The sequence below is a fragment of the Campylobacter sp. RM9334 genome (assembly GCF_020138145.1).
Taxonomy (GTDB): domain Bacteria; phylum Campylobacterota; class Campylobacteria; order Campylobacterales; family Campylobacteraceae; genus Campylobacter_E.
The window spans coordinates 115344-172192 of record NZ_JACGAX010000002.1 but is presented as its reverse complement, the minus strand read 5'-3'; the positions used below and the strand labels follow the sequence as shown (position 1 = coordinate 172192).

62 protein-coding genes and 4 tRNA genes (1 of these 66 only partly in view) are annotated in these 56849 nt (G+C 27.3%); 38 read left to right on the top strand and 28 right to left on the bottom strand.

All coding sequences use genetic code 11. The features are described 5' to 3' along the window. The 5 genes from AVBRAN9334_RS01855 to dsrO all read right to left on the bottom strand — a co-directional run. Window positions 1-176 carry the 5' portion of a hypothetical protein gene (locus tag AVBRAN9334_RS01855; protein ID WP_336606868.1) on the bottom strand. Its footprint begins 769 nt before the window's first position, so only the first 176 of its 945 coding nucleotides appear in the window; its start codon is at window positions 174-176; its stop codon lies beyond the left edge, outside the window. Window positions 177-445: 269 nt separating this feature from the next. Further along, on the bottom strand, window positions 446-1405 hold the full coding sequence (locus AVBRAN9334_RS01850) for a hypothetical protein (RefSeq protein ID WP_336606867.1): 960 nt from the start codon (window positions 1403-1405) through the stop codon (window positions 446-448). A 72-nt stretch (window positions 1406-1477) separates the two neighbouring features. Continuing rightward, window positions 1478-4390 (bottom strand): tetrathionate reductase subunit TtrA, encoded by a 2913-nt coding sequence (locus AVBRAN9334_RS01845; protein WP_336606866.1) that lies wholly within the window; start codon window positions 4388-4390, stop codon window positions 1478-1480. Further along, complete coding sequence (nrfD, locus tag AVBRAN9334_RS01840) at window positions 4383-5405, bottom strand: NrfD/PsrC family molybdoenzyme membrane anchor subunit (RefSeq protein WP_336606865.1); 1023 nt, start codon at window positions 5403-5405, stop codon at window positions 4383-4385. The genes AVBRAN9334_RS01845 and nrfD overlap by 8 nt, the downstream gene beginning before the upstream one ends. After that, on the bottom strand, window positions 5402-6148 hold the full coding sequence (gene dsrO / locus AVBRAN9334_RS01835; protein WP_214119706.1) for a sulfate reduction electron transfer complex DsrMKJOP subunit DsrO: 747 nt from the start codon (window positions 6146-6148) through the stop codon (window positions 5402-5404). Before dsrO ends, nrfD begins: the two co-directional genes overlap by 4 nt. Before the next feature lie 217 nt (window positions 6149-6365). Here dsrO and AVBRAN9334_RS01830 point away from each other — a divergent pair, with 217 nt between their 5' ends. Further along, on the top strand, window positions 6366-7163 hold the full coding sequence (locus AVBRAN9334_RS01830) for a hypothetical protein (protein WP_336606864.1): 798 nt from the start codon (window positions 6366-6368) through the stop codon (window positions 7161-7163). 15 nt (window positions 7164-7178) lie between these two features. After that, the gene (locus AVBRAN9334_RS01825; protein ID WP_336606863.1) at window positions 7179-8339 is read left to right on the top strand and encodes a Cj0814 family flagellar-dependent secreted protein; all 1161 of its coding nucleotides are present in this window, start codon (window positions 7179-7181) and stop codon (window positions 8337-8339) included. Between the two features lie 139 nt (window positions 8340-8478). On the opposite strand, the gene AVBRAN9334_RS01820 is transcribed toward AVBRAN9334_RS01825, so the two are convergent. From AVBRAN9334_RS01820 to AVBRAN9334_RS01805, 4 genes are all read right to left on the bottom strand, one after another. After that, a complete protein-coding gene (locus AVBRAN9334_RS01820) occupies window positions 8479-9291 on the bottom strand; it encodes a cysteine ABC transporter substrate-binding protein (protein WP_336606862.1) in 813 nt (270 codons plus the stop codon). 62 nt (window positions 9292-9353) lie between these two features. Then, window positions 9354-10094, bottom strand: a complete 741-nt coding sequence (locus tag AVBRAN9334_RS01815; protein ID WP_336606861.1) for an amino acid ABC transporter ATP-binding protein — start codon at window positions 10092-10094, stop codon at window positions 9354-9356. Further along, window positions 10094-10750: an amino acid ABC transporter permease gene (locus AVBRAN9334_RS01810; protein ID WP_214115982.1), complete on the bottom strand. Its 657-nt coding sequence runs from the start codon at window positions 10748-10750 to the stop codon at window positions 10094-10096. The genes AVBRAN9334_RS01815 and AVBRAN9334_RS01810 overlap by 1 nt, the downstream gene beginning before the upstream one ends. Continuing rightward, window positions 10747-11391 (bottom strand): amino acid ABC transporter permease, encoded by a 645-nt coding sequence (locus AVBRAN9334_RS01805; RefSeq protein WP_214115980.1) that lies wholly within the window; start codon window positions 11389-11391, stop codon window positions 10747-10749. Before AVBRAN9334_RS01805 ends, AVBRAN9334_RS01810 begins: the two co-directional genes overlap by 4 nt. Window positions 11392-11640: 249 nt before the next feature. Between AVBRAN9334_RS01805 and yedE the strand changes: the two genes are divergently transcribed. Together yedE and yedF are read left to right on the top strand one after the other, a co-directional pair. Beyond that, window positions 11641-12825 (top strand): selenium metabolism membrane protein YedE/FdhT, encoded by a 1185-nt coding sequence (yedE, locus tag AVBRAN9334_RS01800; protein WP_336606860.1) that lies wholly within the window; start codon window positions 11641-11643, stop codon window positions 12823-12825. Beyond that, the gene (gene yedF / locus AVBRAN9334_RS01795) at window positions 12815-13039 is read left to right on the top strand and encodes a sulfurtransferase-like selenium metabolism protein YedF (RefSeq protein WP_267525428.1); all 225 of its coding nucleotides are present in this window, start codon (window positions 12815-12817) and stop codon (window positions 13037-13039) included. The genes yedE and yedF overlap by 11 nt, the downstream gene beginning before the upstream one ends. 23 nt (window positions 13040-13062) lie before the next feature. Here yedF and AVBRAN9334_RS01790 read toward each other — a convergent pair whose 3' ends face one another. From AVBRAN9334_RS01790 to AVBRAN9334_RS01750, 9 genes are all read right to left on the bottom strand, one after another. Beyond that, window positions 13063-14223, bottom strand: coding sequence for a multidrug effflux MFS transporter (locus AVBRAN9334_RS01790; RefSeq protein ID WP_336606859.1), 1161 nt, complete (start codon window positions 14221-14223; stop codon window positions 13063-13065). Window positions 14224-14302: 79 nt separating this feature from the next. Further along, window positions 14303-14668 carry a CopM family metallochaperone gene (gene copM, locus AVBRAN9334_RS01785; RefSeq protein WP_336606858.1) on the bottom strand — a complete coding sequence of 122 codons (366 nt, stop codon included), beginning with the start codon at window positions 14666-14668 and terminating at the stop codon, window positions 14303-14305. Window positions 14669-14729: 61 nt separating this feature from the next. Beyond that, complete coding sequence (locus AVBRAN9334_RS01780) at window positions 14730-15878, bottom strand: metallophosphoesterase (RefSeq protein ID WP_336606857.1); 1149 nt, start codon at window positions 15876-15878, stop codon at window positions 14730-14732. Window positions 15879-15905: 27 nt separating this feature from the next. Then, window positions 15906-17222: an SH3 domain-containing protein gene (locus tag AVBRAN9334_RS01775; protein ID WP_336606856.1), complete on the bottom strand. Its 1317-nt coding sequence runs from the start codon at window positions 17220-17222 to the stop codon at window positions 15906-15908. A gap of 1 nt (window position 17223) precedes the next feature. After that, the gene (locus tag AVBRAN9334_RS01770; protein ID WP_336606855.1) at window positions 17224-18501 is read right to left on the bottom strand and encodes a M99 family carboxypeptidase catalytic domain-containing protein; all 1278 of its coding nucleotides are present in this window, start codon (window positions 18499-18501) and stop codon (window positions 17224-17226) included. Then, complete coding sequence (locus AVBRAN9334_RS01765; RefSeq protein ID WP_214116014.1) at window positions 18494-19552, bottom strand: 1-deoxy-D-xylulose-5-phosphate reductoisomerase; 1059 nt, start codon at window positions 19550-19552, stop codon at window positions 18494-18496. Before AVBRAN9334_RS01765 ends, AVBRAN9334_RS01770 begins: the two co-directional genes overlap by 8 nt. Before the next feature lie 32 nt (window positions 19553-19584). Continuing rightward, window positions 19585-20313, bottom strand: coding sequence for a phosphatidate cytidylyltransferase (locus AVBRAN9334_RS01760; protein WP_267524286.1), 729 nt, complete (start codon window positions 20311-20313; stop codon window positions 19585-19587). Window positions 20314-20322: 9 nt separating this feature from the next. Beyond that, on the bottom strand, window positions 20323-20637 hold the full coding sequence (locus tag AVBRAN9334_RS01755) for a hypothetical protein (RefSeq protein ID WP_214119715.1): 315 nt from the start codon (window positions 20635-20637) through the stop codon (window positions 20323-20325). Next, window positions 20634-21914: an NFACT RNA binding domain-containing protein gene (locus AVBRAN9334_RS01750; protein ID WP_267524282.1), complete on the bottom strand. Its 1281-nt coding sequence runs from the start codon at window positions 21912-21914 to the stop codon at window positions 20634-20636. The genes AVBRAN9334_RS01755 and AVBRAN9334_RS01750 overlap by 4 nt, the downstream gene beginning before the upstream one ends. 62 nt (window positions 21915-21976) lie before the next feature. On the opposite strand from AVBRAN9334_RS01750, the gene AVBRAN9334_RS01745 reads away from it, so the two are divergent. From AVBRAN9334_RS01745 to pepT, 11 genes are all read left to right on the top strand, one after another. Then, on the top strand, window positions 21977-23230 hold the full coding sequence (locus tag AVBRAN9334_RS01745) for a 3-isopropylmalate dehydratase large subunit (RefSeq protein ID WP_336606854.1): 1254 nt from the start codon (window positions 21977-21979) through the stop codon (window positions 23228-23230). Further along, entirely contained in the window at window positions 23220-23801 is a 582-nt protein-coding gene (locus AVBRAN9334_RS01740) for a molybdenum cofactor guanylyltransferase (RefSeq protein ID WP_336606853.1), read from the top strand. Before AVBRAN9334_RS01745 ends, AVBRAN9334_RS01740 begins: the two co-directional genes overlap by 11 nt. Before the next feature lie 30 nt (window positions 23802-23831). After that, a tRNA-Sec gene (locus AVBRAN9334_RS01735) sits at window positions 23832-23930 on the top strand. A gap of 76 nt (window positions 23931-24006) precedes the next feature. Continuing rightward, window positions 24007-25071: a GGDEF domain-containing protein gene (locus AVBRAN9334_RS01730; protein WP_336606852.1), complete on the top strand. Its 1065-nt coding sequence runs from the start codon at window positions 24007-24009 to the stop codon at window positions 25069-25071. A gap of 2 nt (window positions 25072-25073) precedes the next feature. Beyond that, on the top strand, window positions 25074-26144 hold the full coding sequence (locus tag AVBRAN9334_RS01725; protein WP_336606851.1) for a GGDEF domain-containing protein: 1071 nt from the start codon (window positions 25074-25076) through the stop codon (window positions 26142-26144). A gap of 3 nt (window positions 26145-26147) precedes the next feature. Continuing rightward, a complete protein-coding gene (locus AVBRAN9334_RS01720; protein WP_336606850.1) occupies window positions 26148-27218 on the top strand; it encodes a GGDEF domain-containing protein in 1071 nt (356 codons plus the stop codon). Next, on the top strand, window positions 27215-28285 hold the full coding sequence (locus tag AVBRAN9334_RS01715) for a GGDEF domain-containing protein (RefSeq protein WP_336606849.1): 1071 nt from the start codon (window positions 27215-27217) through the stop codon (window positions 28283-28285). Before AVBRAN9334_RS01720 ends, AVBRAN9334_RS01715 begins: the two co-directional genes overlap by 4 nt. Window positions 28286-28338: 53 nt before the next feature. Further along, a tRNA-Arg gene (locus AVBRAN9334_RS01710) sits at window positions 28339-28415 on the top strand. 4 nt (window positions 28416-28419) lie between these two features. Beyond that, window positions 28420-28504: transfer RNA gene (locus tag AVBRAN9334_RS01705), tRNA-Leu, on the top strand. A 146-nt stretch (window positions 28505-28650) separates the two neighbouring features. Continuing rightward, window positions 28651-30207 (top strand): AbgT family transporter, encoded by a 1557-nt coding sequence (locus tag AVBRAN9334_RS01700; RefSeq protein ID WP_239803380.1) that lies wholly within the window; start codon window positions 28651-28653, stop codon window positions 30205-30207. Window positions 30208-30209: 2 nt separating this feature from the next. After that, on the top strand, window positions 30210-31412 hold the full coding sequence (pepT, locus tag AVBRAN9334_RS01695; protein WP_239803381.1) for a peptidase T: 1203 nt from the start codon (window positions 30210-30212) through the stop codon (window positions 31410-31412). A 26-nt stretch (window positions 31413-31438) separates the two neighbouring features. Here pepT and AVBRAN9334_RS01690 read toward each other — a convergent pair whose 3' ends face one another. From AVBRAN9334_RS01690 to AVBRAN9334_RS01665, 6 genes are read right to left on the bottom strand one after another with little or no spacing between them, the layout of a single operon-like run. Then, window positions 31439-32113: a hypothetical protein gene (locus tag AVBRAN9334_RS01690; RefSeq protein ID WP_336606848.1), complete on the bottom strand. Its 675-nt coding sequence runs from the start codon at window positions 32111-32113 to the stop codon at window positions 31439-31441. 57 nt (window positions 32114-32170) lie between these two features. Further along, on the bottom strand, window positions 32171-32929 hold the full coding sequence (locus tag AVBRAN9334_RS01685) for a pilus assembly FimT family protein (RefSeq protein WP_336606847.1): 759 nt from the start codon (window positions 32927-32929) through the stop codon (window positions 32171-32173). Next, a complete protein-coding gene (locus AVBRAN9334_RS01680) occupies window positions 32907-33509 on the bottom strand; it encodes a prepilin-type N-terminal cleavage/methylation domain-containing protein (RefSeq protein ID WP_336606846.1) in 603 nt (200 codons plus the stop codon). Before AVBRAN9334_RS01680 ends, AVBRAN9334_RS01685 begins: the two co-directional genes overlap by 23 nt. A 2-nt stretch (window positions 33510-33511) precedes the next feature. Next, window positions 33512-34840, bottom strand: coding sequence for a DNA repair protein RadA (gene radA, locus AVBRAN9334_RS01675; protein ID WP_336606845.1), 1329 nt, complete (start codon window positions 34838-34840; stop codon window positions 33512-33514). Next, window positions 34833-35708, bottom strand: a complete 876-nt coding sequence (ftsY, locus tag AVBRAN9334_RS01670; protein ID WP_214119726.1) for a signal recognition particle-docking protein FtsY — start codon at window positions 35706-35708, stop codon at window positions 34833-34835. Before ftsY ends, radA begins: the two co-directional genes overlap by 8 nt. Then, window positions 35708-36283: a TlpA family protein disulfide reductase gene (locus tag AVBRAN9334_RS01665; protein WP_214115921.1), complete on the bottom strand. Its 576-nt coding sequence runs from the start codon at window positions 36281-36283 to the stop codon at window positions 35708-35710. Before AVBRAN9334_RS01665 ends, ftsY begins: the two co-directional genes overlap by 1 nt. A 45-nt stretch (window positions 36284-36328) precedes the next feature. Between AVBRAN9334_RS01665 and AVBRAN9334_RS01660 the strand changes: the two genes are divergently transcribed. From AVBRAN9334_RS01660 to AVBRAN9334_RS01620, 9 genes are read left to right on the top strand one after another with little or no spacing between them, the layout of a single operon-like run. After that, window positions 36329-36883, top strand: coding sequence for a 5-formyltetrahydrofolate cyclo-ligase (locus tag AVBRAN9334_RS01660; RefSeq protein WP_336606844.1), 555 nt, complete (start codon window positions 36329-36331; stop codon window positions 36881-36883). After that, on the top strand, window positions 36870-38450 hold the full coding sequence (rny, locus tag AVBRAN9334_RS01655) for a ribonuclease Y (protein WP_214115917.1): 1581 nt from the start codon (window positions 36870-36872) through the stop codon (window positions 38448-38450). The genes AVBRAN9334_RS01660 and rny overlap by 14 nt, the downstream gene beginning before the upstream one ends. Next, a complete protein-coding gene (locus AVBRAN9334_RS01650; RefSeq protein ID WP_214120024.1) occupies window positions 38450-38998 on the top strand; it encodes a DedA family protein in 549 nt (182 codons plus the stop codon). The genes rny and AVBRAN9334_RS01650 overlap by 1 nt, the downstream gene beginning before the upstream one ends. Further along, window positions 38995-39774, top strand: a complete 780-nt coding sequence (locus AVBRAN9334_RS01645; protein ID WP_336606843.1) for a DUF535 family protein — start codon at window positions 38995-38997, stop codon at window positions 39772-39774. Before AVBRAN9334_RS01650 ends, AVBRAN9334_RS01645 begins: the two co-directional genes overlap by 4 nt. Before the next feature lie 35 nt (window positions 39775-39809). Next, window positions 39810-40070 (top strand): RNA-binding S4 domain-containing protein, encoded by a 261-nt coding sequence (locus AVBRAN9334_RS01640; protein WP_214115905.1) that lies wholly within the window; start codon window positions 39810-39812, stop codon window positions 40068-40070. After that, window positions 40054-40452, top strand: a complete 399-nt coding sequence (gene tsaE, locus AVBRAN9334_RS01635) for a tRNA (adenosine(37)-N6)-threonylcarbamoyltransferase complex ATPase subunit type 1 TsaE (RefSeq protein ID WP_336606842.1) — start codon at window positions 40054-40056, stop codon at window positions 40450-40452. Before AVBRAN9334_RS01640 ends, tsaE begins: the two co-directional genes overlap by 17 nt. Continuing rightward, complete coding sequence (gene lptB, locus AVBRAN9334_RS01630) at window positions 40439-41161, top strand: LPS export ABC transporter ATP-binding protein (RefSeq protein ID WP_214115900.1); 723 nt, start codon at window positions 40439-40441, stop codon at window positions 41159-41161. Before tsaE ends, lptB begins: the two co-directional genes overlap by 14 nt. Beyond that, complete coding sequence (locus AVBRAN9334_RS01625; protein ID WP_214115898.1) at window positions 41161-42387, top strand: RNA polymerase factor sigma-54; 1227 nt, start codon at window positions 41161-41163, stop codon at window positions 42385-42387. Before lptB ends, AVBRAN9334_RS01625 begins: the two co-directional genes overlap by 1 nt. 4 nt (window positions 42388-42391) lie before the next feature. Continuing rightward, on the top strand, window positions 42392-43006 hold the full coding sequence (locus tag AVBRAN9334_RS01620; RefSeq protein WP_336606841.1) for a YggS family pyridoxal phosphate-dependent enzyme: 615 nt from the start codon (window positions 42392-42394) through the stop codon (window positions 43004-43006). Between the two features lie 323 nt (window positions 43007-43329). Here the strand turns inward: AVBRAN9334_RS01620 and galE are convergent, their stop codons facing one another. Both galE and truD read right to left on the bottom strand, forming a co-directional pair. Further along, window positions 43330-44316 (bottom strand): UDP-glucose 4-epimerase GalE, encoded by a 987-nt coding sequence (galE, locus tag AVBRAN9334_RS01615; protein ID WP_239803387.1) that lies wholly within the window; start codon window positions 44314-44316, stop codon window positions 43330-43332. Further along, a complete protein-coding gene (truD, locus tag AVBRAN9334_RS01610; protein WP_336606840.1) occupies window positions 44313-45398 on the bottom strand; it encodes a tRNA pseudouridine(13) synthase TruD in 1086 nt (361 codons plus the stop codon). Before truD ends, galE begins: the two co-directional genes overlap by 4 nt. A gap of 64 nt (window positions 45399-45462) precedes the next feature. Here truD and AVBRAN9334_RS01605 point away from each other — a divergent pair, with 64 nt between their 5' ends. The 14 genes from AVBRAN9334_RS01605 (at window position 45463) to AVBRAN9334_RS01540 (ending at window position 55491) form a co-directional block, all read left to right on the top strand. Further along, window positions 45463-46089 (top strand): DUF5644 domain-containing protein, encoded by a 627-nt coding sequence (locus AVBRAN9334_RS01605; protein WP_214115889.1) that lies wholly within the window; start codon window positions 45463-45465, stop codon window positions 46087-46089. Continuing rightward, window positions 46086-46721 carry an HdrB C-terminal domain-containing protein gene (locus AVBRAN9334_RS01600; protein WP_336606839.1) on the top strand — a complete coding sequence of 212 codons (636 nt, stop codon included), beginning with the start codon at window positions 46086-46088 and terminating at the stop codon, window positions 46719-46721. The genes AVBRAN9334_RS01605 and AVBRAN9334_RS01600 overlap by 4 nt, the downstream gene beginning before the upstream one ends. Further along, a complete protein-coding gene (locus AVBRAN9334_RS01595) occupies window positions 46718-47044 on the top strand; it encodes an ornithine carbamoyltransferase (RefSeq protein WP_214115885.1) in 327 nt (108 codons plus the stop codon). Before AVBRAN9334_RS01600 ends, AVBRAN9334_RS01595 begins: the two co-directional genes overlap by 4 nt. Further along, entirely contained in the window at window positions 47034-47588 is a 555-nt protein-coding gene (locus AVBRAN9334_RS01590) for an RsmD family RNA methyltransferase (protein WP_336606838.1), read from the top strand. The genes AVBRAN9334_RS01595 and AVBRAN9334_RS01590 overlap by 11 nt, the downstream gene beginning before the upstream one ends. Window positions 47589-47686: 98 nt before the next feature. Beyond that, window positions 47687-48001, top strand: a complete 315-nt coding sequence (locus tag AVBRAN9334_RS01585) for a F0F1 ATP synthase subunit C (RefSeq protein WP_214115881.1) — start codon at window positions 47687-47689, stop codon at window positions 47999-48001. A gap of 27 nt (window positions 48002-48028) precedes the next feature. Then, a tRNA-Leu gene (locus AVBRAN9334_RS01580) sits at window positions 48029-48113 on the top strand. 30 nt (window positions 48114-48143) lie between these two features. Beyond that, on the top strand, window positions 48144-48509 hold the full coding sequence (locus AVBRAN9334_RS01575; RefSeq protein WP_214115879.1) for a chemotaxis response regulator CheY: 366 nt from the start codon (window positions 48144-48146) through the stop codon (window positions 48507-48509). Window positions 48510-48511: 2 nt separating this feature from the next. Then, the gene (locus AVBRAN9334_RS01570; RefSeq protein ID WP_336606837.1) at window positions 48512-49339 is read left to right on the top strand and encodes a 50S ribosomal protein L11 methyltransferase; all 828 of its coding nucleotides are present in this window, start codon (window positions 48512-48514) and stop codon (window positions 49337-49339) included. Next, window positions 49332-51185 carry an ATP-dependent zinc metalloprotease FtsH gene (gene ftsH, locus AVBRAN9334_RS01565; RefSeq protein WP_336606836.1) on the top strand — a complete coding sequence of 618 codons (1854 nt, stop codon included), beginning with the start codon at window positions 49332-49334 and terminating at the stop codon, window positions 51183-51185. The genes AVBRAN9334_RS01570 and ftsH overlap by 8 nt, the downstream gene beginning before the upstream one ends. Continuing rightward, entirely contained in the window at window positions 51182-51769 is a 588-nt protein-coding gene (locus tag AVBRAN9334_RS01560; protein WP_336606835.1) for a hypothetical protein, read from the top strand. The genes ftsH and AVBRAN9334_RS01560 overlap by 4 nt, the downstream gene beginning before the upstream one ends. A gap of 1 nt (window position 51770) precedes the next feature. Next, a complete protein-coding gene (gene pssA, locus AVBRAN9334_RS01555) occupies window positions 51771-52499 on the top strand; it encodes a CDP-diacylglycerol--serine O-phosphatidyltransferase (protein ID WP_214115871.1) in 729 nt (242 codons plus the stop codon). A gap of 5 nt (window positions 52500-52504) precedes the next feature. Further along, window positions 52505-53242, top strand: a complete 738-nt coding sequence (locus tag AVBRAN9334_RS01550; protein WP_214116012.1) for an NYN domain-containing protein — start codon at window positions 52505-52507, stop codon at window positions 53240-53242. Window positions 53243-53296: 54 nt separating this feature from the next. Next, on the top strand, window positions 53297-54808 hold the full coding sequence (locus tag AVBRAN9334_RS01545; RefSeq protein ID WP_214120014.1) for a 2-isopropylmalate synthase: 1512 nt from the start codon (window positions 53297-53299) through the stop codon (window positions 54806-54808). Next, window positions 54808-55491 carry a hypothetical protein gene (locus AVBRAN9334_RS01540; RefSeq protein WP_336606834.1) on the top strand — a complete coding sequence of 228 codons (684 nt, stop codon included), beginning with the start codon at window positions 54808-54810 and terminating at the stop codon, window positions 55489-55491. The genes AVBRAN9334_RS01545 and AVBRAN9334_RS01540 overlap by 1 nt, the downstream gene beginning before the upstream one ends. A gap of 1 nt (window position 55492) precedes the next feature. On the opposite strand, the gene AVBRAN9334_RS01535 is transcribed toward AVBRAN9334_RS01540, so the two are convergent. Then, window positions 55493-56122 (bottom strand): thiamine diphosphokinase, encoded by a 630-nt coding sequence (locus AVBRAN9334_RS01535; protein WP_336606833.1) that lies wholly within the window; start codon window positions 56120-56122, stop codon window positions 55493-55495. Further along, window positions 56119-56727: a nicotinamide riboside transporter PnuC gene (gene pnuC, locus AVBRAN9334_RS01530; protein WP_336606832.1), complete on the bottom strand. Its 609-nt coding sequence runs from the start codon at window positions 56725-56727 to the stop codon at window positions 56119-56121. The genes AVBRAN9334_RS01535 and pnuC overlap by 4 nt, the downstream gene beginning before the upstream one ends. Window positions 56728-56849 lie beyond the last annotated feature (122 nt).

Here is a 56849-nt window from a genome sequence, read left to right as displayed (position 1 = left end):
TCATCAAATTTAAAAAACACATTGTAATCTTGCTCTTTATTTGTCTTAATCTCAAAATTATTTATATTTATTGCATTTTTTATATTGTATAAATCAAAAGAATTTAAAGAATTTGAATTAATTTTATCTTGCCAAGCTATAGGCGTATTTAAATAGTTTCCTAGATAATGTCTCATAAAAAATCCTTTAAAATTATGACTAAATTAGATCTAGCTAATTAATCAAGACATTTTTAAAATCATATAGCTATTTTTTACACTTAAAAAGCAATATTAAAGCACTAATACTTTTTAAAATATACACTAACATTCGTAATGCAAATTAAGTTAATACATTAAAAAATGATTTGAATTATTATAATTTGATTTTAATTAATACTATTATTATTTTATTTAATGTTTTGATATATTGTAACTTTTAGTAACAATTAATTAAAAATAAAAAATTAAACCTTAATATCAATTAATTTTGTATCGCTTAAATCTTTTTTAAATTCTTTTGTAAAATCTATAAAATCATCTAATTTATCATTTGCGACTAATTCTTCTAATTTATTTTCACTGATTTTAAGATTAAGACTAAAGTCTTTTAAGAGTTTCTTTTCATCATTTGTTAGACTTTTTAGGCCTTGATTTTTTAGCTTTGCTAAGGCTGCTAATTTTTTTAATTCTTCTAATTCCTTTTCTTTGAATTTATCTATATTCATAATTTTATAAATATTACCACTATCAATTTTAATTCGCTCATCACTTGATTTACAATCAGCTGTATATTTATGAATTTTATTTTTACCATCAGCTCCTAAATATTCGCCAAATGTTATTATTCCATCAAGGTTTTTATCATCATTTAAACTAATATTTAAAGCCTTACTAATATCCATACTCTCGCCATCTGGCAAAGCTACCATACTAGGTAAATATGTGCCTATGATTGCACTTGAGATTATTTCTTCTTCAAGTGTCTTTTCATTTACTACTATTTCGGCTGCTTCACTAAATACCGTAAATGTATATTTAAATTCCTTGCCCGTTAATTCTCCATCGTTATTAATATCAGCTGCTAAGAGATTTTCTCTATAAGCAATATTGCTAAACCATCCAGCTACAAAACTTGCTGCATCTTTATCTAAAATAGTGCCTTTATTATTAGCAATGAAATTATCGCTATCAAAAAATTCTTTTAATCTATTTAGATTTTTTTCATTTATTTTTACACCGATATTATTACTATCAAATCTAAAAAATACATTGTAATCTTGCTCTTTATTAGTCTTTATCTCAAAATTATTTTTATTTATTTGATAATTTAAATCTTTTAGCTCTTTTTCTGTTAGCTCGTGCTTTTTAACATCAATTTTCCAAGCTATCGGCATATTTTTACTAGCACTTATATCGTGTATCATAAATAATCCTTTAATATTTATTTAAAGGATTATAGTTTATTTAGGATAAATAATTTAATCAGTTTAAATTCCTTAACCTAAGCTTGAGATTTTTGCTATAATTACGCCAAATCCTTGCCTTGCTACAGAGCCTACGACAAAATCACTAATTAAGGCATTTTCTCCACGAATAGTATCATCAGGTATTATATTTGAGATGCTAACGCCTGTTCTTTTTGAAATATTTTTAGCAATTAATTTCCCATCAATATAAAAATCACTAGCACCTTCGCCACGCCTAGCACGAGAATGCTCAATTCCTACTGCTTCTTTATGAATTCCTTTTCTAGTTTTTAATATTCCTATTATTTTTTTATCATCTCTTATAACTTTGATTAAATCCTTATCTTTAAGACCTAGTTTTGCTGCTGTATCTTCGTGTAATTCAATGTAGTTTGAATATCTTAAATGAGTTAGTTTTGAACTAGCAGCAACTAAACTTGAATATATATTTGATTTATACGAAAAGGCTTTTAGATTTAATTCATCTAATGTGGTATTGTTTTTAAATCTTTGTTTTACAAAATAAGGAACTCCACTATAATTTTTCCCAGTTAAAGAATCCTTAGTAAGTGCTAAATCTTCGTTATAAATAGCTACTTCTTTTTTGTATGTTTTTGCTAAGGAATTTTTGTTATATGCTTTGTTTTTGCTTTCAAATTTTCCACCCCTTGCCATACAAAATAAAGCTTTTTTATAGTGTTTTGGGCTAATTTCTTTTAATTCTTGAATGAATGGTAAGTCCTTTATCTCATCTTCGTTTATTTCATAATCAAATCCACCATCAAGTGCAACATTTATAAAACTTCTTAAATAATAATCACTCGGCTTATCAAGGTCAAATAAATTACCTTCACTATCGCTAATTGCGTTTTTGCCAAATCCTGCTAAGCCTAATTTTTTGCCTAATTCAATTATAAAGCTATCCATACATACGCTTTCATTATTGCTAAACTTAACATTAGGAGAATTTAAAATAGGAAATCTAAAATGACTAGCTTTACTCAAAGCACCACCCCAAGGATTAACAACACCCCAAGTCTCATACATAACGCTATCAGGAACTATATAATCAGCAAACATACTTGTTTCGTTTATGAATGGGTCAATTGCTATAAATAATGGTATTTTAGAACTATCTTTTAAAGAATTTTTAACATTATTCATATTACTAGCATAAGCAATATTAGCATTCCAAGAAAGCAATATATCTATTCCGTAAGGATATTTTAATGCTGCATTTGTGATTGCGTCGGTGCAAATTGCATTAGTTAGTGGATACCAAGGTAATTTTGATGGATAAGGGTTTTCGTTGTTTTTGATTTTGTTTTTATATTCGCTAGTTGCTTCATAAGGTTTTTTAGTTTTATCAACTCTAATTCCACTAGGTTTAATTTTGCCTTTATATTTTGCTAATTCAAATTCTCCTGATAAATCATTATATTTACCCCCACCAGCACTCATTCCACCAATTTTATTTAAATTCCCAAGCAAACCAACTAATTCTAAAATAGCATAAGCTGTATAAAATCCATTAGTTTGCATAGTTCCGCCGTGCAAATCAAATGCTACTTTATTTTTATATTTTTTGATTTTTTCTAATAAATATTCATAATCTTTTTTACTAACGCCACTATTTTGCAATAAATCATCTAAAGAATTTGAATTGACACTTTCTTTTAATTTGATAAAACTTGTTTTAACCTTTATTGCTTCATCATCTAAAGTTATTATTCCATCATAATAAATATTAGCTTTTTTACAATCTTTTGCACTTATTAATCCTTGTTCGTTAATAACCATAATTTCATTATTAATTCTTAAAAATTCTCCTTTTTTATAGTTTTTATAATCATCTTCAACGACTAAATAAGCAGCATTAGAAAAACTTACATTGTTTTCATTTAAATTAGTATAAGATAGATATTCTTCATCATAAATTTTTTGATTTATTACATCTTGTAATAAGGCTAACGCTAAAAACAAATCCCCACCAGGCTTTATAGCAATCCATTTTCCTACGCTAGATGCACTTGAAGTAGAATTTGTAAGTATTGGGGTTATTGTTGCGTATTCTAAATTATTGCTTTTTCTATTTGCTATTTTTAATCCTTGTCTTTTGAAAGGATTTCCAGCTTGAGCAGGAGCACTTGCGAAATTAATCAAAAACTCGCAATTATCAAAATCAGGTTTTAAGTGTGGGTATTTATCAAAATCATTTAAAAAAGCAGCCATTCCAGCTCTCATAGAAAGACCACAAGTTGCTGTGTGTCCGTGAAAATTGATAGTTCCGAATGATTTTTGAAATCTTTCTTGAAAGAAATTCTTTCTTCCTTCATCGCCTGTTGCGATTATACATAATCCATTTGCTTTCTTTCCAAATTCAGGAGCATTTTCATCTATTAAATCAGTATGATTATAAACTTCTTTAAATCCTTTTACATAGCCTTCATTAAACAAATCTCCGCCATTTACTATCTCATCTAAAAATTTATCAGGCTCAATACTTTGCCATTTATTTTCTCCCCTTTTTCCAACTCTTTTTAGTATTTTAGTTACCCTTGCTTTATCATTTAATTTATCAAATACTAAATTACCCCTAGCACAAACACTTGAATGGATTTTGCCTTGATTTGTGAGTAAATAACTATCTTTTATACTAGTATTCATATTAAGCCAAGGGTCGCTTGATAATAAACTATATGGATTGCCAATAACTTTTAAAACCTTATTATCTAATATTTTTACTCTAACACCACAATGAGTAACGCAACCATTACAAACACTTGAATAATACTTGCCGATTTTTGGATTTAGGCTATTTGCATATATGCTATCGTTTGTTTTTGTTTGTGGTTTTATGATTTTTTGTATTGTTTCATTGTAAAAATAAGCCCCTGCTATGCCTGTTATCCCTGATGCTATTAAAAACTTTCTTCTACTCACTTAATTCTCCTTTTATTTGTTTTTCTAATATGCTTACTAAAAGACAAAACAAACTTATGCAAATTAGCCAATTGCCAAATACAGAACCTAAACTATCACTACCTAAGATTTTTGGTGTGTATGTTAAAAATCCACTCATAATTTTTGGCATAGAATTTCCTGCAAAAACTACATTAAATTTAAAGCTAAAGCTATAAATTATCATAGATAAAAATGCAAGTAATAAAAAGAATTGATTGTTTTTTAATCTTGTCAAAAGATTTATTAAAATAATAAAAATTAAGCAAAACTCAAGTATGAAAATCTCATAAAATCTAGCCATAAATACATATTGATATAGCTCTTTAATTTCTTTATTAAAACCAAGCATAAAGCTAAACCAAAATAATCTTAATAATAAATCACATACTATTAAAGCACTAGCAAGTCTTATAAAGATAAAAAGATTGATTTTATAATTTATGATTTTTGAATATACAAATAAGACTAAAGCACATATTCCAACACCGCCTACACCGCCATTTGCAGCAAATAAAAGTGGTAAAACAGGTGTATTCCAAAAACTAACTCCAACACTTGTTCCTAAAATATATCCAGTGTATAAAGGAATGCAAAAAGATACAATAAGTGTGATTATTCCTAATTTTTTAGTATTTTTATTGTTAATATGCTTATATGCTAATAGTATTAGTAAAATAGGGTAGGTTATAAGTAATATAATTCCTATTTTCATAGCTGAAGTTGGTAGATTGCCCCAGCCATTTAAAAAGATTTCAAAAACTCTGCTAGGTTGTTTTAAATCATCAATTAAATTAAAAGGAATTGCACATAAACAAACAAAAGAAATTATCATTGAAAATAGGGCGATATTTTTGTAGTTTTTCAATCCAAATACTAAATATAAACTAGCACATAAAAACGCTCCAAAACTAGCTCCTGCTATGAAAAAATCATTCACAACATCTAAAGCCCAAGTTCGCTGAATGCTAAAACCTTCTAAAACTACAGCACTCATTTTATTCTCCATTCTTCTTCTAAAGCCAAATCAAATTCTTTTGAAATATCTTGAAACATTTTATGATTAGGATTGATTTCATTTAATTCATTGTCTAAATTAATATAAAAAACTTGTGGTTTAGTCCCAAAATTTTGCTTTAAAACACTTGTTGGATAATCTTTTAATATTTGTGAAATTTCACTTGAACTATCATTTAAATCGCCAAAAATTCTAGCCCTACCAACGCAGGTTTGAACACAAGCTGGTAATTCATTATTATCTATTAAATGCACACAAAAAGTGCATTTATCAGCTACTTTTGTATTTTTATTAATAAATCTTTTATCATAAGGACAGGCATTTACGCAGTAACTACAACCCCAGCATATTTCATTATCTACTAATACTATTCCATCTTCTCTTTTAAAAGTTGCTCCTGTAGGGCAAACGCTTACGCAAGGTGGATTTTCGCAATGATTACAAAGTTCTGGCAAAAATGCCTTAAATACTTCATCGCTTTTGCTTAATTCATATTCAGTAACAAATGTTCTAAATTGTTCGTGGGGGACTTGATTTTCATTGATACAAGCAGCAGTGCAAGCTTGACAGCCGATACATTTTCTAAGGTCAATTAGCATTGCATAGCGTTTTTTGCTATCTCCTATATATCTTTTATCTTTTTTATCTATTCCATTATTTTTTAGGCTAAAAGCATAACTTGATGAAGCTAATGTGGTTGTAATAAATACTCTTCTATTCATATAAAACCTTTGATTTAGATTTTAATGAGTATATTTTTTGATTGTATAATTAAAGTTAAAATTTAATAATAAATTAAGGTTTAAATATTATTGCCTAATTTTTGTTTGTTATTATCAATAAGTTTATATATAAATTTTATATAAATTTTTATAAGAATTTAATAACCATTAATATTTTTTTAAACCTACCGATATAGAAAAATAACGGGGGTTTAAAATGCAAATAACAAATAACAATTATATAAATTATCAAACAAATATTAAAAATCAAATTCCAACCACTCAAACTCCTAAAGATAATCTAAAAGAACAAATCGCAAATATTTTAAAAGACGCCCCACAAGATGAATGGGGCACATATGATCCAAATGCTGTGCTTAGTAAAATAGGAGCTTACGAAAAAGGCAGTAAGATTTATGAAGCCTTAGAAAACGAAATGCTAAAAGGAATAATTACTTACGAAAAAGACCCAAACGAGCAATTACCAAGCAATGAAGAAGTATTTAAATATCAAAAAGGCGATGATGCAAGGCTTAGCGAGTTTAAGCTAAAGGCTCAAGTAGCATTCGGCATTAAAACTAATAGTATTTATCAAAAGGCATATCAAGGCAACGCAAGTGCTGATGAAGTAAAAGATTTAGTTCAATTTTTAAAAGATAATAGTATTGATGGGCTTGATTTAAGTGGTAGATTTTTTAAAATACCCAAAGATTACGCCAATGAGATTATGGAGCTTTTTGCAGATGATAACCTAAATGTAGATGATTTTAAGCAAAAATATTTAGAGATTAAAGAAAAGATAGAAACTAAAAGAAACAAAGCAAAAGAAATAGATGAAGAACAAACTAAAGAAAAACCTTACGAAGCCATAGAAGTAAAAGGCACTAGCACTCGTGAAAGTATGGAAGAAATACTTAGCAAAATTAATATTCAAAATATCAAAGATGAAAGAGATTTATTAGCTATTTTAATGGCATATAAAGATAGCGAGAATTTGTATGATAAAAGGGTTTAAAATAAAGGAATAATTATGAAAATAAATTCTTATTCAACATATCAAATAACTAATATAAGCAAAAAAGAAACAAATAACGAGATTAAAAAAGTAGACAATAAAGCAGATGATAAAAAGGTAGGAGTTGTTTTAGGATACGGAGTTGATAAAGATGGCTTTTTTACAAGTGATTTTAACAAAGCTGCAGGAATTGCTGAAGATTTTAAAATACATAGCGATAGTTTAAAATCTTTAGTAGAACAAAACAATAAAGCTCATATAATAGGTAAAAGATTCATGGAAATTGATATAGCAAAAAGCGTTGGAAATGCTTATAAAGTCTTAAGCCAAGTTGTAAGTGAAGATTTTTTAAACTCTAAAGATTTTTTTAACACCGAAGATATAAAGCAATTTCCACAAGGTTATATTCAAGCAAGAAGTGATGAAATCAAAATCAATAAAATTTTACATTCACCTGATGATTATGAGAATAATCACGGAATGACTTTTCAAAATGAACTTTATCAAACTCATCATCCCTTATTTTATTCTTTTGACAATGATGATAAAACCTTACCAAACACAAATGTTTTTCCACCTGATAATATCAAGCAAGACCCTAGATTTAGTGGATATTTTGGTGATTATGACGAAGCAAGACAAAATTATATAAATGAAAATGGAGAAATATCAAAAGGCGGGCTTTTGATAGGTATATTAAAATCAAACCCAACTTTAATTGAAGGAGAAAGCACATATAAAGGTAAATTAAGTGGTTATGATAGAAAAATTAGCTCGGCTACATTTTTTGCATTTGATAAAGCGTTAGGAATGCAAGTAATGGCAAGGGGAGAAAATGGCTTTATGAGTGCTGAAGTTGAGCGTATGCCAAGATGGCTGAAAGATTATGTCAAATTAAATGCTTATGATAAACCATTAAGCCAAAGAAGTGCTATTTTAGGAAGTGCTAATTATACTAAAACCTTATATAGTCTTAATAGTGGATTTTTTAGTAGTAATAAAAAAGCTGAAGAAAAACAAGCTGATGAATTTATGAGAAAAATAAGAGAGTTAATGGGTTTAGAAAATCCAAATAAAAACATTAGCGAATTAAATTATGATGAGTTTTTAAAACTAGCTTTTAGTTTTAGCCAAAATAAAGTATCTAATATAAGATTGTTTGATATAAAAGTTTAGATTATTTTAGAAATTTTATTGCAAAAGTTATAAGATATTTTGATTTTTGAAAAGATTTTCTTATTTTAAATTCTTAAAACTAAATAGAATTTAAAATAAGAATAAAAAGCGAATTAGGAATAATCCTAATTCAAAATTATTAAAGTTTGCCGCCTTCTACAACAACACTTTCTTTATCAATATCAGTTCCATAAACAGGTGCTAGAGTTTCATCATAATTTTTGTGGAAGAATTGCTCTTCGCCTAGTTTTACTATCTCATTATTTAGCCATTCTAAAAGCTCTTTATTGCCTTTTTTAACAGCAGGTGCGATTACATCAATATCTCCTAATTCACTAATACCTACTACAAAATCAGGATTGTTTTTAACCCAAGCAAAAAGCAAGGTGTTATCGTGTGCTAGTGCAGCACCTCTACCATCTAATAATGCTCCAAAAGTTTCAGTATTTTGGTCGTATTTTGCTAGATTTACTCCGTTTTTATTTTTTGTAAAATACGCATCAGCAGTTGTGCCTTTATTTACGATTAGAGTTTTTCCAGCTAGTTCTTTAATGTCTTTAATCTCTGCATTTTTAGGACTTGCAATGCCTAATGAAACTTTCATATAAGGTAATGCAAAATCAACAACTCTTGCTCTTTCAGGTGTTTTTGTAAAATTAGCTAAAATAATATCAACTTTATCAGATTGTAAAAACTCAACCCTACTAGCAGCCTCAACAGGAACTAAGGTTAATTTATCTTCACTACCTAATAAATCTTTAGCAATTCTTTTTGCAAAATAAACATCATAGCCTTGGAATTTGCCTTCTTTATCAACAAAGCCAAATGGTGGTTTATCAGCAAAAACACCTATTTTAATATTATCGCTAGTTTTAATCTCTTCAATATTTCTAGCATTAGCAAAACAGGTTAGTAAAGCCCCTGCAACAAGTGATAAAATAACTTTTTTCATAATTTCTCCTTTAAATAAAATCGCTTGTAATTAAAACGCAAAAAAATTAATAAAAGATAATTTTAATCCTTTTTAAATTCAAACATATTTAAAAATTGCTTAGCTCTATTAGTTTGCGGATTTGTAAAAAACTCTTTAGGACTTGCAATTTCAACGATTTTGCCGCTATCCATAAAAATAATTTTATCAGCTACAGCTCTAGCAAATGCCATTTCGTGAGTTACTATTAGCATTGTTTTTTCTTCTTTTGCAAGATTTAATAATACATCTAAAACTTCTCTTACTATTTCAGGATCAAGCGCAGCCGTAACTTCATCAAAAAGCATAATTTCAGGATTCATACATAAAGCTCTAACTATTGCAATTCTTTGTTTTTGACCACCACTTAGCTCTTTTGGATAGGAGTTTTGTTTGTGTTCTAAACCAACTTTTTGTAATAAATCTAGGGCTTGTTTTAAAACTTCATCTTTTTTACGCTTTTGAACTTTCATAGGAGCTAATAAGATATTTTCAAGCACATTTAAATGGTCAAACAATTCATAGCTTTGAAACACCATTCCAACATATTTTCTAATCTCTTGCCAGTTTTTATAATCTTTAGTAATTATTTCATTTTTTATATAAATATTTCCACTAGCTATATTTTCAAGTCCGTTAATACACCTTAAAGTTGTGCTTTTTCCACAGCCACTAGGCCCTACTAAAACAACAACTTCGCCTTTATTAACTTCAAAAGAAATATCCTTTAAAGCGTGGTTATTGCCGTAAAATTTATTAATATTTTCAAGTTTTAAAATACTCATTAACTCCACCTTTTTTCTAGTATTTTTGATATTTTTGATAAGGGATAACAAATTATAAAATATATAAAAAATATAATTGTGTAAATATATAAAGGTGCTAGATTGCTAATAAATAATGTAACTTCTTTTAATTGATTACCTATTGCTAAAATATCTACAACACCTATTAAATAAGCTACTGAAGTAGTCTTAATCATACGGCTTAAAAGATTTATTACATTAGGAATTAATCTTTTTAATGCAAGTGGCAAAATAATATATCTATACATTTGGTATTTGCTAAGTGCAAGTGCGATTGAGCTTTCAAATTGGTGTTTAGGAATACTTGTTATTGCACCCCTTACTAAATCCATCATCTCAAACATACCCCAAATCACAAATACAATAATAGTAGCACTAATAGCATCTATACTAAGCCAACTTGACATTCCAAAATATATTAAAAATAGCCAAACGATAATAGGCATAAATCTTATAATTTCAAGAATTATTTTTAGAATATAAAAAATAATTTTATTTCCTAAACTCATAAAAACGCCTAAAACAAGCCCGCCTATAATTGAGAAAAATATAGATACAAAAGATATAAATAAAGTAACTTTTAAGCCTTCATAAAGCCTTGAATAAATTGATAAATCAAATAATATTTCACTCATTTTCTAATCCTCGCTTCAAACCAAGTTAAAAATAATGAAAGCGGTAAAATCATTATAAAATAAGCAACACAAAGCATAAATAAAGCTTCATTAGTTACATAATAAAGTCCTATTATATCTTTTGCTGTATAGACTAAATCAGCTAGAGCTATTACGCTTACAACTGATGTTTCTTTTAACAAAAATATTATATTTGCATTAATACTAGCTATAGAAACTCTAAGTGATAATGGCAATAATATGTAGTATAAAACTTGATTTTTGCTTAATGCTAGAGCATATCCTGCTTCTATTTGGTGCTTATTAATAGCATTTAAACCTGATTTTAAACTCTCAGCCATATATCCACCACCTAAAAATGCAAGTCCAATTACTCCACAAGTAAAGGCTTCAAGTTTAATTCCAAGCTTTGGCATTGCGTAATATAAGAAAAACAAATGAATTAAAAGCGGGGTATTTCTTGAAAGCTCTATATAAGCATTACAAATTAGTTTTAAAAACCTTAGTTTATGTAGTTCAACCCACATACAAAATAGCCCTATTAAAAATGATAAAACTATGCCATAAAATGCAAGTTTTATAGTAAGGATTAATGCGTCTATGTAAAGTGGATAAAACTCTTTTATAACTTCAAAATCCATCTAAGCTCCTAGCTAAAATAAAAACGGGTTAAATATATCTTTTTTTGATAAATAATATTTGCAATTTTATTTTCAAATTCTTTTAATTTTGTTACAAAAATTATTAATAAATATGTGTTTATATTAAATAATTTTATTCAAATAAATTAACTTAATTTTGAGATAAATAATTTAAAGAAATCTTTAAGAATGCTAATTTATAATCAGCCTTTTAATTTTGGCTAAGTTTTAGCTATACAAAGGATTTTTATGAAAACTTCAAATTTTGGTGCAGAACTTGCACACTTTCATCAAAACTACCTAAGCAAATTCTATAGCAATACTAAAGCGGTTATGGTTTTAAGCATAATGGCAACTTTATATTTTGCTATTTTTGGTGGTGTTTTTGCAGTAACAGGTGAATTTACTCGTATCGGTGGGGAAATTCTTGAGCTTTTTGGAATGGATTTAAGTTCTTATTCATATTATCAAAAGCAAAATCTAAACGGAACTATGCTAACTCGTGTTGATGGGGTTATGATTATTGGACTTATAATTGGTTGTTTATTAGCTGCTAGCGTTGCTAATAAGGTGTATTTTAGAAAAATAGCTTCTAAGACTAGATTTTTTCAAGCATTAATTGGCGGGATATTAGCAGGATTTGGTGCTAGACTTGCTTGGGGATGCAATTTGGCTAACTTTTTTACAGGTCTTCCTTATTTTTCTTTACATACTTGGGTTTTTGCTATTTTTATGTGTCTTGGGGTTGCGGCGGCTATTTTGGTGCTAAAAATTAAAATTTTTGCTCCTAAATATGAGATGATTAAAACAAATACTCCGCAATTAAAAATAGATAAGAATTTAGAACAAAAAAACAAAATTATTTTATTTCTTAGCGTAATTGCTTTTTTTGTATTCTTTGCGTATTTAGCTAGTAATGATACTAAAAATCTTCCTACAGCATTGATATTTGGCGTGATTTTTGGCTGGTTGATACAAAAAGGACAGATTTGCTTTACTTCTTGTTTTAGGGATTTATTTTTATTTAAAAGATATAGTTTTTCTTTAGCTTTATTTGTATCAATGTTAGTTGCTAGTATTTTTGTATTTGCATTATTAAATAAAGGCGGATACAACGCTAAGGTTTTAGAAATATCTCTTGGGCTTTGCACCGGAGCATTTATATTTGGCTTTGGTATAGTGTTTGCAGGTGGTTGTGAATGTGGATTTTTATATCGTGCAGTAGAAGGGCAAACTCATTTTATAGTAGTTGGTATTGGAAATATAATAGGAACTATGCTAATTGCTTTAAATTATGATTTATTGCCTAAGTGGTTTTTGAGTGGAGAAAAAATCAAATTAAGCGGATATAGTGGTCTTGGCATTAATATAGCTTTATTTTTAATAAGCATTGCTTTAATATTATTTTATGCAAGGAGAAAAAATGAAAATTGATTATTCTATTTCTTTATTAGGCGAACCTTGTCCTTATCCTGCAATTGTTGCTAATGAAGTAATTCACAAGTTAAAAAGCGGTGAAGTATTAGAAATAATTAGCGATTGTCCGCAAAGTATTAATGGAATTCCACCTGATATGAAAGCTTTAGGTCATAGTTGCGAAGTAGTGCAAAATGGCTCTGTTTTAGGCTTTTATATCACTAAAAAATAAGTTTAGAATTTAAAACAGAAGTTTTAAATTCTAATTAACTTAAATCTTAAAATATAAACTAGACTTGCAAGTAAGCAAAAAACGCTTATTATGCAAGCTAGTGCAAAACTCGTATTAGCATTCATAGCACCGACTAAAAACGCTGCAAATCCTGCGAACATAAATTGCATAGCTCCAAGTATTGCTGAAGCACTACCTGAATATTTTTTAGATTTTTGCATAGCTTTTGTAACTAGATTTGGTGTTATAAAGCCTAGCATACATAAAGTTAAGAATAAAAATAAAGTAAAAGTATAAAAATTATTTGATAAAAGTATTAAGCAAAATGAATTAATTATCATTGTTAGACAAGCTATAAAAATTACTTTTGATATACCAAATTTAGAAGTAAAATATACATTTAATCTAGCTGCTATCATAAATCCTAAAGAATTTATCCCAAATATTAATCCATATTCTTGTAAGCTGATATTAAAGACATTGGTAAAAACAAAACTTGAGCCACTAATATAAGCAAATAAAGTGCTCATAATTAAACTTGAGCTAATTACATAAATTAAAAAACTTTTATTAGTTAAAACACTTTTATATGCTTTATAAATATTTGAAAATGAAAAAGGAATTTGATTTTTGTTACTTTCTTTTATATAAAAAATACTTAAAAATAATAATAAAATTCCAAGACAAAATAAAGTAATAAAAATGCTTTGCCAAGAAAAGTATTTAAGCAAAAGCCCACCAATGCTAGGAGAAATCATAGGAGCTATGCTAGAACTAATCATCATTAATGAAAATACAGCCACTGCTTTTTGCTTAGAAAAACAATCATTTACAATAGCTCTTGCAATCACAACCCCAGCACATCCGCCAAGTGCTTGCATAAATCTTAAAGCAATAAAAGTATAAATATTATCAACTAAAAAACATAAAAAACTAGATATTATAAATATAAAAAGTCCTATAATTAATGGGATTTTTCTACCATAAATATCGCTAATTGGTCCATATAATAATTGTCCTAATGCAAAGGCTATAAAAAAACTAGCAATGCTTAATTGAGTATAAAACTCACTTGTATTAAAACTATGCTGAACTAAGCTTAATGCAGGTAAATACATATCAGTTGCAAGTGGGGCAATAGCACTTAAAAATGCCAATATTAAAATAAAAAATTTTTCTTTCATCTATACTCCTAAAAAATTATATTATTTTGTTAAAAAAGAATAAATTGTAAGTAGCAAGGAGTTTTCCTTGCTTTATAAATTAGTGTTTATGATGATTGATTGTTTCTGGATATTTATAACCTTTTTTCTCTAAATATTCTTGCATAAATTTAATCTCAATTTCTTGAGCTTTTATAATATCATTGGCTAATTTTTTGATATTTTCGTCTTCTCCATATTTTAAAACGATTTTAGCCATATCAACAGCACCAATGTGATGAGGCAACATACCAGCTACAAATGCTATATCAGGGTCGTTTTCATTCATACCTACTTGCATTTTAGAGTGCATTTTTATCATACTTTCATTTAGTTCTTTTTTCATATCGTTTAATTCTTGAGGACTTAAATCTTTAGCAAATAAACTAAATGCACTTAAACATAAACATAAAAAAATTTTTTTCATAAAATACTCCTTGTTTTAAATGAAGATATATTTTATTAATTAGTATTTTCTATTAAGTAAATTATTTGGCTTTTACATTAATTAAGACTATTTCGCTACTTGCATTAAATCTAGCTACTATGCCCCAAAATCCAGCCCCACTTGTTACATACATTTTGCTATTTTTTATATTATATAGCCCCTTTAAATAACCTTGCTCAAGTTTAACAGCCAAACTAAAAGGAAAGATTTGTCCTGCGTGAGTATGCCCAGCTAGGATTAAATCATAAGGGCTAACATCGTATTTTTTAACAAATTTTGGCTGATGAGTTAGTAAGATATTAAACTTATCTAATTTAGGCTTTAATTTGCTAATATCAGGCTCAAAAGTCTTAAGCTTTAGCCCCATCAAATCATTTACACCTGATATTACAAAATCATCAAATTCTATGCTTTTATTATCTAAAAAATGTAATTTATATTTTTTTAATTCCTTAGCGATACTGCCTACCCCGTGATAATATTCGTGATTTCCTAAGACATAAAATGTGCCATAGGTTGATTTTAGTTCATTTAAATAATTGAGGTTTTTGACATTGTTAATACCTGTATCTATTAAATCTCCTACGATTACTACTAAATCAGGATTTAAAGAATTAATTTTATTAATTATATTTATAAAAAACTCATCATTTAAATTCTTTTTTAGATGAATATCAGCTATCATTGCGATTTTTAAATCTTTTTTTAGTTTATCTTCGTTTATATTTATTTCCTTTATTTTAGGGACTCTTATTGCATTTTTTGATACCTTATAAAAAAATAAAAAAGCTATAAAAATTAATATAAACTCATAATTTAAAATATTTATATCTTTTAAATAATAAATAAGTATAAAAAATATAGGAAAAAAATTGAATATCTCCCATATATCAATTGCTTTTGCAAAATGTTCTTCATAGACGATTTTTGTCTTGACATAATAAAAACTCATAATTATAAAAAATACAATAGTTGAAGCAATTAAAATTATAAAAGAATAATACAAAAGCTCTTTTATTAAGTTTTCTTGAGCAATTAGACTAAGTTCAAATGCAAAAATAATACTATAAAAAGCTATGAATATTGTTTTAAATTTATTAAAAGCATTGTTTTTAATAGTTCTTAAAAGCATATTTGCATTAGTAAAAAATATAAGTAAAAAATACAAAATATCAAGTAAAATTAGCAAAATTATTCCTTTAAATTATTAAGAATTTCAATCTTGGTTTTTAAATTCCAATTCTTCATCAAATAAATTTCTCATACCATAAATTCTACTTAAGAATATATCTTTTTCTCTTACGCTTGAAAGGTTTTTACCAGCATCTATTGTAGTAACTGCTACTTTACCAACTATTATTCTGCCTTCTACTCCATATTTATAATTTTTAATACCCCATAAATTATGCAATATATAGATTTTGTTATCAAACTCACCTAAATATAAAACTATATGACCTTTTAGAGCTAGTAATGTTGCAAAAGGTATTGCATTGCTTTTAATATAATTATATTTTTGTTTATTGCTAAGTTTTGAGATATTAAAGAATATTTTTCTATTTAAATAATCTTTTTGATTGATTTGGTCTTGTGAATTTCTAGCTAGAAAAATTCCAAAAGTTCCAAAAACATCTTTTAAAAAAGCAGAACAATCTCTATCACCATTTAATCCGCCCCAACCATAGTTTTGTCCTATTAATTCATTTGCTATTGTTTTTAAATCCAAACTAGAAAAATTACTTCCGAGTTTAAAAAAATCCTCTTTTTTGACCTTTACTTCGCTAAGTTTTGCGTTATTGTTTAAATCTTTTTTAAATACTTTTAAGGTATAAAAATTAGGACTTTCTTTGCTAACTGCTAAAGGCATTCCAATTCTTGCGTATTCTATAAATTCATCATTTTTATCAAGTAGGGCGATTTTGTCTTTTTTAGGCATTACAAAATCTTTAGATGATTTATAATCATTTAAATCTTCATCACTAATAAATGCAATATTTTTATTTTCTATAAAGCCAACTACCACGCTATTATAAACAAAACTCCAGCCAAAATCCTTGCTATAATGAGATATTTTAATAGGGGTATATGCGTAGATAAATGAGTTTTGCAAATAATCAAAAGGATAGCCTTCTCCTGCTAATTTAGGATTTTTAAATCTTGGTTTTTTAGTAGGTAATAATCTTAAATTACTTGAATTAACAACAATAGCATTTTTTGATACTTGATTAATATTATCAAAATTAGCATTATCTACTATATTACTTATAAATTCTTTAGAATATAATTGATAATTTTCTCCGTATCCTACATTGTTTAAAATATCATTTGCAATATTTTGCATATTAATATTTGTTTTATCAACTTTCCAAACACTAAAAAGATTTTTTAAAAAATCATCTTTTAATTTTTGTGAAACTTTATTATTTATGTAATATTCTTTATCATCATAATCTTTTAAATCTTGAGATGGTAAAGTAAAATTATTATTACAAGCTGCTAACAATATGCTAAAAATTAATATTAAATTTTTCATATTATTTAAACCTTATCAAAATTTCACCTATAAATTTATTATCTTCGTAAGCTTCAACCCTATAAATCTTACCTGCTTTATCAATTGAGTATTGTTTTTGCATATTTTTAAGGCTTAGTTTTATACTATCTTCACTATCTTTTGCGTTATAGCCTATGACATTTATCCTTACTTTATCGTGTTTTTTAACTAAAAAATAATTTTTTACTTCAATCATTTTTGCAAAATTAGTTGTGATTTCTTTATCATCAACAATTAAATTTAACTTATCAATAATATCGCTATATTCAACATTTTTTTCTAAATACAAATTAGTTTGAAAGCGATTGCCGTATTGAATACTAAAGCCATTATCTTGATTGTTTTTAAAAATCGCAGTTAATTCATTGCTAGCTTTATAAGTAAATGGCAATTTTATTGGAATAAATCTTATTTTTTCTCTTGGTTTTTGAAGGCTTAATAAAAAGCGATTTTCAATTTTAATTAAAATCGGTTTTTCAATAACTTCTCTTACTGCATTAGGATTTAATTCAAATTCTCGCTCAAACTCAACTCCAGCAGCCTTTAAATAGCTCTCAATTGCTAGTAAATGATAATATGCTCTTTCGTGAGTTAATAGATTTTTGCTAGCTTCGTTTGCATAGGCGGCTTTGCCTTGAGTAATTGCATAATAAGTTAGGCTTTTTAGCATTTCTTCATCGCCATTTGCTGTGTTTGTGTTTTTTAAATGATAGCTATGTAATTTGTGTAATAAATTATTATTTATACTTTCACAAGCCTTACTTGCAATTTCGTTTAAATTCCCGTATTTTGCGTCAATTTGCTCTTGGTCAATTATGCAAGAATTTCCCCATTTTTTAGGATTTTTATCCTTATTTATATAATTTGGAGAATAATATCCACTACCATCGTGAAGATTTATTATGAGTTTTACTTCAGGTAAAGTTATTATTTTTTTGATTAATTCAACCGTGTAATAATCAGGGTCATCTTCGCTAAGTTCAGCAAATTTGCGATTTAAATCTCCAAATTCTCCACGACTTCTAGCAATTATTGAATCAAATGCGAGATTTGGCACGACAATTACTTTTCCTTTAGTGATTTTATAATCCGTGATTAATAAACTAGCAGCGTGAAAACCACCTGGCTCATCTCCTTGAATACCGCCAAAAATCAAAACGGTATTATCACAAACTTTTTCACATTCTCCTAAAGTGTTTATAGTAAAATTTAAAGCAAATAAATTAAGACTTAAAAATGTTAAAAATATCTTAAGCATTCAAAAACTCTCTTACCATTTTATCTACACTAAACACATCATCAATAGTATTTATTTTACTATCAGCAAATTTATCTAAAGCCTTAAATACTGCGTCGCTAATATCATAGAATTTACATTCATCTTTTAAATATTTATATACAAATTCTTCATTAGCAGCATTGATAATAACACCTAAATCAGGATTATTTAATAGCTCATCTTTTAGCCTAAAAATAGGGTATTTATTAGGATTTATCTCAAAGAATTCTAATTTAGCAAGTTTTAAAATATCAAAATATTCACAAGCAGCAAAATCACTCTCACCTAAGAGTGCATTTGCAATGCTAAGCTTCATATCAGGCACGCTAAAATAAGCACTCATTGAGCCATTTATACTTTCACAAAATGCGTGAATACTTGAGCTTGGCTCTATGATTGCGTCTAATTCTAAATTAGGATATAAATGTTTTGCTTCTATTAATTCATAAAGCTTATTTGTCATTGTTGCACTATCTATTGTGATTTTTGCTCCCATATCCCAATTAGGGTGTTTTAAGGCTTCGTTTGCTTTTAGATTTGCAACTTCATTGTATTTAAAAAATGCCCCACCACTAGCAGTAATTGTGAGCTTTTTAGGGTGTTTAATACCCCTTAAAAGTGCTGCTAATGCACTATGCTCGCTATCAATAGGAGAGATATTAAAAGTATCAAGAAATTTTCCAGCCACAACCAAGCTTTCTTTATTTGCTAAAAAGAGTTTTTTATCTAATTCTTGAGTTTGTAAAGATATTTTAAGCCCTGCAAATCCTACTATTGCATTGATAATTCCATCACTTTTTAAATCTTGCATTATAAATGCAGCGTCTTTTATTGAGTATTTATTAGAATGATTGACTTTATCTAGTATTTCATCACTTGCTAAGACTATTTTAGGATTAAACATTTTTATTTGTTCGTTTAATAATTCATAGTTTTTATAAGCACTAATGCACTCTAATTTAATATCAGCTTGTTTTATTATTTTTAAAGCATTAACGCCGATTGAACCAGTTGAACCAAATACGCTTATAATTTCAGGTTTTGTTGGATTTATAGTAAAGCTCATAAGAATACCACCATAATAATACTAGCAAAAATCAAAGCATCAACTCTATCTAATACTCCGCCATGTCCAGGGAAAAGCTCCCCACTATCTTTAACTTTTGCTAAGCGTTTTAAATAGCTTTCAAATAAATCTCCAAATACAGCAAAAAACGCCATTAAAAATGATAAAAATAAAACTCCAAAAAAGCCAATCTCACTATAAACAAAACTAGCATAAATGCTTGAAATTATTGTGCTAATGATAATTCCACCGATTACTCCTTCTAAAGTCTTATTAGGAGAACTTGGGCTAAAGCTAGTTTTTCCATACTTTTTACCTACAAAATAAGCAAAACTATCACATAAAACAACGCTTAAAAGCAACCAAATAAAGCCACTTAATTCAAATCTAATATAAGTTTCAAAAATAAAGCTAATTCCAATTCCTGCATAAATAAATGGTAGAATTTCTTTTAAATCTCCTTGTTTGTATGCTAAAAAAGAAGCAAGAACTAAAATAGCAAAAATCATAGAAACCACAGGCATTTGAGTATAAATTCCTAATATCAATCCTAAAGCTAAAATTAAATAATTATTTTTAGTATCAAATAATTTACAAGCTTCAAAATATCCAATGCCACTAGCCAATAAAAATATTATTAGCCATAAATAATAAGAATTTATCGCTAGAAAAATTACTGCAATTATTGCAAAAATTAAGCCTGTTTTTATTTTTTCATTCAACATAAATACTCCTTAAACAAGTTTATCAAAAAGCCTATCGCTTTCTTTTATTTCTTCAATTTCTTCATCTTCTTCTATCATAACACCGAAAAAATTAGCTCTTTTATGCTCTTTTTTAGGGCGTTCTTCTTGATATGATTTTTCATCATCAAGATTTGTGTTTGTTTTTGAGCTTTCGCTACTTTCTTCTATTACATTAACTTCTGGCGTAACTAAAGTAATTTGCTCATCAGCAAACATTTTTGCATTATGTTTTGCGTGATTATCAATCGCTACGCCTTGATTTTGATTTATATAATTTATATTTCCAATATTATTTACACTCATAAAAAAACCTTTATAGTATCGTAATTAACATAATTAACGAATGCTTTTTCAATAATTTTTACATTTGCTCTTTTTGTAAAATCTACTAAAAAATTACCTTCTTTTTTACCAGAATAACAAGCACAAAGACTTGCAGCATGATAGATTAAATCTATATCATAGCTTTTTTTGTTGCTTGAAATTATTACATGAGAGCCTTTTAAATCCTTTAAATGAAACCATAAATCATCTTTTTTGCTATTTTTTAGCAAATATTCATTAGCGTTTTCATTAAGTCCTACGCTAATTTTGTAATCATTTACATAAAAATTTAATATGTTTGGATTTTGCTGGGTTTTGCCTTTTTTATTGTTTTTTGCGAATAATGAGCGTAAAAATACTTCATCTTTTGTGCAAATTATTGCTTGTTTTAGGCTATTTAAAGCATTTATTTTTTCGTTTAGATTATCTTTTTCTATGCTTATATTTTTTGCTTTTTGGCTTAATTTTTTAGCGTTTTTATAAATATTATTTAGCTCATATTTTGCAGAGTTGATTAAAGAATATTTATAAATTCCTATTTCAAATTCTCTTTCGTAATCTTTTATTTTATATAAGTTTTCTTTTAGTGCATCGCCTTTTGCGTATTCATAAAGTGCTTTTTTGTTTAGCAATTCTTCATCTTCTAAAGAATTTATTAAAAGCTCTAATTTTTCAATTTTTTTATCATTTTCCATTATTTTTTGAGCTTTTAATGAGTTTAATTTCTCGTTTTGAAGACTTGCAAAAATATTTGCGAAATAAACTTTAAAATCTTCAATTTTTATATTTTTTTCAGTGATTTTTGTAGGTTCTAAATCTATGTAAGGTTCATTTTGTAAAATATCTCTAAGGTTGTTTTTGCCGTATCTTAAGGCACTTATTATATTTCTTTTATCATCTAAGATTAGTGCATTTGTAAATTTTCCTGAAAACTCAAGTATTAAATAAAATTCCATTTTTTTATAAGCGTGAGCTAAGGCTAGTTTAAACTCTAAAATCCTATTATTTATAGGCACTTTAATATCTAAAATACTTGCGTTAAAAAGCATTTTTTTAAGTTGTAAATCAAATGGACTAGTATAATCTTTAGCATATAAATTACCACTATAAATTGCACTTTTGCCCTTGGTTAAATCAAAATATAGTTTATCTTTAAACTCAATACATAAGCAATTATCATTTATTCTATATGCACGATTTATCTTTTTATATTGCTTTAAATAATCTTTAATTTGCACTAAATCATAATAATTCATTTTTAATCCTTTTATTAATTTTAACGGCTAAAATTAATAAAATTAGAAAAAAAGGGAAATCTATGACTTTAACAGAACAAATATTTGCTCATCATATAGGAAAAGAAGTAAAAGCAGGTGAGATTATTGATTGTCCTATTGATATGGTAATAGGAAATGATATTACAACTCCAATTTCTATTAAACAATTTAAAAAAAGTGGTGCTACAAAATTAGCTAATCCTGATGGCTTTGCAATTGTGCTTGACCACTATATTCCTGCAAAAGATATTCTAAGTGCAAATCAAGCAAAAATTAGTAGAGATTTTGCAAAAGAACATAATTTAAAATATCTTTTTGATGAAAAAAATATGGGTATTGAACATGCACTTTTACCTGAAAATGGACTTATTAGCCCAGGTGATGTGATAATTGGTGCAGATAGCCATACCTGTACGCACGGAGCTTTAGGAGCATTTGCTACTGGAATGGGAAGCACTGATTTAGCGTATGCAATGATAACAGGTAAAAACTGGTTTAAAGTGCCAAGTGCTATTAAAGTGCAGTTTCGTGGAAAATTAAAGCCTTGGGTTTATGGAAAAGATTTAATTTTAGAAATTATTAGAATTTTAGGCGTTGATGGGGCTTTATATAAATCATTAGAGTTTTTTGGAATTAAAGAGCTTGATATGGATAGCCGTTTTAGTTTATGTAATATGGCGATTGAAGCAGGTGCAAAGAATGGAATTTGTGCTGTTGATAATGTTACAAGAGAGTTTTTAAACTCGGTTGATTTAAAGAGAAAAGGCGTTGAGTTTAGCCATTTGCCAAATGCTGTTTATGAAAGAGTAATTGAGATTGATTTAGACAAGCTTGACCCTGTTGTAGCATATCCGTTCTTACCAAGTAATGGTAAAAGTATAAAACAAGCTGTAAGTGAAAAGGTAAAAATTGATCAAGCATTTGTAGGCTCATGCACAAATGGAAGGCTAAGTGATTTAAGAATTGCAGCGAGTATTTTAAAAGATAAAAAAGTTCATTCAGATGTAAGAATGATAATTACTCCAGCTACAACCAAAATTGCTTTACAAGCTCAAAAAGAAGGCTTAATGGATATATTTGCTAATGCTGGTGCAGTTGTTAGTAATCCAACTTGTGGTGCGTGTTTAGGTGGATATATGGGGATTTTAGCTGATGGAGAGCGTTGTATATCAACTACGAATAGAAATTTCGTAGGTCGTATGGGTGCAAGAACTTCAGAAGTTTATCTTGCAAATAGTGCAATTGCGGCTGCTAGTGCAATTAAAGGATATATTTGTTCTCCTGATGAGCTTTAAAAATAGCGTTTGCCTAATTTTAGGTGGTGGAAAATCAAGTAGAATGGGGCAAGATAAGGCTAATTTACGCTTTATTTATAAAAAGCGTGAAATTAGCCTGATTAATTATTTATATGAAAAATTACAGCCTTTATTTAATGAAATATATTTTTGTGCTAAGGCTAAGCCAAGTGATTTAAAATGTAAATTTTTAAAAGATAATTATGAATATTTTCATCCGATTAATGGTTTAAAGACTTTTACAAATATTAAAATTCCTAATTCAAATTCTGTTTTTGTAATTGCAGTTGATTTTGTAAAAATTAATAAAAGCTCTATAAAAAGACTTTTTTATAAACATAAAAGATATAAAAGTTCAGTAGTGGCAAAAAGTATCAAAACTCATTTTTTATGTGGTTTTTATAAGATGAGCGATTTAAAATATTTAGATGAATTAGATGAAAATTGCAAAATTAAAGATTTTTTTATAAAGTCAAAGGCAATTACTTTAAGCTTTAAAAATGATAATATTTTTTTAAATATGAATACAAAAAGTGATTTTGAAAAGTTCATTAAAAGTTACAGACATTAAACATTTTATGTTATAACTAAGCCTTTTTTATGGAGAGTTTGGCCTACTGGTGTAGCCCTAAGACTTCAAATCTTGTGGTGGGGTAGTTGACTATTCTGCGGGGGGTTCGATTCCTTCACTCTCTAGCCAATTTTTAGAATTTTAAATAATATTTTAGGTTTAAATTATAAAATATTTTTTGATTTATGGTTTTTAGGAAAACAAGTTGAAAGAGATTAGAAGAGTTGATAATTTTGAATATATTATAAAAGTTACCGTTGTTATTATTGGCTTAGTTCATCTTATATATACTATTAGTTTTACCTTAACTGGTTTATATTTCTTATTACCTTCTAGCATAATTCAAATTCTTATATCTTTAATTGTAGCCTACATTGTGTTAGTCAAAAATAAAGGACACGCAATCGCTACGATATACGCACATTTAGATATATTATTTTCTTGTTGTTATTGCACTTATTATCTTGGATGGGGATATGGTTTTACTATGATAATAGTTCTTTTATTATCATTAGCGTATTTGCAAAATTTCAATACTTTTTTAGTTCCAATAGGTATTGGACTTGTAGAAGCGACTGCTTTTTTTGTGATGTTATATATTACAAAAGATACTCCAAATTATCCAAATCCTTTTATGCCTTATATAAATATCGCTAATTTTTTATTTATGGTAGTTACATTGTTAGTTTATATTTGGCTAAATGATAGAGAGAATGCAAAGATTATTAAGCAACTTGATGATAGAAAAGAATTTTTGCAATATAAGGCAGAAAATGATTATTTAACTACGCTTTTAAATCGTCGTGCTATGAATGAAATACTAGATAATGTATTAGAAAAATTAAAAAATAAAGAAATAAATTCTTTAGCTGTAGCAATAGGCGATATTGATAATTTTAAACATTTAAATGACACTTATGGTCATAATTTTGGAGACTTAGCTTTAAAAGAAGTTGCTAGGGTGTTTAAAAATGAATATGAAAATAATGAAAATACTTATGTAGCTAGATGGGGTGGAGAAGAATTTTTAATACTATTTAGCAATTATTCTTATAATGATTCTTTGCATTCTTTGGAAAAAAGCAGAAAACTTATTGAAAAATTACAAATTAAAGATGAATTAAATAAAACAAGTGTTACTATTTCAATAGGTATGAGTTATTCTATAAATTTGATTAATAAAGATGTTTTGATAACAAAAGCAGATGCAGCACTTTATAATGCAAAAGACTCTGGTAAAAATAGAGTAAAATCAGTGAATTTGGGTTAGATATGGGAAGTTTTTTAGATAAAGATGACTTGATTATTGCAAAAAGAATTGCGGGATATATATTACTTATATTTTCTATTCTTTATCTATGTTTAGCGATTTTTATGGGTAGTTTAGGTCATAATTATCCTATGTTTGTTAATTTATTTTTATCTTGTGTTTATGCTTATTCTTTAAAAAAACTAGATTCATTAGATATAAATAGTTTGGTTTATACCGTTCATTTTGTTTGTATAGTTTATGCTATTTTTATGGTTCTTTATTTTGGCTGGGGTTTTGGGGCTCAATATTTTTTAATACCTTGCATAGCGTTTTGTTATGTAGGTCAATTTGAAAATAGAAAAATAATTTATGCTTTAGCAATTCTTGAAAGTATTATTTTTGAAGCTTTATATATTTTTATGGAAGTTAATAAATATACTTTACAAAATCAATTATATGTATTTGGATATGATGTTAATGGTATTTTTTACATAATACATAGTCTTTTTGCTTGTCTTACAATTATAATTGTTATGTATTTTTTAAAAATTAAAGTTTATAAAACAATTGAAATAAAAGAAAATGCGAATGAAGTTTTGAGTATTAATGCTTCTACTGACCCACTTACATATTTATTAAATCGTTGGGCTTTTATGGAAAAAATTCATTTAATTCAATATAAAAAGAATTTTCATTTTGCTTTAATAGATATAGATTTTTTCAAAAAAGTTAATGATACTTATGGTCATAGTGTTGGAGATGAAGTTTTAAGAGTAACTGCAAGTTGTATAAAACTTAATTTTTCAAAATATACTGATATGATTGCTAGATGGGGTGGAGAAGAATTTTTAGTATTTGCATTAGGTTGCAGTGAAGAAGAATTTTATGAAGCTTGTAATAATTTTAGAAAAGAATTAAAAAATAATAAATTCTGTGCTGGTGATTTTAGTATAACTGCTAGTATAGGATGTTTGCATATAAGTGGTGATTTTGTATATAGTAATTTTGATAAATATATTAAAGAAGTTGATGAATTATTATATGTGGCAAAAAATAGTGGTAGAAATAGGATAGAATCAAAAAGCGTATAGACAATGAATGAATTTAGGCAGATAGAAAATATAAGACAATTAGTAAAAATCACAATGATTTTACTAACACTTACACATTCTTCTTACGGAACTCTTTTTTATTTTTTAGGACTTCATCCTATGGTTAATATTAAGTTTATTGAAGCATTTATTGCTTTAATAGCTACTATTTTTATTTTAAAAATTGATAAATATCATAATATTGCCGTTTATTTTACGCACGCATCAGTTTTAATATCTTGTTCAATTTGCACATATATGCTAGGTCAAGGATACGGCTTTTTAATAGTTATGATTATGTTGTTGTCTTTAGGCTATGTTCATGATTTTAGAAGCTCTAAATATCCTTTAATTATTGGTATTTTTGAAGTTGTTTTATTTTTAGCAACTGCAATTGTTACTAAAGATATTCCTGATTTTGAAAGTGATTATAAAGTATTTGTATATATATTTAATATTATAAATATTACTGCTGTAATTATTTTTTATTCTTCATATACTCATAGTATTGATGTAAATGAAAGCAAAATGCTAGAAAAAGAAAGTGTTAAATTACAAAATAAAGCTGATTATGATTATTTGACAAATATTTTAAATCGTCGTGCAATGAATGAGATTTTGCATATATATCATAACTATTTTCAAAAAGACCAAATTCGTTCTATGGTAATTGTTTTAGGCGATATTGATAATTTTAAGAGCTTAAATGATGAGTGCGGTCATAATTTTGGTGATATTGTTCTTAAAAATACTGCAAAAATTATTAAAGATAAATTAAATAAAAGAGCATCTAGTTATGTATCAAGATGGGGTGGAGAAGAATTTCTAATCTTACTAACTGGTCTTAATATAGATGAAAGCGAAGAACTGATTAATGAAATAAGAGAAGATTTTTCTAATTACACTCACAAAGATGGTTACAATGCTAGGAAAACTACAATTACCTTTGGAATTTGCTATTCTTTAAGACTTGAAAGTATTGATTATATGTTATCTCAAGCTGATAGTGCTTTGTATAATGGTAAAAAATCAGGTAAAAATAAAGTAGAAACTATAGTTTTAGGACAAATATGATAGATTTTGAAAAAAGAAAATATGAGTTAGTTGAAGTTTTACAAGCCGAAAAAATTATGAAAGGTATCATAGTATTTAATTTATTTTATGCTCTTATTATGATACTTAATGATATTCCTTATTTGTTTTTAGCATACTTTATGTTAGCGGGGTTATTTTTAATCTCTTTAGTTTTTGTAAAAAGTAATAATTTTAATGCTTGTATTCATATCACTTTTTTTGCTAGTTTGATATTTTCTGCTAGTTCAATTTACTATCTTGGTTGGGGATATGGATTTGAATATTATATATTACCAATAATGTCTTATTTTTATGTAGGCGTTTATAAGAAAAAAACAACAGTTTATATAATCGCGTTTTTTGGCCTTTTATATTATTTATTTATGTATTATTTTTTCTATATAGAGAATAATTCTTTAGAAATTCCTTTATATTTATTTCACGAAGACCCTAGAATTTATTTTAATTGTTTTAATGGTTTTGTTATTTGCTCTATTTTTATCATTGTATCAAGTGCATTAAGACAACAAATATATATAGAATTAGAAAATAGGCAAATTATGAATAAAAAATTAGATAAAAGTGCTAATTTTGATTATCTTACAAGGCTTATGAATAGATGGTGTTTTGTGGATAGTATTGAAGATTTAGAGATTAAAAATAAAGTAAGTATTGCTTTAATAGATGTTGATTATTTTAAAAAAGTAAATGATACTTATGGTCATAATGCTGGAGATGAAGTATTAAAAAATTGTGCAAATCTTATGAGAAAATATTTTGGTGAATATACTGATTTGATTTGTAGATGGGGTGGAGAAGAATTTTTAGTATTAGCTTATAATGTATCAGAAACTGATTTTGAAAATACTTGTGAGAATTTTAGAATAGAATATGCAAATTCTACTTTTTCTATTGAGGGATTAAAATCAAGTGTAAGTATTGGGTTAATTTACATTGATAATAGTTTTGCAAGTAATATTTTAGATGAATATATAACAAAGGTTGATAAGTGTTTATATGAAGCTAAAAATACTGGTAGAAATAAAATAATAAAAAATATAATTTAATTTAAGCAAAAATTAATTTTATTAGGATAATATACAGCTTTTATTTTTAGTGTGCGTTCATAGCTCAGCTGGATAGAGCAACGGCCTTCTAAGCCGTAGGTCAGAGGTTCGAATCCTCTTGGGCGTACCACTTAGCGGATGTGGTGAAATTGGCAGACACGCCAGACTTAGGATCTGGTGCAGCAATGCGTGGAGGTTCAAGTCCTCTCATCCGCACCACTTATCACTTTATTTATCTTTTTTAATCACCTTTTTAATATTTGTTACGAAAAGTTACATTAACACATAAAAGTGCTAATTTTCTTTGCTTAAAATCTGATTTTATTGTAACATAAGTCCTTTTATTTTATCAAAAAGGAGCCTTAATGGTAGAAAACCAGCAAATCAAACGAAATGGATTTGAAAAAATCTTACACAAAATTGAAGTATTAGGAAACAAATTACCTGATATTACAATTCTTTTTTTAATTGCATTTTTTATTGTGATGATTTTAAGTTTTGCATTAAGTTTTATTGATTTTTCTTACATTCATCCAGTTAGTCATGAAAAAATTGTAGTTAAAAATATGTTTGAAATTCATAATTTAACTGAACTAATAGTTAGATTAGGCGTTAATTTTATAACTTTTCCTGCTTTACAATTAGTTTTAGTTGCTACTTTAGGAGTTAGTATTGCAGAAGGCAGTGGTTATATTAGAGCATTACTAATTAAAATGATAGGAATAGTTCCAAAAAGCATTGTTGTTCCTGTGGTTATATTAATTTCTATATTTTGCCATATAGTATCAGATAGTGCTTATGTATTTTTAATGCCAATTGCAGCTGCTATGTATTATAGTGCAGGTCGCCATCCAATAGCTGGAATTACTACTTCATTTGCTGCACTTGCAGGTGGGTTTAGTGCTAGTTATATTCCAAGTGTAGTTGATCCGTTAATGCAAGAATTTACTCAAAAAGCAGCAAGGACAATTGACCCAGAAATAAGCGTAAATGTATTGTGTAATTATTTTTTAAGTATTTTTTCAACTTTTAGCGTAATTGCTGCTTGTTGGTTTGTTAGCTCAAAAATTATTGAGCCTATGCTAAATAAAACTATGCCTATTGATAGTGATTGCAAAATCGCTCATTTAGAAAATGAGAAATTAAGCTCACAAGAAAATAAAGCTTATTGGGGAGCAACTTTAACATTTATATTTATGGCTTTATTATTATTTGCTGTATCAATTCCAGATGATTCGGTTATGCGTGGTGCTAATGGCTCACTTACTAGTGCTGATGCAGCTTTAATGAAAGCTATTGTTCCATTAGTATTTTTATTCTTAGCAATTCCAGGATATGTATATGGAAAAATTAGTGGCTCTATAAAAACTTCAAGTGATTTATCAAAAATGGCTGCAAGTAGTTTAAATACTCTTACTACTTTTATAGTATTTTGTTTCGTATGCGGGCAGTTTTTATATGTATTTAATACTTCAAATCTTTCAACTCTATTAGCAATTTCAGGAGCTGAGTTTTTAAAGAGTATGAATATGCCTTCAGTTTTCACCGTTTTAGGAGTGATTATATTTACAAGCTTTTTAAATATTTTTGTTACATCAGCTACATCAAAATGGGCTATATTAAGCGTTATTTTTGTTCCTATGTTAATGTTACTTGGAATTAGTCCTGAACTTACTCAAGCAGCATATAGGACGAGTGATAGTGCGGTAAATGTTATGACACCTATGTTTCCATTTTATCCATTAGTGATTGGTTATTGTCAAAAATATTATAAAAAAACAGGGGTTGGAACACTTAGTTCATTAATGCTTCCATTTGGTATTGCTTTATGGATAGCTTTAGTTGGTAGTTTATTTATATTCTGGGCTTTAGGTCTTCCATTAGGATTTGATACTACTTATGTTTATAATTTTAAAGGTTAGATATGTTGGTAGAAGACTTTATAAAATATGTAAAAATCTCATCTCAAAGCGACGCTAGTAAGAGTAATACTCCTACTAGCGAAGGGCAGTTGCAATTAGCGAAATTATTAAAAAGTGAGCTAGAGAATTTAGGACTTAGCGAAATTAAGCTAAATGATAATGGTATTTTAACCGCACTTTTAGCTGGTGATAAAACTAAGACTAGCTTAGGTTTTGTAGCTCATCTTGATACTATTGATGTTGGGCTTAGTCCTTGTGTAAATCCTAAGATTTTAAGATTTGAAGGTAAGGATTTAGATTTAGGTAAAGCGGTTTTAGAGATTTCTAAACACCCTGAAATTATGAAGTATTTAAATGAAGACATTATTTTTAGCGATGGCTCATCTGTTTTAGGGGCTGATAATAAGGCTGCAATTGCTGTTATTATAAACTTAATTAAAACTCTTAAAAATAGTGATATTAATCATCCTGATATATTTTTAGCTTTTGTGCCAGATGAAGAAATAGGGCTTTTAGGCTCAAAGCAGCTTAATTTAGATGATTTTAGGACAACTCATCCTTATACTATTGATTGTTGTGAGGTTGGGGAATTAATGTATGAGACATTTAATGCAGCAAGTGCAAAGCTTAATATAATAGGTGTATCAGCACACCCAATGAATGCTTATAAAATAATGCTAAATCCAACTTTATTAGCAAATGAGTTTATAAATCTTTTTGATAGATTGCAAACTCCTGAAAATACTAAAGATAAAGATGGATATATTTGGATAAATGAAATGCACTCAAATCAAAACGAAGCTAGTGTGTGTTTAAATATAAGAGACCACGATAAAACTAAGTTTGAAGAGAAAAAAGAATACATTAAAACTTGCGTTGATTTTATGCAAAATAAATATAAAAAAGCTAGTTTTAAACTAGAAATGAGCGATACTTATTACAATCTAAAAGATGCTTTAAATGATGATAATAAAGATAGTTTAGATAAATTATATAAAGCTTTTGAATTATCAAATATTAAAGCAAATACAATTGCTATGCGTGGTGGGACTGATGGAAGTGCGTTGAGTGTAAAGGGTCTTTTTACCCCGAATTTTTTCACAGGAGCACATAATTTTCATTCAAGATTTGAGTTTTTACCTGTTAAATCACTTGAAAAATCTTATGAAGTAGCACTTAATTTAGTAAAAATATATTCAAACTAGGAATTTTAATTCCTAGTTTTAAATTCTTAAAAGCTATATCCTAAATTAACTCCGTATCTAATACCTTTAGCTATTACATCATTTGTATAACTTGCTTTAATTCCTGCATAAAAGCCGTCTAAATTTCGAGTGAATTTATAACCTAGCATAAGATTTGCTTCATAATTTAGTCTTTTTTGTTGCTCGTTAAATAATTTATCTCTTTTATTATCTAAATAAAATTTTGCAAAAGCACTAGCTTCAACAACTAATCCTTCATCAAAAATATTCATAGTGCTAGCTCCTAATTTGATTAAATTAGTATTAGCTACTAAATTTTTAGTATTAGTTTTGCTTTTGATTTTTTCATGACCTAAGCCACCTAAGATATTAAAGCCTGATTTAACTCCTACATTATTATTAAAAAATCCAATACCACCTAATACATTAACAGCAGTATAAGTGCTTGAAATTTTGCCACTTTCTATATTATTTTTATATTCTGAATCAAAGTCGTGAATGCTTAAATCTGCACCAAAAATAAAATCATTATCATAATTACTAAGTTTATAAGAATTTATAAAAATTCTTCCTTGATAAATACCATTATCGCTTAAATTAAGCCCGTAATCTTTAGCTTTTCCTACCATAAAATCAGCACCTACGAAGTTTTGTGCGTTTAGGCTGATTACACATATTAGTGTTGATAAAATTTTTTTCATATTATCTCCTTTTTAAAAAATGTTAATTCTATATTTGTATTTTTATATTTTAGTAATTTATAAATTATGACAATATATAGGCTTTTTGATATTAGAAATAAGTTGTCCGTTATTATTTTTAGGAATTGTTATAAAACCTATATTATTTATTACAATACATATTGAGTTATTTTGGTCTATATTAGTTGATTTGCTTAGTCTAATAATATATGAATTAGCTTTTATTAGATTATAAGTTTTTGTTTTATTAGTATATGAACTTGAAAATAATTCTCCTAATTCATTTACCATTATTCTATGAGTTTTTTTGTATTTATTATTTAGATTATAAAATACATCAATTTTAGTTATTCCAAAGCTTTTTGTAAGATTTGTCCTTGTTGTAAGCAAATTATCATCTACGCTTATTCCTGCATATCTAGCTCCAATTAGTTTTGTTTTATCAAATAAATCTTTTGCTAATTCATTTGCATCTGGATTTGATGAGCTAGAACCTATGCTATCGCTAAAAATACTATATCCAAATTCTTGATGATTGCATTTGTATTTGTTATATGAAGTTTTTGTATTTGCTACACAATGAAAATATATTTGCCAATATGATTTATCGTAATTTGTCGTATAATCATATACATCGTAATTTAGTGCTAAATCACGAAGTATATAAATATCTTGAGATAAACTCCTAGCTGCTAGGATTAAAGAATTTGAATTGATTTTTGATATTGCTATACTTGAGAGTATTCCAGCTACAACTAAAACTAAAACTAATTCAATTAAAGTAAAGCCACGCTTATTTGCACGCAGCTTTGTCAATATGTACGAATCCAGAATATTTCTCTACATAAATACAAGCTATATCACTACCTTTTGAAATTTCTATTTTAAATCCACTTGGATTTTGATTAAAGTTTAAAGGCTCTCCTAATTCATTAAATATAATAGTATCCGTAGGTGTTAGACCGCTAGCAGGAGTTGTTGTTGGTGTAGTTGGGGTAAATGTTATATTGTATTTTTTAATTTTAAGAATAGCTGTTCTTGTAGCACAATTTTCATTGTTTTCAAAATCACATATTCTTTTATCAGGATTTAAAAAATCTTCAGCATATTCTGCTAAAACAGGCGTACTTCCTTTTGTGTTGTATTCGGTTTTACTAATTTTATAAATCTTATTAGAAGCTATTGTAAAGCGATAATATTTATTATGATAACCATTTGTTCCATCATAAGCGTCATCTCCTAACGCTAGAATTTTTGTATATCTAATATCGTTTGCAATACTTCTAGCAGCATCTATTAATTCACTTGTGTGTATTTTAGAAACAGCAACCGCGCTAAGTATAGCACCAACAACCATAACAACTAATAATTCAATCATAGTAAAAGCTTTTTTCATACTTACATCCATTCTAAAACTTGAGCTAACTCATTAGCTACAAAGCATTTAATACCTTTAAAATTACTTTTATTTGGAATTATAGCATTTTTAAAACCTTGATTTTTTGCTTCATTAAGTCTAATATCAAGGCTGAAAACTTCGCAAATTCCACCATTTAAACTAAGCTCTCCAATAAATACACTCTCATTGCTTAAAACTCTATTTTTAAAGCTAGATATTATAGCAGCTGCAACTGCTAAATCAGCAGCAGTTTCACTAACTTTTATCCCACCGCTAATATTTATAAATACATCATATCTTGCAAGTGGAATTTCTAATTTTCTCTCAAGCAAGGCTAAAATCATATCAAGTCTATTTCTATCAAATCCGGTTGCACTTCTTTTAGGATATGCACTTTCGCATACTAAAGCCTGAACTTCAAGAGTAATTGCTCTGCTACCTTCTAAAATAATAGTTAAAGCACTTCCTGCGTGATTTTTACCTACAAATCTAGTTTTAATATTGTTTGCACTTATAAGTCCATTTTCGCTCATTTGCCAAATGCCTATTTCGCTAGTGCTTCCGAAACGATTTTTAAATCCCCTTAAAATTCTTAATTCCTTACTAGCATCACCTTCAAAATAAAGCACCACATCAACCATATGCTCAAGCACTCTAGGTCCTGCAATTGAGCCTTCTTTAGTGATATGTCCTATTATAAATGTGCTAATATTATTGCTTTTGCTTAGTTTCATTAGCTCAAATGTAAGCTCTCTTACTTGAGTGATTGAACCAGCACATGAACTTATATTTTCTGAATAAATAGTTTGAATACTATCTATAATTAAGACTTCATAATTATTGCTTAAAACTTCATTTTTAATATTTTCAAAACAAAGTTCTGTAAGTAAAAACAAATTATCTTCATTAGCATTTAATCTATTTGCACGAAGTTTTATTTGACTTTTACTCTCTTCAGCACTAACATAAAGGACTTTTTTGCCATTTTTTGCTAAGTTTGCAGCGGTTTTTAAGAGTAAAGTTGATTTTCCAACACCAGGAGAGCCACCTAGTAAAACTAATGAGCCTACAACAAGCCCACCACCTAAAACCAAATCAAGCTCTTTATCATAAGTTGAAAATCTATCAACTTGCTCAATTAAAACTTCTTTAATACTAACTGCTTTATTTGAATTTGGTTTTATTTCGTTTTTTAATACTTCAATTTGAGTTTGATTTAATTCTAAATATGAATTAAATGCCCCACATTCAGGGCATTTGCCTAAAAATCTAATTTGCTGATTACCACAAGCTTGGCATTCATAAAGGCTTGATTTTTTCTTAGCCATTGTTAAAAATTCCGTCTAAAAGAACCTTTAAATATTCATTTGCTTTAAAAGGAGCAATATCATTTGCACCTTCTCCATATCCAAAATATAAAATTGGTAGTTCTAATTCTCTTGCAATTGCAAATAATGAACCACCCTTACTTGTTCCATCAAGTTTGGTAATAATTACTCCATCAAGCTTTACTAAATCATTAAAAACTTTTGCTTGATTAATACCACTATTTCCTTGAGTTGCATCTAGGACTAGAATTTTTCTATGTGGAGCGTTTTCATAAGCACGAGATGAAATTCTTATTATTTTTTCTAGTTCATTTGCTAGATTTTTTTTATTTTCTAATCTTCCTGCTGTATCAATAATCACATTATCATAACCTTTGCTAAGTGCTTTTGTAATGGTATCAAAAGCAACTGCACTTGGGTCATGCCCTTGTTTAGTGCTTACAATATCGCAATTATTCTTACTAGCCCAAAGTTCAAGTTGCATAATTGCACCTGCTCTAAAAGTATCACAAGCTCCTAGTAAAACTTTTTTGCCTTGATTTTTATAAAAATTACTTAATTTTCCTATGGTTGTAGTCTTTCCTACTCCATTTACACCTAATATCAATTCTACAAATGGTTTATCATTAGAATTTGAATTAGGATTTTCATACATAAAATATGAGCTCATTACTCTTTCTAAATCTGCTCTTTCAACTATATCTTTAGGTGGTAAGTAGTATAAAATCTCTTCTACTATTTCATAAGTAATATCAGCATTTACTAGCATTTCTTCTAATAAATCTTTACTTATTTTTTCGTTTTTTGGTTTTACTTGATTTATAGCTTCAAGTGTTTTTGCTAAGCCTTTTTTTAAAAAATCTAACATTATTTCATAACCTTTTGAATATCAATATCAAGCATTTCTTCATAAACTGCACCTAGATAGTTGTTTATGTTTTTACCATTTTGGTCGTATAAAGCAATATATGGAATGCCGTTAATTTCTCCTAAAACTTTTAAAAATGTGTAATTATTATCACCTGTAACAATATCATAGCTAATACCATTATCCTTAATAAATTTAGCTATTTCTTCATCACTTTTATCTTCTAATAAAACACCAATAACTCTTAATCTATCTTTATATTTTAATGCTAAATCATTTAAGTGTGGAATTTCAGCCTTGCAAGGTGGGCACCAAGTAGTAAAGAAATTAAATAATATAATTTTATCATTTGAAGTAAATTCTAAGTCTTTATTATCATTATTAATTCTTTTAATTTCAAAAATCTCATCGCTATTATAAAATTTTAAAGAGAATTTAATTAGTCTATTAAAATCAGGTTCTTTTTTAACTTCAACTTGAGTAATTTGTTCGCTTTCTTCTTCTTTTTTATCTTCTTTCTTATCAAAACAAGCGGTAAAAAACAATAAAGCAACGCTTAGCAATATAGCTTTCATTTTAATTCCTTATGTAATATGCTTATAAATTTTTTAGGTTAGATTATGGATAAAAAGTTAATAAGAGAAAAATTTCATAAAGAAAATTATAAATTTTGTAAAAATTACGGAAGTTTTAGAGCTATTTTAAAAATAATATCTAAAGTTAAAACAAATAAAAAATTAAATCTTTTAATTTATATTGCAAAAGATAAAGAAATAAATTTATATAAATACAAAAGATTTTTATGTAAAAAATTCAATATTTATATTCCAAAAATGCTTAGTGATAATAGTTTGGCTTTTAATAAATTAAGGTTTCCATTAAGTGAAGTTAGATTTAAAATAAAAGAAAGCTCAAGTAAGATTGAAAATATTAAAATTGATATTGCAATTATACCTGTTTTAGGAATTGATAAGGATTTTAGAAGAGTAGGTTTTGGCAAAGGATTTTACGATAGAACTTTTTCTAAAATTGATTATGATTTATTAATTATTTTTATTCAAAATATAAAATCCGTTACTAAAAACAAAATTTGTTTAAAATCGGATATTCAAGGCGATTTTTATATCGCAAATGGTAAAACAATAAAAAGAAAGAGAAATTATGACATTAGTTGAAATTATATCGTTATTAGCGGTATTTATTCTAGGAGGAGCATTAGGGGTTTTAGTAGCCAAAAGAATACACGAAGCTCATTTTAAAATTCACGAAGAACAAGCAAAAGCAAAAGCAAAAGTGATTGAATATGAAGCTGAAAAAATACTAAGAAATGCTGATAAAGTTCTAGAAAATGCCAAAGCAAGTGAGGGTAAGATTGAGTTGAGTTATAAAAAATCTTATGATGAAAAGATTTTAGAACTTCAAAAAGAACACGATAAGAAAATTCTAGAAATTGAGAAAAAAGAGCAAATTCTAGCAATAAACGAACAAAAATTAGATGAATTTAAAGCAAGTATTGTAAAAAGCGAGCAAGCTGCAAATGAATTGATGGAAGAAGCAAATATGCTTAAAAAATCTTGCGAAGCAAAAATGCAAGAATTATTAAGCAGTATTGAAAATATAAGTGGTTTAACTCAAAGCGAAGCAAGAGAATTAGTAATAAATCAAGCTAAAGAAGATGCAAGAGATGAAATCGCTCATATTGTAAGAAAATGCGAAGAAGAAGCAAAATCTCAAGCAAAGGCAAAAGCAGGATATATCTTAGCGCAAGCTACTACTAGATTTGCAGGTGAATATGCAAGTGAGAGATTAATTAGCGTAATAAATCTTAAAAGCGATGATTTAAAAGGAAGAATTATTGGTAAAGAAGGAAGAAATATAAAAACACTTGAAATGGTTTTAGGTGTTGATGTAATTATTGATGATACTCCAAACGCAATTATTATTAGCTCATTTAATGTTTTACGCCGTGCAATTGCTAAAAAAGTAATTGATTTGTTAATAGATGATGGAAGAATTCAGCCAGCTAGAATTGAAGAATTACACGAAAGAGTTTCAAAAGAATTTGAAGAAGAAATGTTTAATGAAGGTCAAAATATCATAATGGATTTAGGACTTACAAAAATGGCTCCTGAATTAGTAAAATTAATTGGCCGTTTAAAATATCGTGCAAGTTACGGACAAAACGCATTAGCACATAGCTTAGAAGTTGCACATTTAGCAGGAATTATCGCAGCTGAATGTGGTGGTAATACAAGACTTGCAAGGCGTGCTGGAATTTTACATGATATTGGCAAGGCTTTAACTCACGAATATGAAGGTAGCCATGTTGATTTAGGTGCTATGGTTTGTGAAAGGCACAAAGAGCATCCTGTGGTATTAAACGCTATTTTTGCTCACCATGGGCATGAAGATGCTCTAAGTATTGAAGCTGCTGCAGTTTGCACAGCTGATGTTTTAAGTGCGGCAAGACCAGGTGCTAGAAGAGAAGTTTTAGAAGCGTTTTTAAAGCGTGTTAGTGAGCTTGAAGCTATTGCAAAACAACATTCTCAAGTTAAAAAAGCTTATGCAATTAATGCTGGTCGTGAAATTAGAGTTATTGTAAATGCTAAGCTAATTAATGATGATGAAAGTGTTCTTTTAGCTAAAGAAATAGCTAGTGAAATAACAAGTAGCTTACAATTTCCAGGAGAAATTAAAGTAAATGTTATCCGTGAAACTAGAGCTGTGGAGCTAGCGAAATAATGCAAGAATTTATAGAAAAATTTGTAGAATACGGATATATTTTAGTATTTTTATACTCTTTAGGCGGCGGTATGTTAGCACTGCTTGCCTTAGGAGTGTTTGCAAGTGCTTATAATGTAAATCCTTATATTAGTATTTTAGTAGCTTTTGTGGGTAATTTTTTAGGCTCGTCAGCTTTATTTTATTTTACTAGAGCTAGTAAAAAAGACTTTCAAAAACATCTTGTAAAGCATAAAAGAAAACTAGCTCTTTTAGTAGTTTTATTTAGAAAAAATGGCTTTATTTTTACTTTAGTTTGTAAGTTTGTTTATGGGCTTAAAACCTTAGGTCCAATAGCAGCTGAGATTTCAAAATTAAGCTTTTTTAGATTTAGTATTTATAATTTAATTTCTTGTTTTGTTTGGGCTGTTGTGGTGTTTTATGCTGCGTTTTATTTAGGAGATAGTTTGGCTAAAACTTTTGATGAATATTCATCTTATATGCCAATTATTTTACTTGTTTTATTGATTGTAATTTTCACATATTTAAAAATAAAAGCGAAGAAATGAAAACTAAGAAATTATTAAATATTAGATTTTTTTTAAGAAAGATAATTCATTTTAAAAATCATAAATTCCTAAATCAAATTCTACTAGATTATCCGAAATTATCTAATAAATTTAGCGAGAATTTAAAATATCACAATGATATGTTATGCAAAAAATACGGGGCTACTAATTTTACTTTTGAATATTCAAATGAATGTTTTAAAAGGGATTTAGAAATTATTACAAATAGATTTTCGGATATTTTAAGTAATGATGAGATTATTTTTAATGAATTTGATTTAAAAATTACGCTTAGCTCAAATCCTAAAGTAATTAGCGAAGGACTTTTTACAATTCATTTGCATTATAAAAATGAGCTTTTATATTCTTTAAGTTTTGTTTTATTAAATGATGCTTTATTAATCACGGCCTTACAGGGTAATTTAAATACTAAAGATGAGATAAAAGAATTTACTAAAGTTTATTTTGGTTTAAGACCGCTTAATTTTATTATATTTTTTGCTTTTATTTTTGCTGAGTTTTTAGGTATAAATAAAGTTTGCGGAGTAAAGGATAGATTTTTAGTATCAAGATTTAAACGCAATAGAAAAAGAGATGGAAGAGTATTTGTAATACCAAATTATGATGAAATATGGCAAGAAAATACAAAAATTATTAAAGAAGAAAAATCATTTTATGTATTAGAATATTTGCAAAAAGATTTAGAAGAAATACCATCAAAAAAACGCTCAATGTATAAAAAAAGATTTGAGTTCTTAAAAACGATTAAATTGTAAGCAATAATTATTCCTAACTAGCTAAAATGCTCTTTATGAGAGTAGATAAATTTTTAAATGCAGTAAATATCACAAAACGCCGTTCAATTTCACTTGATATGTGTAAAAACGGCGTAATTTGTATAAATGGAAATGTTGTTAAACCTAGTAAAGAAGTAAAAGTTGGCGATATTATAAGTCTAAATCTTTTAAACGAGCAAATCAGATTTAAGGTATTAGCTTTACCTACAACTAAAAATGTAGCTAAAGCAAAATCAAATGAATATGTGGAAAAACTAGATGATAATCAAGGCTAATTTAGATAATTTAGATTTAGTGGTAAATGAGTTTGGTGATAATGGGATTTATTTATTACAAGGCGATTTAGCTAGTGGCAAGACTACTTTAGTAAATAAAATAGCAAATAAAAAATTAAATCAAAAAGCAATTTCTCCAACTTTTAGTGTATTAAATACTTATAAAAACGATACTAATACGATTTATCATTATGATATTTATCAAAAAGGAACAAAAGCTTTTATAGAAAATGGTTTGTTTGAGAATTTGTTTAATGATGGTCTTCATTTAATTGAATGGGCTGATGATGATTTTATAAAAATATTAGAGCAATTTGCACTTGAATACAAGATTGTAAAAATTAGCACTAATAATGAAGGTAGGCTTTATGAGTTTAGTTAATTTAAAAGCGTGTGGTCTAAAAAAAAGTATAAAAAATATAGAAATTATAAAAAATGTAGATATTAGTATGGATAATTCTCAAATAGTAGGATTATTTGGAAGTAATGGTGCAGGAAAAACTACTACATTTTATATGATTTGCGGACTTGTTAGTCCTAGTGCTGGGGATATTTTTTTAGATGATTTAAATATTACTAACGAGCCACTTCATAAACGCGCAATTCTAGGCATTGGTTATTTACCACAAGATTCAAGTGTTTTAAAAGATTTAAGTGTTTGGGAAAATATGCAAATTGCAGCAGAACTTAAAGGGCTTAAAAATATAGATGAATTAATAGAAGAAAAATTAAATCTTTTAAAGATTTATGATAGAAAAGACCGCCTTGCAAAAAGTCTTAGCGGTGGGGAGCGTCGTAGATTAGAAATAGCTAGAGCTTTAGTTTTAGAGCCTAAGTTTTTATTACTTGATGAGCCTTTTGCTGGGGTTGATCCAAAAAGTATTAATGATGTTCAAAGCATTATTAAGGATTTAAAAGATTTAAATATAGGCGTATTAATTACTGACCATAATGTCCGTGAAACCCTTAGAATTTGTGATAAAGCTTATGTTTTAGATAGTGGCAGTATTTTAGCTAGTGGAAGTGCTAAAGAAATTGCAAATAATGAAATAGTAAAAAGCAAATATTTAGGTAAAAACTTTTCTTTATAATGTTAAAAGTCCGTCAGCAAGTAAGCCAAAAGCCAAAATTATCTCAAACCCTTAGAAGCTGGTTGCCACTGCTTCAAGCTAGTAGTGATGATTTAGAAGATGAAGTAAATAATCTAGCAAAAGATAATCCTTGCATAAAAATTAGCTCAAAAAAAGAAATAAATGATAAAAAATCTAACAAAAGTATAAGACAATTATATTCTAAAGGCGGTGGTTTGATTGAAGAATTAAATATCGCTAAAAAAAGCATATATGATGATTTAGAATTACAGCTTAATAAGACTTTATTTCCTACTCAAAAATCTCAAGAAATTGCAAGAATTATTATAAGTTGCCTTGATGAGAATGGATATTTTGTATATGATGAAAATATTTGTTTAGGATATTTATTAGAAGATATAGAAAAAGTTAGAAAGAGATTTTGCTACCTTGAGCCTTTAGGAGTTGGTGCGATTAATTATATTGAAGCTTTAGAGTTTTGCTTATTGAATGCGAATTTAGAAAATGAATTATTTTTATTATGTAAAAAGCTTATAAATGATTTGGATAATTTATCAAAATATACTAAAAATCCTTTATATAAAGACGCAATAAGAATTATAAAAAGCTTTAATCTACCGCCTTTTATTGATGATTTAGAAGATAGCAAAGAGATTATTCCTGATATTTATATTTTAAATGAGAATGGAAAATTAGAAATAATTATCAATGATGATTATTATCCGCAGATTGAAATTCAAGACTATAAAGAGTTAAAAGAACAAGTAAAAAATGCTAAAAATTTAGTAGATGCTTTAGAGATGAGAAAGGCGACTTTAAAAAAACTCGCCTTAATGATAGTTGAATATCAATATGATTATTTTTTAGGTGGAGATATTAAGCCATTAAAAATGCAGGATTTAGCAACTGAACTTGATAGAAATACTAGCACAATTAGCCGTGCAATAGCTAATAAATACATTAGCTCAAATCGTGGGATAATAGCTATTAAAGACTTTTTTGCAGCAGAATTAAACGATGGCACAAGTAATAAAACCATCAAAGAATTTGTAAGCGAATTAATCAAAAATGAAAATCACTTAAAACCTTTAAGCGATCAATTAATTTTAGAAAAAATAGAAAAAGAATTTAATGTAAAAATAGTAAGAAGAACTATCACAAAATATAGAAAATTACTAGATATTCCAAGCTCAAGCGAGAGAAAAAAATTATATTCATTAAGGTAGAAAAATGACTTATTTAGAACTAAAAGAAAAATATAAAGATATAAGAATTATAGCGGTTAGTAAATACACAACAGATGAGAAAATAATGGCTTTACATAAATTAGGGCAAATTGAATTTGGTGAAAACAAAGTGCAGGATTTAGCTAGAAAAAAGGCTGAATTATCAAGTGATATTAACTGGCATTTCATAGGAAATTTGCAAAAAAACAAAGCTAATTTACTTATAAAAACAAAGCCTGTTATGTGGCAAAGTTGCATTAATTTAGACCTTGCAAAATATGTTGATGCTAGACTTGATTATGAGCTAGATACATTGCTTGAGATAAATGTGGCTAACGAAGATAGCAAGGCTGGTATTAATCCAAGTAAAGCGATTGATGAGTATTTAGCGATTAAACAAAATTGTAAATTCATAAAGCCTGTAGGAGTTATGTGTATAGGTGCTATGAGCGATGATATTAAGCAAATTATTAAGAGTTTTGATTTGTGTTATAAGATTTATGATGAGCTTAAAAAAGATGGAGCTAAGATTTGCTCTATGGGTATGAGTAGTGATTATGAAATAGCTATTAAAAGTGGAGCAAATATGATACGCTTAGGCAGTGTACTGTTTAAATAATGAAATAAATTTTCATTTTATAAGATAAGTTTTTATAGTTTTAGTTATCTTAATTTTTATATAAAATATTATTAAATAATAAGAGCTATTTTAAGATATTATTTTTTTAATTTTATATAAAGTTTTGATTTTAAATTCCAAAATCTTTAATATCGTAAATATTGTTTATTACAAATACAAAATAAAATATATATAAGTTCTAAAATATCTTTATATTTAAAATATTGAAATTAACAATATAATATTAATTTGCTTTTTATTTTAAAGTATTATCTCCTATTTTAAATTCTTAAAATGTATTGAATTTAAAATAGGAATTGAGTTTATATTTTTAACTCCCATTCATAAGCGCTTTTGCAAATTAATTCAAGGTTGTCGTTACTATATTTCCAATCTGTTAAAGAAGTTATTTTTTTATTAGATGCTACAAGTGAGCTAGGATCTCCTGTGCGTCTATCTGCCATTTCTACTTTAAAATCATTACCACTGATTTTTTTCATAATATCAATTACTTCTTTTACGCTAGTTCCTTTTGAGTACCCAACATTAAAGGCTTGACTTGTTTTTTGGTTTTTTAAATATTTTAATGCTTCAATATGTGCGATAGCCAAGTCATCAACGTGTATATAATCCCTTACGCAAGTTCCATCAGGGGTATTATAATCATTACCATATAAATACATTTTATCTCTTTTATTAGCAGCACATTCAGCAGCTATTTTTATAAGCAAGCTAGATTTACTAAATTGACCTAAAGGTGCAATTAGGCTTGCTCCTGCAACATTAAAGTATCTTAATGCTATGAAATTAAATTCTTTCTTAGCATTTGATAAATCATTTAATATATATTCGCCTATTAGTTTTGTTAAACCATAAGGATTTATAGGATTTTTTGGAGTATCTTCTGTGATTAATTCATTAGTTTTTGGTTCTCCATAAGTTGCAGCAGAACTTGAGAAAATAAAATTATTAATATCGTATTTTTCACAAATTTTTAATAAATTAATCATATTTGATACATTATTATCATGATATTTTAATGGATTTTGCGTGCTTTCAAATACGCTAGTATTAGCTGCAAAATGCACTACACAATCTATTTTATTATTGGTTACTATTTGTTCTATTAGTTCTAAATTTCCAAAATTTCCTTCGTAGAATTTAAAATTATCAAATTTATTTAACACTTCTAAAGCCCTTGCATTTCCAGTGCTAATATTATCAATACCTATAACTTTATAATTATTCTTTAAAAAATGATAACTTGTAATTGAGCCAATATAACCTGCTGCGCCTGTAATTAAAATCATTCTTCATTCCTTTCTAAATGTATTATTTCATCAAGCACGACTGTTGCGTATGAGCCTTTTTGTAGGCTAAATTCAAGGCTAAGTTGTGCTAATTCTTCATTATAGTTAATTTTTTCATCATTTGTGTAAGTCCATAAATATCTTCTTGAACCATTTTGAGTTTTTAATAAATCAAAATAATCTTTATATATGCTATTTTCAATTTCGCCTAAAAAACCTTCATTTAATTTAGGTTTATTTCCTAGTATCAATCCAGAAGGGCTAATATCTCTTGCTAAAAATCTTTTTAAACCATTTTCTAAATTCTCATTAAATACCTTGCCGTAAGGATAATGCTCATATATTTCATTATCAAATAATTTAAAAAATTGCTCTTGTTTTTTTAGATTTTCAACTAAAGTTTTATCCTTATAAAGTGCTAATAATTCTTGTTTAGAAAAATCATTGCTAAATCTTGAAATTTCTATTCTTTTTGATAAATATGTATTGAATAATTCGCTTTGAAATGCAGAAATTAAAAAGTTATTTAATTTATTATTTTTAAATTTTAATTCGTTTTTTAATATTTCTAAGCCTGTTTTTGCATTATCATTATCTTTGCCAAAACGCTGATAGCCATAATAATTAGGAAAGCCATTTTCTTTAATATTTGTAAAAATTTGTTCAATCTTTAAGGCGTCAATTTTATTAACTTTTTTTAATCTTATAAAAAATGAATTACCTTTTAAATGTCCGATTTTTAATTTATTATTGTGTAAAAAAGTATCAATAATTTTACATTTTTCATGAGAAAATTTAGCTAATTCTTTCTCGTATTTTTTAGGCATTGAAATGTATTGAAATGTAAGTCCTTGCTTGTCTTTAAGACCTGCGTAACCAAAATCTTTTGCTTTAATTCCTGTTGCTGCACTTAAATCTTTTAAAAGTTCATTTGTGCTTAAATCTTTCTTTTGTATATGTAAAATCAAATGCTCTCCAGAGCCACTAAATTCGTATAATGGTATTTCACGCACTACGAAATCGCTAGAATTTTTTGAAAAATAAACATTGATTTTTGAATGAGTGTTTGCTCTTAAATACATATTAAATCCTTTTAATAATTTATAACATTTTTTTGATATAAATTAGTAAAAAAGGAATTTTGTTATGAGAAGTTTTATTTTAAGAGTATTTAGATTTGATGCTAGTAGAGATTATGAGTTTTACTATAAGCCATATGAGATTAATTTAAAAGACATTAACGATAGTTCTACACTTTACGATGTTTTAGGGTTAGTAAAACAACAAGATAGATATTTTAATATGCCAGATTGTAATGAATTTGTAAGGATTGAAAATAAAGTTTTATCACTTAATACAAACATAAATGAACTTATTAAAAAATTTGGAAATGATTTTTGTGTAAGTGCAATTGATTTAAAAAGAGCAAAGCTTGATTTAATGTGTGATGATAGTGATTTTATAAAAGTTTTTGATTATTTTAAAAATATTTGCAATGCAGATGATTATAAAGATTATTTAACTTATAAATTTTTATATTATGCAAGTGATATTCGTGAATATAATGATGAATTTTTAGGTGATAGTGCATTTGTGTTTGCAAATAAATTATTAGAAAAATATCCTAATAAAAGAAAAGATATTTTAGATATTGTTTTTGATAAGGAAAAAGGAATTGAGTATAGTGTAAGCTTAAAACCATTCTTATATAGTGATTATGAAAAATATGAAGAAATTAAAAATTCTTTAAAACATCAAAAGGAGATTAGATGATAACTTTAATAAATGATGATTTTAATTTTTCTAATTTATTAAAAGGTGATTATAGAAAAACCTATGTAAAAACACCTAGTTTTATGAGTGAATATAAAGCAGATGAATATAAAAAAGAATTTGATTCTTGTTTAGGAGAGATGAATTTAATCTGCGATACTAGTATTTTAGATTATGCAAAGAAAAATTATAAAAACGCTTCATGTATTATTCAAGATTTACAAAATATAGAAATTAAAAACGATTTTAATGGTTTTAATGTAGCTGTTTATCGTGGTTTTACCATTGATTTATTTTTACATTTTTTAAAAAAGACTAAGGCAAAATTAATAAATTACGAAACTCAAGAATTTGAAAATGGTTTTAGATTTTTAGATTTTGATAAACAAGTAGCATATAAAAAAGCAGCTAAGATAGTTTTAGATGCTTATGATAGCGGTGCTGATTTTTTAGTGGTTGGCGATAGTTTAAGCTTTAAAATGTTTGATACTTTAAGTGGTGAATTACAAAAAGTATCTAATAGAGATTTTAGTGATTTTTATATTTTACATATGGCTGAGTTTATAAGTTTAGCTAATGGTAATATTCCAGCTAGTCTTAAAGAACATAAATTAAAGGTTAGTTTGGTATGAAAATAGCCATTGCGTGCAAGGATATTTTATTAGAAAAGACTTTAATATTATTTTTACAAGATTATTTAGCAAATAAAAAAGATTGCGATTTTTTAATCACTGATGAAAAATTAATGCACGCAAAAAAACCACAATTTATAATAGGTTTTAATAATGCACATTTAAAATTGCCTTTTAGTAAAGAGCAATTAATTGATGCTTTATATGAGTTTTCAAGCACAATAAATCAAGATGATAATAAGGTTTTAAGTTTTGAAGAAAAACTTGATAAATTACTTAATAAATTTAAATATGATTTACTTCAATTAATGTATGAAAAATAATGTTTTAAGAGTTCAGAGTGGTTTTTTAAAAGGTAAAATTTTAGAAAATCCATCAAAAGATACTACAAGAGCTACAAAAAGTATAGTTAAGTCTTGTGTTTTTAATGTTTTAAGAGATGAATTAAGGGAATATGTTTTTATAGAAGCATTTGGCGGTAGTGCTAGTATGGCGATTGAGGCTATTAGTAATTATGCAAAAAAGGCATTTGCTATTGAGATTGATAAATTAGCGTATAAAAGTGCTTTAAAAAATACAAAAGATTTAAATATAGAAGTTTTAAATGACGATACTTTTAAAGCTTTACCTAATATTATTACTAAATTACAAAATGAAAAAACTATTCTTTATTTAGACCCGCCATTTGATATTAGAGATGGTTTTAGCGATGTATATTTGAAAATCAAGAATTTGTATGAGAATTTAGATTGTGATATTGTCATTATAGAGCATTCTAGCAAGGTTGAATTTGTATCTTTAAAATATACCTTATTTAAGGTAAAAAAATTCGGCAACACAACTCTTAGTTTTTTTACTAGGTCTTAATTTATTTACTTTAGCTTAATAGAATATAGAGCATAATTTTTTTAGTAGGGATACGCAAGCCGAAAGGAAAATTATATATATTTTTATTAGGAGATTTTATGAAAAAGTTTTTATTAGTTTTACTTGCTTTTTCTAGTGTTGCTTTTGCTGCAGAAACTGAAATTGGTAGCGAGTTATTAAAAGCTTGTTCTGTTTTAGCTGCTGGTATTGGCTTAGGTGTTGCTGCACTTGGTGGTGCTATTGGTATGGGTCATGCTGCTGCTGCGACTATTGCAGGAACTGCTAGAAACCCTAGTTTAGGTGGTAAATTATCAACAACTATGTTTATTGCTATTGCGTTAATTGAAGCACAAGTAATTTATGCTCTAGTTATTGGATTAGTATTATTATACGCTAACCCATTTTTAGGATAATTTTAGGCTACTTTTGTAGCCTTTTTTGCGTTTATGGTGGAATTGGTAGACACGCTATCTTGAGGGGGTAGTGCCAACAGGTGTGCGAGTTCAAGTCTCGCTAAACGCACCATGAAAAATAATATTATAAAAGGATTTTGAAGTGAAATTATTAGTAGTAGATGATAGCTCTACAATGAGAAGAATTATTAAAAATACTTTACAAAGATTAGGTCATGAGGATGTTTTAGAAGCTGAACATGGCGTGGAAGCTTGGGGATTGTTGTGTGCAAATAGCGATATTGATGTTTTAATAACAGATTGGAATATGCCTGAAATGAATGGTCTTGAACTTGTTAAAAAAGTAAGAGCTGAAGCTAAATATGCAGATATGCCAATCATTATGGTAACTACTGAAGGTGGTAAAGCAGAAGTTATTACAGCATTAAAAGCTGGTGTTAATAACTATATAGTAAAACCTTTTACTCCACAAGTATTAAAAGAAAAATTAGAAGATGTTTTAGGATAATTATGCGTAATACTTATCAAGAATTAGTTATTAAAACAAATAATTTGGAGTTTATTAGTGATTTTGTATTTGCGTTTGATGTTGATGCAATTGAAGAAAAAAATGATGAATTAATTGTAAGAAGTGATAATAATCTTGATGATTTAGTTTTTGCATTAAGCGAGTTAAAACAAAAACTTAATGATGCTAATTTAAATATTAATCTTACTTATGAACTTTGTGAAAAAGAGAATAAGGATTGGATTAATGAATATAAGAAAAATATAAAGCCAATTTTAATAGATAATATATATATACATACTACTTGGCAAGAGCCTAAAGCAGGCTATGTAAATCTAAAAATAGACCCAGCTTTAGCTTTTGGCTCAGGTCATCATGAAAGCACAAATTCTTGTGTAGAATTTTTGCAAAAATATTATAAGGGTTGTAAAACAGGCCTTGATGTAGGATGTGGTAGTGGAATTTTATCTTTAGTTATGGCTAATTATGGCATTAGTGTTGATTCTTGTGATACTGATGAATTAGCAATTATGAGTACTAAAAATAATTTTGAGTTAAATAATCTTAAAATTAATAATATTTGGCAAGGTTCTTGCGATAAAGCCAAAAAGAAATATGATTTAGTAGTAGCAAATATAATTGCCGATGTGATATTAATTATTAAAAGTGATTTGATAAAAAGTCTTAATGAGAACGGAGTTTTAATTCTTTCTGGTATTTTAAATACTTATTCTGAAAGGATTAAAAGTCAATTTTCTTCACTAACTTTAGTTGATGAGAAAATAAAAGGAGATTGGCTAACTTTAGTTTATAAGGTGAAAAATGAATAATAATGAAAATAAGAATTCTAATAAAAATCCAATAGTTATATTTTTAATTTTTTCACTATTGGTATTTGGTGGGTTTTCTTTATTTTTTGAAGAAGGTGGAATAGCTGATAATGGAAATAAAATAAGTTATTCTGACTTTAAGAAAAAAATAGAGACAGGTGAAATAACAAAAGTTCAAATAGGACAAACTCAAATAAAAGGTAGCGGTCTTAACTCTAGTTATACTGCAAACTTAGTAAGAGATTCAAATCTTACTACTTTACTTGATAGTAAAAATGTAAATTACACATCTTATTCTGAAAATAACTTTTTATCTAATTTATTATTTACTTGGATAATTCCAATTTTTATATTTTTTGCTATTTGGGGATTTATTACAAATAGAATGCAAAAGAAAATGGGTGGCGGAATTTTAGGAATTGGAAACTCAAAAAAATTAGTAAACTCTGAAAAACCAAAAGTAAAATTTGATGATGTAGCAGGTGTTGAAGAAGCAAAAGAAGAAGTAAAGGAAATAGTAGATTTTCTAAAATACCCAGAAAGATATATTAAATTAGGTGCTAAAATTCCAAAAGGTTTATTATTGGTTGGACCTCCAGGCACAGGTAAAACTCTTTTAGCAAAAGCAGTTGCAGGTGAAGCTGATGTTCCATTTTTTAGTGTTTCGGGTTCAAGTTTTATAGAAATGTTTGTAGGTGTTGGTGCTAGCCGCGTTAGAGATTTATTTGAAAACGCTAAAAAAGAAGCTCCGGCAATTATTTTTATAGATGAAATTGATGCTATTGGTAAATCTCGTGCAGCAGGTTCACATATGGGCGGGCACGATGAAAGGGAACAAACTTTAAATCAGCTTTTAGCTGAAATGGATGGGTTTGGTTCAGAAAGCCCTGTAATTGTATTAGCGGCTACAAATAGACCTGAAGTGCTAGATGCAGCATTACTTAGACCGGGTCGTTTTGATAGACAAGTTTTAGTTGATAAGCCAGATTTTAAAGGAAGATGCGATATTTTAAGCGTTCATATGAAAGATGTAAAAATTGCTAAAGAAGTTAAAGTTGAAGATATTGCAAGACTTACGGCAGGACTTGCTGGGGCTGATTTGGCAAATATAATAAATGAAGCTGCATTACTTGCAGGAAGAAATAATAAAAAAGAAGTAGAGCAAGGCGATTTAACTGAAGCAGTTGAAAGAGCTATTGCAGGACTTGAGAAAAAATCAAGAAGAATAAGTGATAAAGAGAAAAAAATTGTAACATATCATGAGTGTGGACATGCTTTAATAGCAGAGACAACTAAAGGTGCTAAAAAAGTTACAAAAGTTTCTGTTATTCCTAGAGGTTTAGCAGCGCTTGGTTATACTTTAAATACTCCTGAAGAAAATAAATTCTTAATGCAAAAACATGAGTTGATTGCAGAAGTTGATGTTCTTTTAGGTGGTCGTGCAGCTGAGCATGTATTTATTAAAGAGATTTCAACAGGTGCTAGTAATGATTTAGAAAGAGCAACCGATATTATAAAAGCAATGGTTTCTATGTATGGTATGAGTGATATTGCTGGGCTTATGGTTTTAGAAAAACAAAGAAATCAATTCTTAGGTGGTGGTCAAACTATCAAGGATTATTCAGATGATATGGCTCATAAATTAGATGAATATGTTAAAAACTTACTTGATGAGAGATTTAAATCTGTTGTTGCTACTTTAGAACAATATAGTGGAGCAATTGAAACAATGGTTGAAAAACTTTATGAAAAAGAAGTAATAGAAGGTAGTGAAGTAAGAGAAATAATTAAAAATTATGAAATAGAAAATAATTTTGAAACTAGATTAAGTGAGATAGAAAAATGAATTTAATAGCAAATTGTGGAAAAAAGATAATATTAATTGCTTGGATAATATTTATATTATTTACTTTAATATTTTCTTTTTCTTGTTTGTTATTTTTAATTTTAGTATTACTACATTTATTTTATAAAAGGGTTGAGAGAGAAATCACTGATTATGATAATAATACTATAGTAAGTCCAATTGATGCAAAGGTAGTTGGAATATATGTTGATGAAGATAATAAAAATATAGTATTAACTTTAGAAAAAAATTATTTTAGCTTATTTTTAAATTCTTCAGAAGTTAGAAGTGTGATAAAGTCTGAAGATATTTATAAAAAGCAATTTAATGGTTTAAAATATAATGATAATTTTTATTCTAATGCTACTGAAATAGTATTCAATAAAGATATTTCATTAATTTTAAAACCTGCTAAGTATTGTGTAAATTCTTTTTATGACATAAAAAAAGCTTTTAAAGGTCAAAGAATTGGATTTTTTTCAACAGGATTAGTTGATATAAAATTACCATATAATTGCACTTTATTAGTTGGAATGCACGATAAAATCTTAGCTAATGCAGATATTGCAAAGATTGGAGAATAAAATGGAAAAAAATTCTCATAAATTAGCTTATATTTTACCTAATTTATTTACAGCAGCATCTATATTTTTAGGCGTTTTAAGTATTTTAGCGTCTATTAAAGGCGATTATGATAAAGCTATGATTTTAATTATAGTAAGTTTGATTTGTGATGGCCTTGATGGTCGTGTGGCAAGACTTACAAATACAGCTTCAAAATTTGGAGTAGAATTTGATAGTTTAGCTGATATTATTGCTTTTGGAGTTGCACCTGCGGTACTATTTTATTTTAATTTAGGTCAAGAGTATGGAAGACTTGGTTCTCTTGCTATGGCTGTTTTTATAATATTTGGTGCAATTCGCTTGGCTAGATTTAATGTTACAACAGGCACATATGACCCAAGAGTTTTTATAGGTCTTCCAATTCCAACAGCTGCGGTTGTTTTAGGTATTTGGGTTGTGTTTTATAAGCACCATTTTGATAATAATTCATTTATAGAAATTTTTATTATATTTCTTACGTTTTTATTGTCGTTTTTGATGGTGAGTAATGTAAGGTATCCAAGTTTTAAAAAGATAGAATTTCAAAAAGCAAATATTTTAAAAGCTTTAGTGATTTTAATTTTTATTTGTTCTCTTATATATTTACGCCCTTTAGAGATTTTTACCTTAATAATGAGCGCTTATGTTATTTATGGTTTATCAAGAGCGATTTATAATTTATATATAAAAAAGATTAAAAAAGTAGGATAAATATGTTGGATAATAGTAGCGTAGCAGTATTTATAGATGCAGAAAACATACCTGCTAAATATGCTAGAGAAATATTTGACTACGCTTCTAATTATGGAAATGTTATTATTAAAAGAATATATGCTGATTGGAGTAAAGAAAATATTCAAAATTGGCGTGAAAAAATATTTGATTATGGCATTATTGCAATGCAGCAATTTTCTACTTCATCGGGTAAAAACTCATCTGATATGTATCTTACAACCGAAGCTTTAAGCATATTTTATGAAAAACAAATAGATGTTTTTGTTATAGTTTCAGGTGATAGTGATTATACGAGTTTGGCTCAAAAATTAAGAGAAAACAAAAAATTAGTAATTGGAATAGGGACTAATAAATCTTTAAAATCATATGTAAATTCATTTAATGAGTTTTTTTATTTGGATAATGAAAAAGTTAAAAGTAGTGATAAAGACAGATTAAAAGCAATTCCAAAAGAGCAATTAAAAGAATTAGAACAAATAATAGATAATTTAATTGATGAAAAAACTAGAGCAGAATATGCAGTAATAAATACATATATGCAGAAAAAATATTCTGATTTTCATGCTAAAAATTATGGTTTTAGTAGTTTTAGACAATTAATTGAGAATTTTATTTTAAAACATAAGGAATATCAAGAAAAAGTATCTGATGATAGATGTACTTATTATCTTGTGAAAAATTCTACACTCCTTCGCCCAAACAAGGGCGATATAGACTAAAAATTTATTAATAATACATATACTAACAATACATTAAATTAAAGGAAAGAAAAAATGAGTGAAAGAATTATAATATTTGATACAACTTTAAGAGATGGTGAGCAAAGTCCAGGTGCTTCAATGAATACAGAAGAAAAAATCCAAATTGCTTTAGCGCTTGAGCGTTTGGGTGTTGATGTTATGGAAGTAGGGTTTGCAGCATCTAGTCCAGGAGATTACGAAGCGATTAATAAAATTGCACAAATTATTAAAAACTCAAGCGTTTGTTCTCTTGCAAGATGTGTAGAAAACGACATTATTCAAGCAGGTAAAGCACTTGAGCCAGCAGCTAAAAAACGCATTCATACTTTTATTGCGACAAGTCCAATTCATATGGAATACAAGCTTAAAAAAACTCCAGCAGAAGTTCTAGCAACTGCAGTTAAGAATGTAAAATTAGCTAAGAGTTTATGCGATGATGTTGAGTTTTCTTGTGAAGACGCTTTAAGAAGTGATGTAAATTTTTTAAAAGAAATGGCTGATGCAGTTTATGAAGCAGGTGCAAGGACATTTAATATCCCTGATACGGTTGGATATAGATTACCTGATGAGATTTATAAGGTATTTAAAGAAATTAGCGATTATACAAAAGGAAGACTTATAGTATCAGCACACAATCACAATGATTTAGGTTTAGCTACTGCAAACACACTTGCTGCTATTAAAGGTGGTGCTAGACAAATTGAAGTAACTCTAAATGGCTTAGGTGAGCGTGCAGGAAATGCTGCTTTAGAAGAAGTTGTGATGGCTTTAAAGGTTAGAGCTGATGAATTAGGCGAGTTTTATACCACAATTAATCATAAAGAAATTTATCCATCAAGTAGATTATTGTCAAATATAATCGGTGTAAATCCACAACCAAATAAAGCAATAGTAGGTAAAAATGCCTTTTCTCACGAAAGCGGAATTCATCAAGATGGCGTGTTAAAACACCCTGAAACTTATGAGATTATGAAAGCTAGTGATATAGGATTAGTTCAAGATAATTTAGTTTTAGGAAAACATAGTGGAAGAGCAGCGTTTAATGATAAATTAAAATCTCTTGGCTTTACATTAGATACTGATGAGTTAAATCGTGCATTTGCAGAGTTTAAAGACCTTTGCGATAAGAAAAAAGAAGTATTTGATGAGGATTTAATAGCAATAGTGGCTGCTGATAAGATTAAAATAGAAGAGAAATTTAAGCTTATAAATCTTCAAGTAAGCGATTGTTCATCAGCACTTGCGACTGCTGCTGTTACTATGGAGTGCGATGGAGAAATATTTAGCGAAGCTGCTATTGGAGATGGTGTAATTGATGCGGTATTTAAAGTAATTGATAGAGCTAGCAAGGTAAATGGTAGCTTACTTGATTATAAGGTTGATGCGGTTAGTAAAGGTAAAGATGCTTTAGCTCAAGTTAGTGTAAAAGTTAGCTTTGAAGGTCAGCGTGCAATCATTGGTCACGGGCTTGACCTTGATACTATGAAAGCTAGTGCTAAGGCATATTTAGGTGCATTAAATAGCTATATTTCAATGAATAAATGATGAAAAAAGTTATAGAATTTGTAACAGAATTTAATAAGTTTGCTAAGGATAATTCCTTAGCACTTATAGAATTAGAACAAGCAAATTTCATAGCTAGTTCAAAAGACACTTTAAATCTTAGTAATATTGTAAAAAATATTATTTCTATTAAATTTTATAACCTTTATAAAGGAATAATTTTTTCTGATTTAGATTTATTTGTAGATAGAATACAAATATCACAATTTAGCCTAATTGATAAAAAACATATGTTGCTTTTATTAATAGCTAGTAGAAGTGAAAAATACGCTCAAACTCTAACCAGTAGTTTAAGAGAAGATGAAAGAAAATTTCTTAATACTTATCTTAAAAAAACTAAGGAATTTGTAAATTATGTATTGGATAAAAACAATAAAGACGAAATAGCTTTATTTTTATATGATTTAAATTCTTTTAGAAAATACTTAAAAAAAGATGAATTTTTAATGCCTACGAAAATTTCTAATGCTTTTAATTGGGTTAAAAAAATTGATGATAAAAATATTTTAGATGAATTAGAAAATAGTAAAAAATCATTATTTTTATCAAGAAGAAAATATTATGATAAATTAAATATATATGAAGATGTTGTGAAAGATTATAAAAAATATGAAAAAAAATTAGATTTAATTATTAAAGAGTTTAAATCAAATTCTAATTTATAAATTAAGTAAAATTCAAATATACTAAAAGTTCTTTATTATTATGATTTTTTATACTAAAAGTATTGCCTAATGCTTCGTTTAAAGTCCCACTATTTAGATATTTAAAATTAAAATTATTTAGCTCATATTTAAGGTTTTGTGAGCTAAATTTAGCTCTTTTATCAAGGCAAAATAATGATATTTGCTGACCTTTATAAGAATTAGCAGTAAAATCAGTATTTTTTATAAAAAATTCCCCGTAATTTGTGATTAGTTTTAGATTTATTGTCTTATTAAAGCGATTTTTTAATTTAAAATATTGAAACAATAAAGCTATATTTGCTATAAAATGATCATCTCTTTTGCCCCCAGCACCAAGGATAAAAATATCACTAAAATCCATTGATAAAGCGTATTTATAGGCTTTTGTTAAATCATTTGTGCTTTGATTTTTGACTTTAATTATTTTTGCTTTTGTTTTTAGATTTTGAAAACTATCTAAATCCCCAATAATTACATTAGGCTCATAATTATTAGCCAAAAGCAAATTAGCAGCCCCATCACAAGCTATTAAAAAATCAGCATTTTTTAGATAATTTAAGGTTATTTTATTGGTGCAAAACTCCCCATTAGCCATAATCACGCAAGTCATTTTAAATCCTTTTTCCAAGAAAATAAGTAAATAATACCTAAGATAAAAAATAAAATCATAAGCATTAATACAGCTAAATTAGAACTATCTTCAATGTAAAGAATAGTCCAAATATAAATAGAAGCAATGTTTGAAATACTTATATAAATATAATGATTTATTATTTTTTTTAGACTTAAAATAGTTGCTATAAGCCCACTTGAGAATATAAAGCTTTCAAGATAAATAAATCTTGATTCTAAATTCTGTAAATAAAAAGAATAAAAATAAGCAATAATAAAAATTGCTATATAAATTAATATAAAATTTTTCAAGCTTAAAGTCTTAATTAAAGTATTTTTATTCCAATAAAAATAGCCATAAATCATCATAGGAAAATAGCATAATAAATACAAAAATACTTCTCCAAAAAGTCTATTTATATAAGCAATATAAGCATAAATTAAAGCATTAAATACACCTACAATAAAGCATAATTTATTTTTTACTCCCATTAATAATACATATAAAATTCCAGTAAAAAGGGCAAAAAAGTTTAAAACATTCGAATTGGTAAAATAAGCAAAAGCTAAACTAAAAATAAGCGAAGTTAAAAATAATCTCATAATATCTCCTTAATCAGCATTACCTGTCCAAGTTCAATGGGTTTAATCTCAGCTAAAAGCACCCCAAAAAAATCTTATTATAATTATAAAAATTAATAATCTTATTAATCAATTTGTTTTAT

Excerpts from the sequence above, each read along its gene's own strand:
- ftsY (WP_214119726.1), bottom strand. The coding sequence starts at position 35,708 with ATGTTAGATTTTTTAAAAAAAGGCTTAGCAAAAACACTTGAAGCTATA.
- AVBRAN9334_RS01620 (WP_336606841.1), top strand. The coding sequence starts at position 42,392 with ATGACTTATTTAGAACTAAAAGAAAAATATAAAGATATAAGAATTATA.
- ftsH (WP_336606836.1), top strand. The coding sequence starts at position 49,332 with ATGAATAATAATGAAAATAAGAATTCTAATAAAAATCCAATAGTTATA.
- AVBRAN9334_RS01770 (WP_336606855.1), bottom strand. The coding sequence starts at position 18,501 with ATGCTTAAGATATTTTTAACATTTTTAAGTCTTAATTTATTTGCTTTA.
- radA (WP_336606845.1), bottom strand. The coding sequence starts at position 34,840 with ATGGCTAAGAAAAAATCAAGCCTTTATGAATGCCAAGCTTGTGGTAAT.
- AVBRAN9334_RS01605 (WP_214115889.1), top strand. The coding sequence starts at position 45,463 with ATGAGAAGTTTTATTTTAAGAGTATTTAGATTTGATGCTAGTAGAGAT.
- AVBRAN9334_RS01665 (WP_214115921.1), bottom strand. The coding sequence starts at position 36,283 with ATGAAAGCTATATTGCTAAGCGTTGCTTTATTGTTTTTTACCGCTTGT.
- AVBRAN9334_RS01720 (WP_336606850.1), top strand. The coding sequence starts at position 26,148 with ATGAATGAATTTAGGCAGATAGAAAATATAAGACAATTAGTAAAAATC.
- AVBRAN9334_RS01545 (WP_214120014.1), top strand. The coding sequence starts at position 53,297 with ATGAGTGAAAGAATTATAATATTTGATACAACTTTAAGAGATGGTGAG.
- AVBRAN9334_RS01700 (WP_239803380.1), top strand. The coding sequence starts at position 28,651 with ATGGTAGAAAACCAGCAAATCAAACGAAATGGATTTGAAAAAATCTTA.
- AVBRAN9334_RS01625 (WP_214115898.1), top strand. The coding sequence starts at position 41,161 with ATGTTAAAAGTCCGTCAGCAAGTAAGCCAAAAGCCAAAATTATCTCAA.
- AVBRAN9334_RS01810 (WP_214115982.1), bottom strand. The coding sequence starts at position 10,750 with ATGAGTGAAATATTATTTGATTTATCAATTTATTCAAGGCTTTATGAA.
- AVBRAN9334_RS01760 (WP_267524286.1), bottom strand. The coding sequence starts at position 20,313 with ATGTTGAATGAAAAAATAAAAACAGGCTTAATTTTTGCAATAATTGCA.
- AVBRAN9334_RS01650 (WP_214120024.1), top strand. The coding sequence starts at position 38,450 with ATGCAAGAATTTATAGAAAAATTTGTAGAATACGGATATATTTTAGTA.
- AVBRAN9334_RS01690 (WP_336606848.1), bottom strand. The coding sequence starts at position 32,113 with ATGAAAAAAATTTTATCAACACTAATATGTGTAATCAGCCTAAACGCA.
- pnuC (WP_336606832.1), bottom strand. The coding sequence starts at position 56,727 with ATGAGATTATTTTTAACTTCGCTTATTTTTAGTTTAGCTTTTGCTTAT.
- AVBRAN9334_RS01680 (WP_336606846.1), bottom strand. The coding sequence starts at position 33,509 with ATGAAAAAAGCTTTTACTATGATTGAATTATTAGTTGTTATGGTTGTT.
- pepT (WP_239803381.1), top strand. The coding sequence starts at position 30,210 with ATGTTGGTAGAAGACTTTATAAAATATGTAAAAATCTCATCTCAAAGC.
- rny (WP_214115917.1), top strand. The coding sequence starts at position 36,870 with ATGACATTAGTTGAAATTATATCGTTATTAGCGGTATTTATTCTAGGA.
- AVBRAN9334_RS01645 (WP_336606843.1), top strand. The coding sequence starts at position 38,995 with ATGAAAACTAAGAAATTATTAAATATTAGATTTTTTTTAAGAAAGATA.
- AVBRAN9334_RS01590 (WP_336606838.1), top strand. The coding sequence starts at position 47,034 with ATGAAAAATAATGTTTTAAGAGTTCAGAGTGGTTTTTTAAAAGGTAAA.
- AVBRAN9334_RS01540 (WP_336606834.1), top strand. The coding sequence starts at position 54,808 with ATGAAAAAAGTTATAGAATTTGTAACAGAATTTAATAAGTTTGCTAAG.
- AVBRAN9334_RS01790 (WP_336606859.1), bottom strand. The coding sequence starts at position 14,223 with ATGAAAGAAAAATTTTTTATTTTAATATTGGCATTTTTAAGTGCTATT.
- nrfD (WP_336606865.1), bottom strand. The coding sequence starts at position 5,405 with ATGAGTGCTGTAGTTTTAGAAGGTTTTAGCATTCAGCGAACTTGGGCT.
- AVBRAN9334_RS01850 (WP_336606867.1), bottom strand. The coding sequence starts at position 1,405 with ATGATACACGATATAAGTGCTAGTAAAAATATGCCGATAGCTTGGAAA.
- AVBRAN9334_RS01815 (WP_336606861.1), bottom strand. The coding sequence starts at position 10,094 with ATGAGTATTTTAAAACTTGAAAATATTAATAAATTTTACGGCAATAAC.
- AVBRAN9334_RS01775 (WP_336606856.1), bottom strand. The coding sequence starts at position 17,222 with ATGAAAAATTTAATATTAATTTTTAGCATATTGTTAGCAGCTTGTAAT.
- pssA (WP_214115871.1), top strand. The coding sequence starts at position 51,771 with ATGGAAAAAAATTCTCATAAATTAGCTTATATTTTACCTAATTTATTT.
- AVBRAN9334_RS01715 (WP_336606849.1), top strand. The coding sequence starts at position 27,215 with ATGATAGATTTTGAAAAAAGAAAATATGAGTTAGTTGAAGTTTTACAA.
- AVBRAN9334_RS01750 (WP_267524282.1), bottom strand. The coding sequence starts at position 21,914 with ATGAATTATTATGATTTAGTGCAAATTAAAGATTATTTAAAGCAATAT.
- yedE (WP_336606860.1), top strand. The coding sequence starts at position 11,641 with ATGAAAACTTCAAATTTTGGTGCAGAACTTGCACACTTTCATCAAAAC.
- AVBRAN9334_RS01820 (WP_336606862.1), bottom strand. The coding sequence starts at position 9,291 with ATGAAAAAAGTTATTTTATCACTTGTTGCAGGGGCTTTACTAACCTGT.
- AVBRAN9334_RS01725 (WP_336606851.1), top strand. The coding sequence starts at position 25,074 with ATGGGAAGTTTTTTAGATAAAGATGACTTGATTATTGCAAAAAGAATT.
- yedF (WP_267525428.1), top strand. The coding sequence starts at position 12,815 with ATGAAAATTGATTATTCTATTTCTTTATTAGGCGAACCTTGTCCTTAT.
- AVBRAN9334_RS01640 (WP_214115905.1), top strand. The coding sequence starts at position 39,810 with ATGAGAGTAGATAAATTTTTAAATGCAGTAAATATCACAAAACGCCGT.
- AVBRAN9334_RS01755 (WP_214119715.1), bottom strand. The coding sequence starts at position 20,637 with ATGAGTGTAAATAATATTGGAAATATAAATTATATAAATCAAAATCAA.
- AVBRAN9334_RS01805 (WP_214115980.1), bottom strand. The coding sequence starts at position 11,391 with ATGGATTTTGAAGTTATAAAAGAGTTTTATCCACTTTACATAGACGCA.
- lptB (WP_214115900.1), top strand. The coding sequence starts at position 40,439 with ATGAGTTTAGTTAATTTAAAAGCGTGTGGTCTAAAAAAAAGTATAAAA.
- AVBRAN9334_RS01570 (WP_336606837.1), top strand. The coding sequence starts at position 48,512 with ATGCGTAATACTTATCAAGAATTAGTTATTAAAACAAATAATTTGGAG.
- AVBRAN9334_RS01660 (WP_336606844.1), top strand. The coding sequence starts at position 36,329 with ATGGATAAAAAGTTAATAAGAGAAAAATTTCATAAAGAAAATTATAAA.
- AVBRAN9334_RS01600 (WP_336606839.1), top strand. The coding sequence starts at position 46,086 with ATGATAACTTTAATAAATGATGATTTTAATTTTTCTAATTTATTAAAA.
- copM (WP_336606858.1), bottom strand. The coding sequence starts at position 14,668 with ATGAAAAAAATTTTTTTATGTTTATGTTTAAGTGCATTTAGTTTATTT.
- AVBRAN9334_RS01595 (WP_214115885.1), top strand. The coding sequence starts at position 46,718 with ATGAAAATAGCCATTGCGTGCAAGGATATTTTATTAGAAAAGACTTTA.
- AVBRAN9334_RS01745 (WP_336606854.1), top strand. The coding sequence starts at position 21,977 with ATGACTTTAACAGAACAAATATTTGCTCATCATATAGGAAAAGAAGTA.
- AVBRAN9334_RS01585 (WP_214115881.1), top strand. The coding sequence starts at position 47,687 with ATGAAAAAGTTTTTATTAGTTTTACTTGCTTTTTCTAGTGTTGCTTTT.
- AVBRAN9334_RS01740 (WP_336606853.1), top strand. The coding sequence starts at position 23,220 with ATGAGCTTTAAAAATAGCGTTTGCCTAATTTTAGGTGGTGGAAAATCA.
- AVBRAN9334_RS01535 (WP_336606833.1), bottom strand. The coding sequence starts at position 56,122 with ATGACTTGCGTGATTATGGCTAATGGGGAGTTTTGCACCAATAAAATA.
- tsaE (WP_336606842.1), top strand. The coding sequence starts at position 40,054 with ATGATAATCAAGGCTAATTTAGATAATTTAGATTTAGTGGTAAATGAG.
- galE (WP_239803387.1), bottom strand. The coding sequence starts at position 44,316 with ATGATTTTAATTACAGGCGCAGCAGGTTATATTGGCTCAATTACAAGT.
- AVBRAN9334_RS01830 (WP_336606864.1), top strand. The coding sequence starts at position 6,366 with ATGCAAATAACAAATAACAATTATATAAATTATCAAACAAATATTAAA.
- AVBRAN9334_RS01825 (WP_336606863.1), top strand. The coding sequence starts at position 7,179 with ATGAAAATAAATTCTTATTCAACATATCAAATAACTAATATAAGCAAA.
- AVBRAN9334_RS01560 (WP_336606835.1), top strand. The coding sequence starts at position 51,182 with ATGAATTTAATAGCAAATTGTGGAAAAAAGATAATATTAATTGCTTGG.
- truD (WP_336606840.1), bottom strand. The coding sequence starts at position 45,398 with ATGTATTTAAGAGCAAACACTCATTCAAAAATCAATGTTTATTTTTCA.
- dsrO (WP_214119706.1), bottom strand. The coding sequence starts at position 6,148 with ATGAATAGAAGAGTATTTATTACAACCACATTAGCTTCATCAAGTTAT.